We start from the raw sequence: 57,424 nt of genomic DNA on the forward strand, positions 1-57,424 counted from the left end.
CTGTGCGGTGTGGGCCACGCTTTTCTGCACGTGTCAGGTCTGCTGCCGGGACCCGTACTTCGATCCGTGGGACGGCCAGCAGCGTGAGGGCTGGTGCCACAAGTGCGACTGTAGCGACTGTGATTGCAGCGGCTGCGGCGACTGCTGCAACTGCTGTGAATGCTGCGGTGAATGCGACTGTGGTTGCGACTGCGGCTGTTGAGGACGAGGACGAGGACGAGGGCAAGCCCCGTGGTCGAGCGCGGTGCGAGGGGAGGGTGCGGCACGACGCCGCGGATGTGAAGGCGTAAAGGCGTAAGGCGTAAGGCGTGAAAGCGCGGAGGCGCGAAGGCGTCGGGCTCCGCGGGAAGCGCGGTCAGCCCGAGCAGGAACCCGGAAGAAGCGCACGGAAGCCGGGACACGACGCGGACCACACCCGACCGAAGTCGATGTGATCCCGGGTGACCAGCCGTTGCCCTGGGTGCATGGGCCAAGTGGAACAGCCTTCCGTTTCCGCGTCAACTGTGCTGAGACGGCCTGCCCACAGTGTGGACAGGAGTGCGGACAGGCTTGACAGTTGGCCAGGGCACGCGAATAGCCTCGGAGTTCGGTCGTGCTGAGGGGCGCGGCCGGGATGCGCACGACGCGTCCGATGTGAAGGCACGTCCCGTGTCCGATCCCGTATCCACGGAGCCTTCGCATGCCCTCCCTCGTCTTCATCGGTGCCGGTCCGCGCGGCACCGGCTTCCTCGAACGCATCGCCGCCGACGCCCCCGGACTCCTCGCGGGGGCCCGGGCCCGCACCGGGGAACGGTGAAAGGGCGGGAGCGGGGCCCCTTTCTCCCGCACGCGGCGGGAAGCCGTGGTGCCCCCGGAAGTCCATCCCGCCGGCGCGGACGGGCACCGCCGCCCTGGGGCACCTCCAGCAGTAGTCGGAGAGCAACCACCGGCCGAGCCACCGACCCCACCGGCCCCACACCCCCAGGGAAGCCCATGTCCGCACCCATCCGGCCCCTGCACCTGGCCGTGAGCATCGACCGCCCCGGCGTCCGGGACGCCGAGCCCTACGTCCGCGCGGCCCGCCTCGCCGAGCGCGGCAGGCTGGACTTCGTCACCCTCGGCGACACGCTCGGCCCGCCCCGGCGCGGCGAGAGCCGCCTCGACGCCCTCGCCGTCCTCGCCCGCGTCGCGCCCGCCACCGAACGCATCGGCCTGGTGCCCACCGTCACCACCACCCACACCGAGCCGTTCCACGTCTCCAACGCCGTCTCCACCCTCGACTGGGTCAGTGGCGGCCGCGCCGGCTGGACCGTGGAGGTCTCCGGCACCGAAGCAGCGGCGCGCCACTTCGGCCGCCGCGCCGCGGCCCCCGCCGACGAGCTGTGGCACGAGGCCGCGGCCGTCGCCGACGTCGCCGCCCGGCTCTGGGACAGCTGGGAGGACGACGCCGAGATCCGCGACGCGGCCACCGGGCGCTTCGTCGACCGCGACAAGCTGCACCACGTCGACTTCGAAGGCCCCGGCTTCTCCGTCCGCGGGCCCTCCGTCGTGCCCCGGCCCCCGCAGGGCCGGCCGGTGATCGCCGTCGACGCCACCCGCCTGCTGCCGCGCGCGGCAGCCGCCCGCCACGCCGACGTCGCCTACGTCCGCACGGGGCCCGCGCCCACCCCCGGAGCGGTCCGCGCCGCCCGCGACGACCTGCACGCCCGGCTGCGCTCCCTCGGCCGCGACCCCGGCCGGATCGTCGTCCTCGCGTCCCTGCCCGTCGCGCTGTACGCGGCCGCCGACGCCGTCGCCCTCGCCGACCTGGCCGGCTCCTGGTGGGCCGACGGCGTGGTCGACGGCTTCCACTTCCGTCCCGAGGACCCCGACCGGGACCTCGCCCTGCTGGTCGACGGGACCGTCCCCGTACTCCAGCACCGCGGTCTGCTGCGCTCCTTCTATCCCGGCGGCACGCTCCGCGAGCACCTGTGCCTGCCGCGCCCCGCCAACCGCTATGCCACCGCGAGGAGGCCCGCATGACCGCCGCCCCCGGGGCACGCCGCCGCAAGCAGATGCACCTGGCCGCCCACTTCCCCGGCGCCGACAGCACGACCGTATGGGCCGACCCGCGGTCCGGCAGCCAGATCGGCTTCGCCTCCTTCCGGCACCTCGCCGCCACCGCCGAACGCGGGCTCTTCGACTTCTTCCTCCTCGACGAAGGCCTGCGGCTGCGCGAGCACAAGGGCCGGATCCACGACCTGGACGCCGTCGGCCGCCCCGAGCCGCTCACCGTGCTCGGCGCCCTGGCCGCCGTCACCGAGCGGATCGGCCTGGCGGCCACCGCCGGCACCACGTTCAACGAGCCCTACGAACTCGCCCGGCGCCTCGCCTCCCTGGACCACCTCAGCGGCGGGCGCGCCGCCTGGCACGCCGTCACCTCCTCCGGCGCCTTCACCGGCGAGAACTTCCGCCGCGGCGGCCACCTCGACCGCGCCGAGAGGTACACGCGCGCCGCCGAGTTCGTCGCCACCGCGCGCGAGCTGTGGGACTCGTGGACGCCCGGGGGCGTGCCGCGCCCCTTCGCCCACCACGGGCGGCACTTCTCCGTCTCCGGCACCTTCGACGTGGCCCGCAGCCCGCAGGGCCACCCGGTCGTCATCCAGGCCGGGGACTCCGACGAGGGCCGGGAGTCCGCGGCCTCCGCCGCCGACGTCGTCCTCACCCGGCACGGCACGCCGGAGGCCGGGCGCGCCTTCTGCGCCGACGTCGAACGGCGGCTCGCCGCGTACGGCCGGCGGCCCGGCGACCTCAAGATCATGCCGGGGGCGACCTTCGTCCTCGGGGACACCGACGCCGAGGCCCAGGAGAAGGCCGCGGAGATCCGCAGGCAGCAGGTCTCCCCGCAGAACGCGCTGCTCGCCCTGGAACAGGTCTGGGGCCGGGACCTGTCCGGCTACGACCCCGACGGGCCGCTGCCCGACGTCGACCCGGACCCGCACGGCGAGGTGGCGCAGGGGCGGGTGCGGACAGCCGACCCCTTCGCCGTCGCCGCCCGGTGGCGCGCCGTCTCCGAGGCCAAGGGGCTGTCCATCCGGCAGACCGTGATCGAGACGACCGGCCGGCAGTCCTTCATCGGCACCCCCTCCTCGGTGGCCGCGCAACTGGACGGGTTCGTCACCGCCGGGGCCGCCGACGGCTTCGTCCTCGTCCCCCACCTCACGCCCGGAGGGCTGGACGAGTTCGTCGACCGCGTGGTGCCCCTGCTGCAGGAGCGTGGCGCGTTCCGTACGGAGTACACGGGCGCGACGCTCCGCGAACACCTCGGGCTGCCGCTGCCCGTATGGAAAGGTTGACCGTCATGAGCACGGACACGGGCAACGACGCACGGCAGCAGTGGAAGACGTGGCGCGAGGAGCGTACGGAGACGGTCTGCGCACCGTACGGGCCGCTCGCGCTCACGGGGACCTACTGGATCGCCGACGCCGCCGAGGGGCGATTTCCCGCCATCCCGGGGCACTGGACCGAGGGCGGCGACGCCGTACTGCTGACCGCCACGGCCGCCGACGGGCTCACCGTGGACGGACGGCCGCTGAACGGCGAGGTCCGGCTCGGCCCGGACAAGGGACCGGCCGCGACGGCCCGTGTCGACCACGGCGGACGCAAGCTCGTGGTGCTGCGCCGGGAGGGGCTGTGGGCGGTGCGCGTCTTCGACCCCGGCTCGGCCGGGCGGCGGGCGTTCACCGCGATCGACGCCTTCGAGTACGACGAGGACTGGGTGCTGCCGGGGGTCTTCCGCCCGTACGACGGCAGCCGCAGGGTGCGGGTGGAGAACGCGGACGGGCGGGAGCGGGGACTCGGCCTGGACGGGGAACTGGCCTTCACCGCCGTCGGTTCCGCGTTCGCGCTGCAGGTCGCCGTCGAGGTGGACGGCACGCTGTGGGCGGTGTTCGCCGACGGCACGAGCGGGGACACCAGCTACCGCTTCCGGTTCCTGCGGACGCCCGCGCCCGGCGTCGACGGGCGGGTGACGGTCGACTTCAACCACGCCCTCCTGCCGCCCTGCGCCTTCGCCGACCACTTCATCTGCCCCTTCCCGCCGCCGGGGAACACCCTGCCGATCGCGGTCCCGGCGGGGGAGCGCCGCGTGCTGGTGGGCTAGCGCGCCACCGCCGGACACGGGTGCGCGCCGTCCGAAAGATGCTCTTGCGGCGGTCGGCGCGCGGCCCGAATACTCCCGAACAGTGCTTGTCAGGGGCACGACGAAAGTGGAATCCCGCGTGCCCGTTCCGGCTGCACCTCACCGACCCCACTCGGGAGGAAGAACGTGAGCATCAAGCGCACCACCCCCCGCACCGCGACCCGCATCGCCCTCGCCTCCGCCCTCGCCGCCGCGGCCGCCCTCGCGGGCACCGCCGCCCACGCCGAGAGCAACGGCTCATCGGCTCCCGTCAGACACTCCGCCGCCCAGCTGTCCGCCGCGAGCACCGCCGTGCAGGCCGCGGACGTCGCCGGCACCGCCTGGGCCGTCGACCAGGAATCCGGCACGCTCGTCGTCACCGCCGACTCGACCGTCTCCGCCGCCGCCCTCGCCAGGATCAAGCAGAAGGCCGGCGCCGCGGTGGAGGCCATACGCATCGAGCGCACCCCCGGCACGCTCCGACCCTTCCTCGCCGGCGGCGACGCGATCTACGCCCCGAGCTGGCGCTGCTCGCTCGGCTTCAACGTGCGCAAGGGCAACACCGCCTACTTCCTCACCGCAGGCCACTGCACCGAGGGCAAGCCGCCCTACTACAGCAACTCCGGGCACACCACGAGCATCGGCCCCACCACGGGCACCAGCTTCCCGGGCAACGACTACGGCATCGTGCAGTACACCAACGGCTCCCTCCCGCACCCCAGCGAGGTCAGCCTCTACAACGGCCGCACCCAGCGGATCACCGCCGCCGGCAACGCGACCGTCGGCCAGTCCGTGCAGCGCAGCGGCTCCACCACCGGCCTGCACGGCGGCAAGGTCACCGGCCTCAACGCCACCGTCAACTACGGCAACGGCCAGGTCGTCCGCGGCCTGATCAAGACGAACGTCTGCGCCGAGCCCGGCGACAGCGGCGGCGCCCTCTTCGCCGGCTCCACCGCGCTCGGCCTCACCTCCGGAGGCAGCGGCAACTGCAAGTCCGGCGGAACGACCTACTTCCAGCCCGTGGGCCCGGCGCTCAAGGCGTACGGGGTGACGATCGGCTGAGGGTCCCGCCACCGGTCCCACGTCCACCGGCTCAAGGCCCCGGCTCAAGAGCCCCAGCTCAAGCCCCCGGCTCAAGAGCACCCAGCACAAGAGCCTCCGGTCCGCACCTCGGCCGGGGGCTCGACCCTGTGCCCGATACGGGCATACCGTGGACATAACACCTGAGATGTACGGCAGGGGGCCTGCCATGGTCGAGGAACTGGTGGTGGCAGCCGTGGCCGCGGCGTCCGCCGGGGCGGTGTACGTCGCGGCGGCGGCCCGCGTGGTCAAGCAGTACGAGCGCGGCGTGGTGCTGCGGCTCGGGCGGCTCCTGCCCGAGATCCGCTCTCCGGGGTTCACTTTGATCGTCCCGGTCGTCGACCGGCTGCGCAAAGTGAACATGCAGATCGTCACGATGCCCGTGCCCGCGCAGGAGGGCATCACCCGCGACAACGTCACCGTCCGCGTGGACGCCGTCGTCTACTTCAAGGTCGTGGACCCGGCCGAGGCGGTCATCGCCGTGGAGGACTACCGCTTCGCGGTGTCCCAGATGTCCCAGACGTCCCTGCGCTCGATCATCGGCAAGAGCGACCTCGACGACCTCCTCTCCAACCGGGAGAAGCTCAACCAGGGCCTGGAGCTCATGCTCGACAGCCCCGCCATCGGGTGGGGCGTGCAGATCGACCGCGTCGAGATCAAGGACGTCTCGCTGCCGGAGACGATGAAGCGGTCCATGTCCCGGCAGGCGGAGGCCGAGCGCGAGCGGCGGGCCCGGGTGATCAACGCGGACGCGGAGCTGCTGGCGTCGAAGAAGCTCGCCGAGGCGGCGGCCACGATGGCCGACCAGCCGTCGGCGCTGCAGCTGCGGCTGCTGCAGACGGTGGTGGCGGTGGCGGCGGAGAAGAACTCCACGCTGGTCCTGCCGTTCCCGGTGGAACTCCTCCGCTTCCTGGAGCGCTCGGCCCAGCAGGGCCTCGTCCCCCCGGACAAGCCCCCGGCGCCGAAGCCGCCACCCACGCCGGATCCGGCGGTGGAACCCCCGACGCCCCCGGAGGAACTGCCCCCGGGACCCCCGAACCCTTGACGTAGCCGAGCCCGGGGCTCGGACTCCTTCTCCACCGCGGCGGTGATCAGCCCCGATGGCGCATCCCGGCGGTGCCGGTCGGCCCGGCACCGCCGGGATGGTGCGTGGGGCGTCTCGCCGTTGCGGCGGTGACAGGGCCTGGCGGCACCTTGGTTCCAGGAGCCCGGCAGGGCTGGGTCCGAGGGTTCGATCCCCGTGTCCGCCGCGGCGGGGTCAGAGGCAGGCGCAGCCTGTGAATCCGGGGCCATGGCCTCTGGGGGTGCGGTCGTGGTGGGGGACCCGGACGGCGTAGTGTCGTGGGGCCGGTGGGGTTCGGGGGGTACCCCGGTGGGCTAAGGCGGCGGCGCCGGATTTCGGAGGGCCGCGCCGTGCAACTCCCGGCGCTCCCGCGCGCGTCCCGTGCTGGGGCGCGCAAAGCGACACGCGCGCAGGAGGAGTCCGCCTTGTGCGCGCCCTCCCCGGTTCCGGGATACTCGATTGGTCGACTTGGCATGGACGCGCCCTCTGTAAAGCGGGAGGCGACCCATGTCGTACCCCCTCCGGGCCCGCGGTGATCCCGTGGCGGTGCCCAACCCCCCACTGGAGGTGCCGAGTTGAAGCGTAGATGGATCTCCGTGCGCGCGGCCCTGGCGGCCGCAGCCACGGCCGCCCTCGCGGCCGTGACCCTCAGCCCCCAGCAGGCCGGCGCCTCGCCCGCCCCGGCCCCCGCGCTCTCCGCCTCCGACGCCGCGGCCGTCGCCCGGGCCCTCCCGGCGGGGCCGGAGGACGCCACTGCGGGTTCGTACTACGACTCCACACTCGGCAGGCTCATTGTCAACATCACCGACGGAAAGGTCGCCGCCCTGGTCCGCGCGGCGGGCGGGGAGCCGCGCGCCGTCCGCAACACCCGGGCCGAGCTCGACTCCGCGAAGGCCACGCTGGACGCGGGCGAGGCGATCCCCGGCACCACCTGGGGGACGGACCCGACGCTCAACCGGGTCGTCGTGACCGCCGACCCCACGGTCACGGGCGCGAAGCTGGAGCGGCTCAAGAAGTCGGTCGGGTCCCTCGGGGACGCGGTGCTGGTGAAGAGGACGTCCGCGAAGCTCACCCGGTACCTCGCGGGCGGCGATGCGATCTTCGGCTCCACCCACCGCTGCTCCCTGGGCTTCAACGTCAAGCGGGCCGGCAGGCCGGACGGCTTCGTCACGGCGGGGCACTGCGGCAAGGCGGAGAGCGCCTGGCACGCCGGCAACGGCGGCCCGCAGGTCGCGACGACCGAGAACGCGGTCTTCCCCGTCCACGACTACGCCCTCGCGGTGTACCCCGCCACCGGCGCCGTCGACCACCCGAGCGCCGTGAACCTCTACAACGGCACGTCGCAGACCGTCACCGCCGTCCGCGACGCGGTCGTCAACGAGACGGTCCGGCGCAGCGGGTCCACCACCGGAGTGAAGAACGGCACCGTCAGGCGCACCGGTGTGACCGTCAACTATCCGGAGGGCCAGGTCACCGGCCTGACCGAGACCACCGCCTGCGCCGAGCCCGGCGACAGCGGCGGCTCCTTCTTCTCCGGCGGCGACGCCCTGGGGATCCTCTCCGGGGGCAGCGGCGACTGCACGAGGGGCGGGATGACGTACTTCCAGCCCCTGCCTCCGGTCCTCGCGGCGTACAACGCGACCCTCGGCGGTTCCTGAACGGCTGCGTACCGCTGCGCACGGCTGCTGCGGAAGACGACGGAGGGCGGCCCCCGGACACACCTCCACGGTGTCCGGGGGCCGCCTCGCGTTCAGCCGCTCTGCGGGGGGTCTCAGAACTCGAAGAGCTGCCCCTTGCCCGCCTTCGCCTCGCACGGGTTCGCGAAGGTGCGCTCGAAGCGGACCCGCTTGCCCTCCCACACGCCGTCGGCGGTGACGACGCTGGGGTTCCACTCCCTGGTGCAGGCCGTGCCGGACTTGATGGTGGTGATCTTCTCGAAGTCACCGCCGGCCGCGCGCAGTGCCGAGCACGCGCCCTTCGCGTCCGGGTGCGAGCCCGTCGCCTTGGGGAAGCAGGTCAGTGTGACCGCGCGGTCGACCGAGGCCTCGGTGGAGTTCGCACCGTGACCGACGGTCAGGACCAGGGCGGAGGAGGCGTACAGACTCTGCGTCTGTGCTGCGGGGACAGGTGCGGGTGCTGCGCTCGCGGTCGTCGTTCCGGCGGCCAGGAGGCCGCCGCCCAGTGCGAGCGCGGCGCCCATCGCGATGCCCCCAGTGATGTACCGCATTCCGAACACTCCCTTGCTCGTGGCTGCAGATAACGGACGGAAGTCTTGCCCAAGTTGGGCATGAACGCACATTGGTCGAACACTTTCAGTCGCTGGTTGAAAACCCTCGGTAGTGGCCGGAACTCGCGTGAGGCACGTCTCATACGAGACGTGAGGGAAGTGGTCCGGCTTTCACGCATGTCTGATTAGGGAGTAATTGAGGGGATTTAATGTTACGGGGATATTGACCAGCGAAGATTCCTTGTAATCCTTGATGAATTATCGAAACTGCCTTCAAAAAGATGGTTTGCGGCTACCTAATTCATTGGATCTAATGATCCGCAACCCGGGGCGGGAGACCCCCGCAGACCGGCCGAAAAGAGGCCCGCCGTGTGACCAACCGGCGGCCGGAGCGATTCAGGAGCGCGGCAGCAAATGGCCGAAGTGCACTCAGGAGGACCCTTCGAAGCGCCCTCCCGCGGGCCCCTCGCCACCGCCTGCCGCGCCTTCCGGCGCGACCGCACGGGCATGGCCGCACTCGCCGTCGTACTGTTCTGCGCCGTGCTCGCGGCGGCCGCGCCCCTGGTCACAGCCCTGTACGGGAAGAATCCCACCGAGCACTACGGCCAGCACGGCACGGGGCTGCTCAGCGCCGAGGGCCTGCCGGTCCTGCCCAACGGCGGCATCTCCGCCGACCACTGGTTCGGCATCGAACCCGGCCTCGGCCGCGACGTGTTCGCCCAGCTGCTGTACGGCATGCGCACCTCGCTGCTGGTCGCCTTCGCCTCCGTCGCCGTGATCGCCGTGGCGGGCGTCGTCCTCGGGGTGACCGTCGGCTATCTCAGTGGTCTCGCCGACCGGGTCTTCACTTTCGTATGCAATGTGCTGCTCGGTTTTCCGACACTTCTGCTTCTTCTTGCGCTCAGCCCGGTCATCCATACGCGCTTCGTCGGCCCCGGGGAGAACGAGCCCGCCTGGATGCAGTTCACCTCCCTCATCCTGGTGTTCTCGGCCTTCGGCTGGGTGCCGCTCGCGATGGTCCTGCGCACGTCCGTACGGGCCCTGCGCGAGCGGGAGTTCGTCGAGGCGGCGCGGGCCGTCGGGGCGAGCCGCCGGCACATCGTGCTGCGCGAGCTGCTCCCCAACGTCTGGGCGCCCGTGCTCGTGCACGTCACGCTCGCCGTCCCCGGCATCGTCACCGCCGAGGCCGCACTGTCCTTCCTCGGCGTCGGCATCAACGAGCCGGTCCCCGACTGGGGCCGCATGATCTCCCGCGGTTCCGAGGTCTTCTACGACGACCCGACCTACATGCTCTTCCCCGGCATGGCGATCCTCGTCTTCGTCCTCGCCTTCAACCTCCTCGGCGACGCGGTACGGGACGCGCTCGATCCTCGGATCGCGCGCTGAGACCTCCGCCGGGAGCGTTGCCGGCTGCGGGCTGTCCGTGGCTGGTCGCGCAGTTCCCCGCGCCCCTTACGGGGCGCTCCGCCTTCCCTTTCCTTCCTCAATCCGGAGTTCACCATGGTCCGTATCCGTCCGCGCACCGCAGCCGTTCCGGCGCTCGTCACTGCCGCCGCCCTGCTGATGTGCTCCTGCTCGGCCGGTGCCGGGGCGGAGGGCGGGGCCACGGGGAAGGACAAGGCCGTCGCCAAGAGCGGGCAGCGGCTGACCGCCACCCTCGGCACCGCCAAGGACAGCCAGGGCCCGGCCCCGGCCGTCGAGGGCGCCCGGACCGGCGGCACCGTCCGCATCGCCAACGCCAACGACTACAGCCACCTCGACCCGCAGAAGATCTACGCGGGCGAGTCGTACAGCACGTCCCTGCTGTGGGGCCGGCAGCTGACCCAGTATCAGGTCGTGGACGGCAAGCCCAAGCTCGTCGGCGACCTCGCCACCGACACCGGGCAGTTCTCCGACGGCGGCCGCACCTGGACGTACAAGCTCAAGGACGGCATCGCCTGGGAGGACGGCGAGCCCATCACCTCCGAGCACGTGAAGTACGGCATCGAGCGCACCTTCGCCCCCGGCTTCGAACTCGGCCCCACCTACTGGCCCGAGTGGCTCACCGGCTCCGAGGACCGCACCGCCGCCGTCGAGAAGTACGCCGGCCCCGAGCACGGCGACCTCGGCGCCATCGAGACCCCCGACGCCAAGACGATCGTCTTCCGCTTTCCGCAGCCGCAGTCCGACGTGCCCTACATGGCCGCCCAGTCCTCCTCGTCCCCCGTCCGCAAGGACAAGGACACCGGCACCGGCTACGACACCCGGCCCTTCGCCACCGGCCCCTACCGGATCGCCGAGCACAAGCAGAACCAGAGCCTGACCCTGGAGCGCAACCCGCACTGGAAGCCGGAGACCGACCCCATCCGCCACCAGTACGCCGACCGCTTCGAGTTCACCTTCGGCAAGAAGATCCTCAACACCGCGCAGGAGGTCCTCAACGGGCGCGGCACGGGGCCCGACACCCTCTCCACCAAGAGCGAGGTGCCGCCGGAGCTCTACGCCGAGGCCCGGCGCGACGCGAAGAAGAAGGACCTCCTCGTCGCCGGCAGCCAGGGCGCCTACACCAGCGACCTGTACATCAAGAACAGCCGGGTCACCGACCCCGAGGTCCGCAAGGCCATCCACTACCTCTTCCCGCGCGAACAGGCCCGCCAGGTCCTCGGCGGCCCCCGCCTCGGCGACTTCGCCACCACGCTCTCCTCGCCCGCCGTCGTCGGCTGGAAGAAGTACGACCTCTACCCCGTCGCGCCCGCCGGGGACATCGAGAAGGCCAAGGAGCACCTGGCCCGGGCGAAGACCAAGGTCGACACGCTCACCTACGCGTACGAGAGCGACGCCCCCGAGAAGGACCGGCTCGCCCAGGTCCTCGTCGAGGCCTTCGCCAAGGCGGGCATCAAGCTCGTCACCAAGCCGCTGGAGAAGGCCGCCTTCACCAACGAGGTCTTCCGCGGCCCGGCCCCGTACGACCTGTGGCTGTCCACCAACTCCGTCGACTGGCCCACCCCGTCCACGCTGCTGCCCGACAGCTACCACAGCAAGCTCGACGCCCTCGCCAACTCCATCCGCTACGGCAACCCCGAGGTCGACAAGGAGCTGGAGCGCATCGCGACCATCGGCGAGGCGCGGCAGAAGGCCGACGCCCTCATCGCCCTCGAACAGACCGTCATGAAGGACGTCCCCGTCGTGCCGTTCCTCTACACCAGCGTCACCCAGTTCCGCGGGAAGAACGTCGGCGGCGCCGCCATCCACCCGATCTACGGCTCCATCGCGGCGGCGGACCTGTACCTGAAGAAGCCCTGACCCCGGAAGCCCTGACCCTGATATGACCGGCTACCTCCTGCGACGGGCCCTCCAGGCCGCGGTGGTGCTCCTCGCGATCACCGCCGCCGCCTTCGGGCTCTTCTACGCCGCCCCCTCCGACCCCGCGCTCATCGCCTGCGGCCCCAAGTGCGACACCGCACAGGCCGAGGCCGTCCGCCACAGCATGGGCCTGGACCAGCCGCCGGCCGCCCAGTACCTCGACTACCTGCGCGGCCTCGTCGCCGGCCGCACCATCAGCGACGTCGACGGCAGCGCCATCGACTGCGCCGCGCCCTGCCTCGGCTACTCCTACACCCTCCACCAGCCGGTCCTCGACGCCATCGGCGACCGCTTCCCCGTGACGCTGTCGCTCGCGGGCGGCGCGCTCGTGGTGATCGTCGTCCTCGGCATCGGCGCCGGCTTCACCGCCGCGCTGCGCCGGGGCACCGCCACCGACCGGCTGCTGTCCGGCTTCACCCTGGTCGGCGCGAGCGTGCAGATCTACTTCCTCGGCTACGCCCTGCAGTACCTGCTGGTCTACTCGACCGGCCTGATGCCGCTGCCCGGCTACGTCCCCCTCGCCGACGGACCCGGCGCGTGGGCCGCCGGGCTGCTCCTGCCCTGGCTCGTCCTCGGCTTCGTCAACGCCGCCGTCTTCGCCCGCCTCGCGCGCTCCCAGACGCTCGAGACGATGCACGAGGGGTACGTGCGGACGGCCCGCGGCAAGGGGCTCACCGCGCTGCGGGCGCACGGGAAGTACACGGCGCGCGGCGCCGCCGGCCCCCTCGTCCAGCTGCTCGGGCTGGAGGCCGGGGCGCTCTTCGGCGGCGCGTTCATCACCGAGACCGTCTTCGGGCTCGGGGGCGTCGGCAAGCTCGCCGTCGACTCCGTCGTCCAGAACGACCTGCCGACGGTGGTCGGCACGGTGCTGCTCGCCGCCTTCTTCGTCGTGGTGTTCGTGACCCTCGCCGACCTGGTGGTGGCCCGGCTCGACCCGAGGGTGAGGCTCGCATGACGCCGGTACTGTCGATACGCGACCTGACGGTCTCCTTCAGGGGCCGCGACGGGGCGGAGGCCGTCGCCGTGGACGGCCTCTCCTTCGACCTGGAACGCGGTGAAGTCCTGGGGCTGGTGGGGGAGTCCGGCTCGGGCAAGTCCACGGTGGGGCTCGCCGCGATGGGGCTGCACGACCCGGCCCGTACGCGGGTGAGCGGCAGCGTGCTGGTCGGGGGCACGGAGGTCGTCGGCGCGCCCGAGTCCGCGGTGCGTGCGCTGCGCGGCGCGCGGATCGCCATGGTCTTCCAGGACGCGCTCGCCGCGCTCTCGCCCTTCCACACGGTCGGTGCGCAACTGGCCGAGGCCTACCGCGTGCACGCCCCGGCGGGCGGCGGGCGGCGCGCCGACGCGAAGGAGAAGGCCCTCGCCGTGCTGGAGCGCGTCGGCATCCCGGCCGCCCGCGCCCGCGACTACCCGCACCGGTTCTCGGGCGGCATGCGGCAGCGCGTGATGATCGCCATGGCGCTGATCAACAGCCCCGACGTGCTCATCGCCGACGAGCCCACGACGGCGCTGGACGCACGCGTCCAGCGCCAGGTCCTCGGCCTCCTGGCGGAACTGCAGGAGGAGAGCGGCACGGCGGTGCTGCTCGTCACCCACGACGTGGGGGTCGTGGCGCAGACGTGCGACCGCATGCTCGTGATGCGGGGCGGGCGGGGCCTGGAGGAGGGCCCCACCCGCAAACTCCTGAACGACGCCGCACACCCGTACACGAGAGCACTGATCGGCGCGGCCCCGACACTGAACACGGCGCCGGGCACACGCTTGCCGACGGTCGACGACCCTGCTCCGGCTGCGGCGGGGGATGGCGGCGCAGGGCAAGCGGTGTCCGCCGCGACGGCGAGTCGTCCGGTGGTGGAGTCCGGCGGTGCCGAGCGGAGTCCGGCCGGGCACCGCCGGGCAGCGCCGCAGGGGCTGATTGCCGTTGCGGCGGAAGGAGGTGCGGCTGCCGGTGCCGGGCAAGAGCGCTCCGCCGCGACGGTGAGTCGTGCCGCGGTGGAGGCCGGCGGTGCCGGGCAGAAGTCGGCTGGGCACCGCCAGGCAGCTGCGCGGGGGTTGGGCGCCGTTGCGGCGGGGGGAACTGCGGCTGCTGGTGCCGGGCGAGAGCCATCCGCCGCGACGGCGGGTTGCTCCGCGGTGGAGGCCGGCGGTGCTCGGCCCGCCTCCACTCGTCCGCTCGCCGAAGTCGTCGACCTTCGTGTGGAGTTCGGCGGGCGCCGGGGTCTCCGGAGAGGGCGTGGCGCCGTTCAAGCCGTGCGCGGCGTCAGCCTGCGGATCGGCGCAGGTGAGACGCTCGGGCTCGTGGGTGAGTCCGGGTCGGGGAAGTCGACCACGGCGAGGGTCCTCGCGGGGCTGCAGCGCCCCACGTCGGGGGCCGTGCGGTTCGACGGCCGGGACATCTCCCGTGCCGCGGCCGACACCCGCCTGCGCCGCGAGCTCAGCCGCGACGTTCAGCTGGTCTTCCAGGACCCGTACGCGTCGCTCAACCCGCGCCGTACCGTCGAGGAGATCGTCACCACGCCGCTGCGGGTGCACACCGCCCTCGGCAGGGAGGAGCGCCGCGCCCGGGCCGCCGAGCTGCTGGAGCAGGTGGGGCTGCGGGCCGCCCACCTCGGCCGCTACCCGCACGAGTTCTCCGGCGGTCAGCGCCAGCGCATCGGCATCGCCCGCGCCCTGGCCCCGCGCCCCCGCCTGGTCGTCGCGGACGAGCCGGTGTCGGCGCTGGACGTCTCCGTACAGGCGCAGGTGCTCAACCTCCTCATGGACCTCCGTGACGAGCTGGGCCTGTCCCTCCTCTTCGTCTCGCACGACCTCGCCGTCGTCCGGCACTTCTGCGACCGGGTGGCGGTGATGCGGGCCGGGGCCGTGGTGGAGAGCGGACCGCGGGACGAGGTGTTCGGCGACCCGAAGGCCCCCTACACGCGCGAGCTACTCGCGGCCACGATGTAGGGCGGTGCCCGCGCCGCCGCTCGTGGAGGGGACGGGCGGCGGTGCGGGACGCCGTGGGCGCAGCAGGTCGACGGGGACGCCGGTGACGTCGTCGGCGAGGAGGAGGGGCCGGTGCCCGCCGGGTTCGGGGGCGGCCGCCCCGGCCGGGCCGCCGTGCAGGGCCCACGCCAGCCGGCCGTCCGCCCAGAGCGTGAGGGCGTGGGCGTAGGCGGAGACCGCCGAGAGCGCGGCCGGAGGGAGCCCGGCCCGTGCCGCATCGGCCGTGAAGCCGTGGAGCGCGTCCCGGAGCGCATCGCGGAACTCCTCCGCTTCCGGCTCCGTACCGTCCCGCGAGAGCACGGCGGAGGCGGCACCGGACACGGCCCGGAACGACGCCAGCTCGCGCGCGGACGGCGGGAGTTCGTACCCGCAGGCGTACTCGACGAGGTCGAGGGCGGATCCCGCGGCGAGGGCGTCCCGGGGCCGCCGGTCGGCGAGCTCGCGGAAGCGGGCGGCGAAGCGCTCGCGCCATGCGGGCGACATCGCCGGGGCCGTCATCCGCCACACGTCGGCGAGGGCCCGCTGCAGCGCCGTCCGGGCCGGCGGGGTGGGCCCGCCGTCCGTGGGCAGGAAGTCGGGCAGCGCACCGAACCCGAACGCGTACTCCTCCCCGCGGGGATGGCGGCACCGGTCGTCCAGGACGTGGAACCAGACGATCCAGGCCGCGGTCCGCTGCAGTCGCGGGCACGTGGCCTGCGGGGCCACCCACGCCGCGAGGTCGACGCAGCGCGCCCGGCGGAAGCGGCGCTGCGCGGAGAAGGACTGGATGAGCCCGGTGCGCCGCACCCACCGGTCGGTGAACGCGGCGGCTTCGTCGATGTGCGGGCTGACCCGGCCGGGCTCGGGTTCGGATTCGGGCTCGGGGAGATCGGTGACCGGCGGCCGGTAACTGGGCACGAGGGACACGACGTTCCTCAAGGACGAGGGATGGGAAGTCACAGCGTCCACCCCGGCACCGCACCGGATCCATGGCCCGGCCCCGGTTCGCCAGCGGCTCATCAGTGCGCGGCCGGGCGCGCGCGGAACCGTGCGCGCCGGGCGGCGACCGAAGGGGCGGGAGGGTCAGGCGGTTTCGGCGCGCTCGCGGCCGGTTTCCCTGCCCGTGCCGTCCAGCTCCCATCCGAGGAAGGAGTAGACCACGATCAGGACGCCTCCGCAGAAGATCGCCCAGTCCGCGAGGTTCATCACGCTGAAGCCGCTGACGGAGATGAAGTCGACGACCGCGCCCTCGAAGCCGCCGGGGGAGCGGAAGAGACGGTCCGTCAGATTGCCGAGCGCACCGCCCAGCAGCAGCCCGAGCGCGATGGCCCACGGGGCGCTGTAGAGCTTGCGCGACAGGCGGACGATCACCACGGCGACGGTCGTGGCGACGATCGTGAGCACGATGGTCATCGCCGAGGCGATGCCGAACGCCCCACCGGGGTTGCGCATCACCTGCAGCTCCAGCCAGCCGCCGATCAACTGGACGGGAGCCCGGTTCTCCAGCCCGGCGACCACGGCCAGCTTGCTGCCCAGGTCGAGTGCGTAGGCGACACCCGTCACCGCTAGGAGCAGGGGTATCCGCCGGCGGGCCGCAACGCCCTCTCCCCGGCCTTCACTGGGCACGCCCGCGGCCCGACCCGGATCCGTCAAGTTCACTCACCTCGAAGAAGTCTGTCGTCCGGTCGTATCCCGGCTCACCGTTCCGAACCGAACCCGCGTACGGGATCGATGTCGTACGCCTCAGCCTACGGACCGCCCCGACCCCACCCGAGCCCCGGCCCGGCATCCTTTACCGTTCGGTCGACCAACCGGCGCCGCGGCCCGCCTAGCCTCTTCGCCGTGACGACGATCAACGTGAACGACACCGCCGCGGCCCTGCAGCAGGAGTGGAACTCCCTCGTGCTGGGGCACGTCGGCCCGGCCCGCATCAAGGTGCTGCGCATGAACGAGCTGCCCCTGGAGGAGGAGAGCCACGACGCCCCGGAAGCCCTGCTCGTCCTCGAAGGGCGGCTCGAACTCGACGTCGCGGGCACGCCGGTGCCGGTCGGAACGGGCGGGCTCCACGTGATCCCCGCGGGAACACCGCACGCGGTCCGCCCGGGAAGCCACGGCACGCTCGTCATCGTCGAGCTCGACGAGCCCGCCGGGCCGGATCCCCGTCGGCCTGCGGCAGCAGACTGCTAGTCCAGCAACCCCGTCAACCCGCCCGCCCGGGCCACCCGCTCCAGTTCGTCCAGGGCCGCGCGGGCCCGGTTCGCCGCCGGTGGGTCGTGGGCTTCCAGGCCGCTCTCCTCGAACTCGTCCTCGTCCAGGCGGAGCACCGTGGTGCCGTCCGCCGAGACCCACAGGTCGAGGTCCAGGTCGGTGGAGACGATGCCGTCCGGGGTGATCTGTGCGGGGCGGGTGATGTCGCAGTACCAGCCCTTCAGGGTGCCGTCGGCGGTGCGGACCTCCTTGACGGCGTACCAGCGGTCGCGCCAGTAGTGCTCGGTGAAGACGTCGCCGCGTTCGAAGCGGACGAAGCCGAAGTCCCGGTCCGAGGGGGCCGCCCACGGTGCGCGTACGACGGCGTGGGTGCCGTCGTCGCGGACCACGACCGCGGGGTAACCGATGCCGGACCGGGACTCCTTGACCAGGGTGACCGTCACGTCACCACCGGCCTGCAGAACGGCGTTCGAGGTGCTCATGAGGGTTGAGAATTCCCCATGAGCGGGGCCAGGGGCCAGCGGTTTTAGCCGATGACGGACGCGCAGGTGGTCGGCGTGGCGTGCTCCGGGTCGAGCGCGTTGGCGACCTCGTGGGCGACGATGCGGTCGACGGTGCCGATCGCGATGTGCTCGGAGAGGTCCACGGCGCAGAGGTCCTGGAGCAGGATGTTGCGCACGTCGGGTCCGGACAGGTAGCCCGAGGTGTACGGCGTGACGACCTCGTCGTACTTGGTCGCGATGACCGTGTAGCGGACGCCCGGCACGGTGTCGGGGACGGAGTTCATGCGCTTGAGGTAGTCGGAGCCGATCGCCTGGTCGGTGAGGCCGGGGGTCATGCCGCCGAGCGCCTTGCGGGCTCCGGGGATCTTGTCCATCAGGGTGACCAGGCCCGACAGCGTCGTACCGTGGTTGTTGGGGGCGATGCCGGTGAGGGAGTTCACCTTGTCCTTGCCGCCCAGGAAGTTGAGGTAGTAGCGCGGCATCGCGCCGCCCTGGGAGTGGCCGACGATGTCCACCTTGTCCGCACCGGTGGCGTCGCGGACCTTGTCGACGTACGCGGAGAGCTCCTCGGCCGACTTCGCGATCGGGCCGAGGCCGTAGAAGACCGGCACACCGGGCAGCTTGCCGTAGTCGAGGGAGAAGACGCAGTAGCCGCGGTTCTTCAAGTAGGGCGCGAGGACGAGCCAGTTGTCCCAGGAGTTGCCGAGGGTGCCGTGCACGAGGACGACGGGGCGCGGGTGGGCGGCCGACGGCTTGCAGGAGTAGTCGTTCCAGCCGCTGCTGACGGTCGTGCCGGCGGCAGCGGCAGCGGCGCGGGGCTCGGGGGACGGGGCGGCCGCGGCCCCGGGGGCGGTGAGGGCGGTGGCCGAGAGGGCGAGAGCCAGGGCGGGGAGCAGGGTGCGCAGGGGTCTCCAGGGCAGCTTCATATGAACACCTCGCTGGTGGGGGATGGACCCGGCGGTGGGCACACGGGTGACCAGGAACAGGAATGGGCTGAAAAGCCGTTAACTTACCTGCGGGTAAGAATGCGTGGATCTTCCTTGATCGGTCAAGGAATACGACACATGTTTTTCATGTGCGGGACGCCGGCCCGCAACAAGGGACCGGCCCCCGCCCGCCCTGCTCAGGCCACGTCCCGCCGTTTTCCCCGCGCCCGCACGGCCGCCGGCCCCCGCACCGCCGCCGCCGGTCCCGCCGCGGCCGGCCCGAAGCGGGCCCGCGCCCGGTCGACGGCCGCCTCGATCCGGCGCGCCTTCTCGTCGGCGGGGTCGAACGACAGCTGGTGCGCGGCCGATCCGGCCTCGCCGAGGCCCTCCGCGCGCAGCGCCACGCTGCGGACCCGGGCGCGCTGCAGCCCGAGCGCGTCGTGCAGGGCGTACGCGGCCGAGGTCAGCGCGGGGGTGTGCGCGGTCGGCTCGGTGAAGGTCCGGGAGCGGGTGGTCGCCGAACCGTCCGCGTAGCGCACGGTGAGGGCCAGCCCCCGGGCGACCCGGCCGCTCTCCCGCAGCCGGCCGCCCAGTCCGTCGGCGAGCGCCAGCAGCGCGCGGCGGCGCCGGTCCGCGTCCAGCTCGTCCCTGCCGAAGCGGTGCTCCGCGGCCATCGAACGGGCCCGCGCCCCCGGGGTGACGGGGGTCGGGTCGATGCCGCGCGCCCGCTCGTGCAGCCGCCGCCCGGCCGCGGGTCCCAGGATCCGCTGCAGCGCGGGCAGCGGCGCGGCGGCGATCCGGCCGACGCTGTCGAGCCCGTACGAGCACAGGGTGCGGGCGGTGGCCGGGCCGACGCCGTACAGGGCCGCGGCGGGTTTGCCCGCGAGGAACGCGGTCACGGCGGCCGGGTCCCGGGGCAGCGTGCGCACCGCGCCGGGCGGCCCGTCCTGCGCGGCCATCCGGGCCAGCATCGGGTTGCCCGCGATGCCGACCGTGCAGTCGGCCCCGTACCGCGCGAGGGCGCGTACCCGTACGAGCGCGGCGAGACCGGCGGGGCCGTGTCCGAAGTACCGCGTGGCGCCGCGCACTTCCATCAGCGCCGCGTCCGGCGGCACCGCCTGGACGACGGGCGTCACCTCGGCGAGCAGCGCGAGGAGGCCGTCGTAGGTCTCCTCGCCGAGGGGCGCGCCCGCCTCGGCGTGGAAGTGGACGTAGAGCACGGTGGGCGGACCGGCCGGGGCAGGTGGGGCGTGTGGTCCGGGCGGGGCGTTCGGCGGCGGGTCCGGCACCGCGGCGAGCCGCGCGCGGGCGCTCATCCCGCGCTCCCCGGGCTCGCGTGCCACAGCTTGCGGCCCGTGGCCGCGCCCTCGCCCGCGGGCCGGAGGTCCGCCCAGGGGTGCATGGCGTAGCCGGTGGACAGGCGGATGCGCCGCCCGGACGGCGCCGCGGCGGCGGGGGCCGGGGCGGCGCCCTCGGCGAGGACCTCGGCCACCGCTTCCAGCCCGCCCTCCGCACGGAGTCTCGTCAGCTGCGCGAGGTCCCACGCCGCCGCGCCCACCACGCTCAGGCTGCGCGGCCCGCGGCGCTGGACGACGCCGCGGACGAGCAGCAGCCAGGAGTGGAAGAGGGTGTGCGCGCAGGCGGGGTGGCTGTCGTCGAAGAAGGCGCAGTCGACCAGGCCCGTGCCGTCGTCGAGGGTGGTGAAGATGACGCGGCGGCCGGAGCGGATGGGCGGCGTCTGGGTGGCGGCCTTGGCGCCCGCGACCAGGACGGTCTCGCCGTGCCGGACGTCGCGCAGCCGCCGGGCGGGCATCGCCCCCAGCTCGTCGAGGAACTTCCGGTGGTCGGCCATCAGGTGGCGCGAGGCGTCCATGCCGAGCACGCTCAGCTCGGCGTCCAGGCGCTCGGCCGCGTCGAGGTCGGGCAGGCCGATGGGCTCGGCCAGGACGCCGTCGATCAGTGTGGGCTGGGCGGCGCCGGCGTGGTGCCGTCCCCGCGTCCCGTGGTGCAGTTCGGCGATGTGCAGCAGCAGGTCGCGGCGGTTGGTGCCGAAGGCGTCCAGCGCGCCGACCCGGGCGAGGCGTTCGGCGACGGGCCGGCCGGGGCGGGCGCGGTGCCACAGGTCGGGGAGGGAGGTGTACGGGCGGCCGGCCGTGATGCGTCCGGTCTCGGCCCGGGTGATGCCCTGCACGTCGGAGAGGGCCAGGCGGAGGCCCCACACGCCGGCGCCGGACCCCGTCCCGTCCGAACCTCTCTCATCAGACACCAGTTCGATCGAATAGGTCGCGCCCGACCGGTTCACGTCCAGCGGCAGGATCGGCACGCCGCGCCGCCGCGCGTCCGCGAGCAGCAGCCGCTTGGGGTACATCCCCGGGTCGTGGGTGAGCAGCCCGGCGTAGAAGGCGGCCGGGTGATGGGCCTTCAGCCACGCCGACTGGTAGGTCGGCACGGCGAACGCGACGGCGTGCGCCTTGCAGAAGCCGTAGCTGCCGAACGCCTCCACGATCTCCCAGGTGCGCCGCACGGACTCGGGCGAGCGGCCGCGCTTCGCCGCCTCCCGCGCGAACCACGTCCGCACCCGGCCCGCCAGCTGCGGGTCCGACAGCGCGCGGCGCGTCTCGTCCGCGAAGTGCCGGTCGCAGCCAGTCATGACGTGCAGGATCTCGATGATCTGCTCGTGGAAGACGACCACGCCGTACGTCTCGCGCAGCGCGGGCTCGAGCTCCGGGTGCGGGTAGCGCACGGGCGCGCGCCCGTGCCGGGCCGCGACGAAGGGCCGCACCATGTCGGCCGCGACCGGGCCCGGCCGGAAGAGGGAGATGTCGACCACGAGGTCGTGGAAGGTCGCGGGCTGCAGCCGGCCGACGAGGTCGCGCTGGCCGGGCGACTCGATCTGGAAGCAGCCGAGCGTCTCGGTGGACCGGATCAGCTCGTACGTACGGGGGTCGCCCGGCGGTACGTCCGCGGGGTCGTCGAGGTCGATGCGCCGCCCCGTGGCCCGTGCGATCTCGGCCACCGCGTGCGCCATCGCGGACTGCATCCGCACGCCCAGCACGTCGAGTTTGAGCAGCCCGAGGTCCTCCACGTCGTCCTTGTCGAACTGCGCCATGGGGAAGCCCTCGCCGCTGGTCGGCACGACGGGCGTACGGGCGCGCAGGGTCGCGTCAGACAGCAGCACTCCGCACGGGTGCATGGCGACGCCGCGCGGCAGCCCGTCCAGCGCCTCGACCAGCTCCCACAGCCGGCCGTGGTCCTCCGCGGCCACCGCGCGCAGCTCGGGCAGCTCGGCCAGGGCCGCGCGGGCGTCGCGGGCGCGGATGTGCGGGAACGCCTTGGCGAGCCGGTCCACTTCGGCCGGGTCCTTGCCGAGGGCCGCGCCCACGTCCCGGATCGCGTGCCGGACGCGGTAGGTCTCGGGCATGGCGACGGTCGCGACCCGGTCCGCGCCGAAGCGGTCGAAGATCGCGCGGTAGACGTCCAGACGGCGCGCGGACTCCACGTCGATGTCGATGTCGGGCAGCGCCTTGCGGTGCACGGACAGGAAGCGCTCCATCAGCAGGCCGTGCTCGACCGGGTCGGCGTGCGCGATGCCGAGCAGGTGGTTGACCAGGGAGCCGGCGCCGGAGCCGCGGGCGGCGACCCGGACGCCGAGGGCGCGGGTGTCGTCCACGACCCGGGCGACGGTGAGGAAGTACGAGGCGAGGTTGCGCCCGGCGATGATCGCCAGCTCCTCCTCCAGCCGCTGCCGGTAGCGGGGCCGCCGGTCGTATCCGCGCAGCACCATGCCCGCCGTGCAGCGGGAGCGCAGCACGCGGTCGGCGGTGCGGTGCCCGGCGCCGACCAGGTGCGCCTCGGGGAAGTGGACCTTGCCGAGGCCCAGGTCGTCCTCGGGGTCGACCAGGCACGCGGCGGCGGTCTCCTCGGTCGTGGCGAGCAGCCGGCGGGCCGCGTCCCGGCGGAGCCCGGCGGCCTCGGCGATCCGCTCGGCGAGGGCGGCCATGTCACCGGGCCCCTTGAGCCAGCGCTCCCCGCTGTCGAGCGACTCCGGCCTGCGGGGGTCGATCGGCACCAGCCGGCGGGCCGCGTCCAGGACGTCGGCGACGGGGCCCTGCCCGGGGTCGGCGTAACGCACGGCGTTGCTGAGGACTGCGGGGACGCCCTGCTCCGCGGCGAAGCCGACGGTGCGGGCGGCCAGCCGCAGGGAGCCCGGGCCGGTGCCGGTGCGGCCGTGGCACACGGCCTCCAGCCGCAGGGCGTCACCGAACATTTCCCGCCAGGGCGCGAGCAGCCGGGCGGCCCGGTCGGGGCGGCCCGCGGCGAGCGCGCGGCCGGGCTCGGAGCCGGGGCCCAGGAGGACGAACAGGGGGGTGCGGATGCCGGGGGCGGCGGCCGCGAGGTCGGCGCGGGTCAGCTCGGGGCGGGGGGAGGCGGCGTGCGCGTGGGTGGCGTCCGCGTGGGTGGTGTCCGCATGGGCCGCGGAGACCAGTCCGCACAGGGCCGCCCAGCCGTGCGCACCGTCCCGGGCGAGGAAGACCGCGCGCGGCGCGGACTCGTCGACGAAGGCGCCGCCGCGTACGGGGGTGCGGGGGCGGGGGCGGCTGTGCGCGGACGGCTGACGGTGTGCGGACGGCGGGGGCTCGTCCCGTACGGCCAGGTCCACGCCGAACACCGGGCGCACCCCGGCCTCGGCGCTCGCCTTGGCGAACCGGACCGCTCCGGCCAGGGTGTCGCGGTCGGTGAGGGCGACTGCGTCCATGCCGCGCTCGGCGGCGCGCCCGGCCAGCCGCTCGGGGTGCGCGGCGCCGTACCGCATCGAGAAGCCGGATGCGGTGTGCAGGTGCGTGAACGTGTCGAGCCCGGTCATCGCACCTCCTGCCGTTCCTGTCACCCCCTGGCTGAAAACCGCCCTCTCCATCCACCATAAACCACTCTCTCGAACATTCGTACGAACACATGTGCGGGGGCGAGCGAGGGGCGATCACCCGGACAGCCCGCACCGCCTGCGCAGGCCCCCCGCACCCCGCAGGCTCGGGACATGCCCTCATTCGCCCAGGAACTGCGCAGCGCGGTGACCGGCCGGGCCGCGGTCCTGGTGATCGGCGCCCTGGTGCTCCAGCTCGCCTTCATCGCCTCCTACGTCGGCGCCTTCCACGACCCACGGCCGAAAGAGGTCTCCCTGGGCCTCGTCGCCCCCCGGTCGATCGGCGGGCAGCTGGAGGAACGGCTCGACAGGCTGCCCGGGAGGCCCCTGGACGTGCGCACGGTGGACGGCGGCGAGGCGGCGGCCGTCGCCCAGATCCGCGAGCGCGACCTCGACGCCGCGCTCGTCGTCGACCCGCGCGGCACCACCGACACCCTTCTCGTCGCCGGCGGCGCGGGCGCCTCCCTCGCCCAGGCCACCGAGGCGGTGCTCACCCGCGCCGAGGCCGCGGAGGGCCGCACCGTACGGGTCAGGGACGTCGCACCCGCCGCGGCCGGCGACGCCCGCGGCCTGACCTCGTTCTACCTGGTGGTCGGGTGGTGCGTGGGCGGCTACCTGTGCGCCGCGATCCTCGCCATCAGCGCGGGCGCCCGGCCCGCCAACCCGCACCGGGCCGTCATCCGGCTCGGCGCCCTCGCCCTCTACTCGGCGGCCGCCGGCCTGCTCGGGACCGTCATCGCGGGCCCGGTCCTCGACGCGCTGCCCGGCGGCGTCCTCGGACTGTGGGGCCTGGGCACGCTGGTGGTCTTCGCCGTCGGCGCGACGACGCTCGCCCTGCAGGGCCTCGCGGGAATCGTCGGCATCGGCCTGGCCATCGCGATCGTGGTGGTCCTGGGCAACCCGAGCGCCGGCGGCGCCTACCCGTACCCCCTGCTCCCCCCGTTCTGGAACGCCATCGGCCCGGCCCTCCCCCCGGGCGCCGGCACCTGGTCCGCCCGCTCCCTCGCCTACTTCCACGGCAACGGCCTGACGGGCCCGCTGCTGGTCCTGTCGGCGTGGGCGGTGGCGGGGACGGCGGTGACGATGGTGTGCGCGATGTTCCGGCGACGGGAGCCGGAGGGGACGACGGGACGGTAGACCGGGCCCCACGGGCAGGCCACGCAGCAAGATCCTTACCCGACAACACGAATATCGGCGCTGCCGCATGGACGGCATGTTCGCTCTCCTCGTAACGTCGGGTCACCAAGGACAAGGCATGTCTCCATTGAGGCCCAACAATGCCCATCGACCAGGGGGTTCGGCATGGCATGCGAGGAACCGAGGGAACCAGGGGCAGGCGTTGCACACACACCCGCGCGAAGTGCGTTGACCCGTCTCACCGGCAACGGGAACGGAGGTCCCTGCGGTAAGGACGACTGCCCGAACATCTATCGGACCGCAGCGGGCTCCATCCTTGTCCAGGGCAACGTATCCAGCGCCTTCGCCCCGCCCCGGGGTGAGGGGCTCGTGGAGATCCCCGAGAGCGTGTTGAGGGAGGCCGTCCATGCTCTTGGACGGTGACGAGTGGCGGGCCATGTTCCGCGACTTCCGACGCGAGGCTTGGCGACTCGAAACCCTGCCCCAGTATCTGGTTCCCCAGGAGGCCGAAGAGTTCGAGGAATTCCTCGCCGGTAAGCGTCGCAACCCGTACACGCACTCGGACGAGTACACGGAAGACCTGAAGCGACTGCGGAGCGAGGGGAAGAGGAAGGGGCGCGTGCACATCGTGACCCGTCCCCTGTCGGAGTACCTGCGGTTCGAGTTCTCGCAGTACTACGAACCCAACGTGAGGGCCGGTGATGAAATCCGCATCCTCGACGTGACCGGCCGGGAAAACCCTATCCCGAACGTTCAAGACTTCTGGATGTTCGACAGGCTCACGGTAGTGCTCATGAACTACGAGCCAGACGGAACGCAGATCAACCGTGAACTGTACGAGGGTGATCCGGCGCCGTTCATCGAATACCAGCGGACCGCGGTAGCCGAGTCCGTGCCTTACCTGGAGTACGTGAAGGGCCTTGACGCTTGATCCCGTACAGCTAGGGGAGTCAAGGGCTGACCTGGCAGAAACACTCAAAGGGCTCCGTAAGCGAGCCGGGTGGACGCAAACCCGGCTCGCTCAGCGCTGCAACATGTCTCAGACGAAGGTCAGCAACGTCGAGAGTGGGAAAATAACGCCGACCCTCGTGGACGTGGAATTGATACTTCGAGCCCTGGATGCTCCTCCTGGGCTCATCGCGGAAGTCATCGCTCTTGCGAGGCTGGCGAACACCGAGTGGCAGGACCACTGGGCTTTGCGGCGGAGGGGCCTGGACAAGAGGCAGAACGACCTGACCGGTCTCGAGAGGTCGTCTGCGGAATTTCGTTACTTCCTGCCCACGATGGTGACGGGGCTTTTGGCCACACCGGAGTATGTGAGGGCGAGCCTCGCGGATGTGCCGGGCGATCAGAGCAGGAGGGTCGTCGCAAAGAAGCTGGAACGTCAGGAGATTCTCTTCGACAAGTCGAAGCGGTTCACGTTCATCCTGACCGAGTAAGCTGTCAGGTGGCCGCTTGTGCCTGCCGACGCCTTGGCCGTGCAGATTGACCGTATCGCGTCATTGACTCATCTGCCCAATGTGAGTATCGGGGTCATTCCCATCGGCCTGACAGTCATGTCGGCCCCCTTGAATACGTTCACGGTCTACGATGAGCGCATTGCGACCGTTGAAACTGCTACCGGGGTCCTCATTTTTAGAGACCACAGGGACGTGTCTGCGTACCTGAAGGAGTTCGCCCTCTGCGAACGCCACGCCCTGTTCGGGGAAATGGCCAGGGGAAAGCTTGCGGAATGGCCGGACCTCTGTCGGTCATGATCTTTACCCGACAGTATAAATATTGCGCATGCCTTGCCGCTTTATGCATCACAATCTCTCCATGGCTGCGGACATCGAGGCGGCCGCATACCCACCTATCAGGAAGGCGCATGATGACCGACCTGTACAGCCTGACCATCGAAGGTGCCCGCTTCTCCAAGGCGTGCGGGGGCAACACCCACCCGGACGGTGAATCGTGCGTAACCCTCGCCCGTATCGGTGAGGACGCTTACGCCCTCGGCGACAGCAAGCGGCCCGACGCGGCCCCGCTCAGGTTCACCGGTGCCGAACTCGGCGCGGCCGGCATCGATCCGGGCCGTTTCGGCCTCTCGGCCTGACCGGACGCTCATCGACCGGCGGCCTTCGCTCTCCGGGAGGGCGGGGGCCGCCTCCGACTGCGCCGACGCCGCTGACACTGACGCCGAACGGGTAGAGCCCCATGCACTTCCACGGATATCTCTGGACCGGCGACAAAGCGGTCCACGACAAGGAGAGCGTCCGGCGCCCTCCGTCATCCACGGAGCCCGCCTCCACAAGTCCCCCTGAGGTCGTCCAGCGGTACCGGGAAGCCGTCACGGAGTGGCGGGTGACGGGAGTCCCGCCGATGCAGACGGCGCACTGGCTCCTGAAACCGGCCGCGTTCGTACGCGGGACCTGGGACGACCCCGGGCGGGCGGCGGCGTGGCTCGGCGACCGCCTGGTGGAACACGCGCCCCGCTTCGCGGCGAAGGCCGACAGGGGGAGTGCACGGCAGGCCGCCCTCGTTGCCGCTGCGGCCGAGCGGCTGGGGTGGGGCGGGGACGTCTCCCACGGCTTCTACCTGGAACAACCGGTCTTCCTGTCACTGGCGTTGGTGACGTGCTCTCCGAACCGTGCGATGGCGGATCAACCGTGCCCGGCCGGGCAGGGGGCGGAAATCCACCGGCCTGGGTCGTAGGGCGGCGGACAAGTGGCCCCGGATGGCGGCTGCAGGTATCAGCAGCCCCAGCAGAGCCGCGGTGCGGGCCGCCACGGATGTGGAGTTGCTGATCGCGAAGGTGCGGCAGGCCAACGCGGCGAGTCGCTGGGGGAAGTGGCAGATGGCTGCGGCCCTGCCCACGGGTGGGGCCGCCCGTCGTCGCCCCGTCACCAGCCGAGTAGTACCAGTTCGCTGGTGAGGCCAGGGCCGAGGGCGAGGAGGAGGCCGGGGGAGTCCGGGGGCGGTGGGGTGGTCATGGTTCTGGCGAGGACGTCGAGTACGGAGGCGGAGGAGATGTTGCCGTGGTCGGCCAGGGAGGCCCGGCTGTGGGTGAGGGCGACCGGCGGCAGGCCGAGGGAGCGGGCGAGGGCCTCGATGACTTTCGGGCCGCCGGGGTGGCAGACCCAGGTGGTGATGTCGTTCGCGGTCAGTTCGCGACCGGCGAGGAAGTCGTGGACCTCGCCGGGGAGGTGCTTCTCGATGAAGTCGGGGACATCCGGGGAGAGGAACACGGCGAAGCCGTCGGTGCCCAGGCGCATGCCCATGAGGTGCTCGGTCCCGGGGTGCAGGCGGCTGCGGGTCGCCAGCAGCGCGGGGCCGGAGGTCTCCCGGGCCCGGTGGGCGCCGAGGACCACGGCGGCGGCCGCGGCATCGCCGAACAGGCTGGTCGCGACGAGGTTGGCGACCGAGGTGTCCGCGTACTGGAAGTTCAGCGAGCACAGCTCTACGGAGACCAGGACGGCCACCTGGTCCGGGTGGCCCTTCAGATAGTCGTGCACTCTCGACAGGCCGGCGGCGCCTCCCGCGCAGCCGAGGCCGAGCATCGGCATGCGCGCCACGTGGTGCGGCAGGCCGGCGCGCTGGACGAGTTCGGCGTCGAACGACGGGACGGAGGCCCCCGTGGTGGTCGTGGTGACGACGGCCCCGACCTCCTCGGGCCGTACGCCCGCCGCCCCGAGGGCCCGGGTGAGCGCTTCCTCCCCGACCTGACGTGCGGTGGCCGCCCACACCTCGTTGTACTCGGTGAAGGTGCGCGCCCGCGGGTACTCGGCCAGGGGCAGGGAGAGGTTGCGGTACTCGATGCCCGTGTGGGCGGCGATGCCGGTGAACTGCCTGCGGACGGCCGGATCGGCGGAGAGGAACGCCCCGGCGAACACGGCGGCGATGTCCCGCTGGCGGTGCCTGTGCGGTGGCACGGACACCGCGACGGAGGCCACCCGGGGAGCCGCCGCCGGGCTCGTGTCGCTCATGGGCCGTCTCCTTCTGCCGCTTCCCGCACGGTTTCCCTCACACGGTTCCTCCCGCGCGGTTTCCTTCGCACGGTCGGGCCCCACCGTGACGCGCGTGCGGCCCGGTGCGGCAGGGCGTGAAGCCGGGCGTGAGGGCGTGTACTGCGGCGTGGACGGAGCTGTGGTGCTTTCGATGACGCGTGGAAAGCGGGGGAAAGCGGTGGAACCGGAGACGCCCGGGGGTAGCCAAGGTGCCGGTAACCGCGCCGAGGGCCGGCGCACGCACCGGAAGCGAAGAGGTACCCATGATCGGCAAGCGTGGCATCGGGATCGCCCTGTCCTCCCTCACCCTGGTCGCGGCGAGCGTCGGCTGGGCGCCGGCGGCCCAAGCCGGTACCGCCCAGGCCGGCATCACCCATGACCGCTCCGCGCACGACCACTTCACCCAGGACTGCACGGGCCAGGAGAACATCACCTACGGCCCCGGTCTCGGTCTCTCCTCCGAGCCCTCGAAGGTCACCGTCGACGGCGCCTATCACTGCACGGACGCGTCAGGCCGCAGCACCACCGCCAAGTACCACACCGAGGGCGCCACGGCCGGCACCTGCCTGCTCCTCGCGTGGAACAAGTCGGAGGAAACCCTGCATTACGCGGACGGCAGCAAGGCGGTCATCGCCTACCACTCCGGCCCTTCCCTGCGGGTGCTGGGCCTCAACACCGCGAGGCTCACCGGCGTGGTCGTCTCCGGGCGCGGCAAGGGATCGGTCGCCGAGAAGATCATCCAGACGGTGCCCGGCAGCCTGCCGACCGACTGCGTGCTCGCCGACGGCATCCGGCACACCACCGCGTTCACGCATCTGAGCATCCACCCCTGATGCCTCTCTGGCGTCTCTTCGGTGTTCCTCCGGCGTCCCCTTCCGGAGCCTGGCCGCGTCCCCGCCCCGCAAACGTCGTGAACCCCCACGACAGCATCGCCAGTACCACCGGTATCACCAGCAGCACCCCCGAGAAGACCAGCACCCCCGCCGTGAGGACGGAACTGGCGATCGCCGCGTACCAGAGCCACGTCCGGCGGGGGAGGAGGGCCAGGGCCGAGAGGAGGCCGGCCAGGGTGACCGAGGCCAGGCAGGTGGACGTCGCGCGCATCAGGCCGTCCAGGTCCGTCGTGCCGAGCGAGGCGATCACGCCGACCCCCGTGCAGGCGACCGCCAGGACCGCCAGGCTGCGCCGCGGCACCTCGCCCGTGCCGCCGCCGTGGGCCAGCCACCGCGGGGCGGCGCCGTCGCGGCCGAGGGCCGCGCCCAGCCGGGAGGCGCCCGCGAGGTAGGTGTTGACCGCGCCGAAGGTCAGGAACAGGGCCGCCACCGCGGCGATCGGCCGGGCGGCCGTGCCCGCGCTCTGCGCGAGCAGGTCGGTCAGCGGGGTGTCCGTGCCGGCCGCGGCCGGGCCGAGGGCGCCGATCGTCGTCACGGCCAGGACGAGGTAGAGGATGGAGACGGCCGCCAGGGTGTACGCGGTCACCCTCGGCAGGTCGCGGGCCGGGTTCGCGAATTCGCCCGACAGGTGGCTGGCCGCCTCCCAGCCCGCGAAGGCGAAGAACAGCACGCCCGCCGCCGAGCCCACCGAGCCCCAGCCGTGCGGCATGAACGGGGTGAAGTGCGCGGACGTCACATGCGGCGCCGCCGCGACCGCCGCGCCCAGCAGTACCGCCGCCAGCAGGGCGACGAGCAGCAGCTGCACCCGCCCGGACAGGTGCAGGCCCACGCAGTTGGCCGCGAACGACGCCGCGATGACCACCGCTCCGATCGCCGTGGCCGCGGCGGATCCCCAGCCGAGCGCCCCCGCCACGTACTGACCGCCGATGAGGGCCGCCGCCACGACGCCGATCGGCACGGCCCCGTAGAACCACCAGCCGACCGCCGCCGCGGCGCGCGGCCCGGCGGCCCGGTGCACGAAGGTCGCCACGCCGCCGCCGTCCGGGTACCGGGCGCCCAGCGCGGCGAACGAGAGCGCCACCGGCACGCTCGTCACGAGCAGGACCAGCCAGGCCAGGATCGAGGCCGGGCCGGCCGCGTCGGCGGCCAGGGCGGGCAGTGCCAGGACGCCGGGGCCGAGGACGGCGCCGGCACACAGGGCTGTGCCGCTGCCGATGCCCAGCCGTCGAACGGACGGCCGGGCAGGCGCGGAGGTATGGGTGGTTCGTACGGTCACGGGGGCTGAAGTTAGCCGCACCAGTGGCGGAAGAGGGGACTCGCCGAACGAAATTCGGCGCGTGCGGCATCATGTGCCCTTATGGACGACATAGATTCGGCGATCGTCAGGGAACTGCAGCGCGATGCACGGCAGACCAACCGCGATCTCGCCCGCACCCTCGGCATCGCCCCCTCCACCTGCCTGGAGCGGGTGCGGGCGCTGCGTCAGCGCGGGGTGATCACCGGGTACCGGGCGACGGTCGACCTGCGGGCGCTGGGGCGGCCGGTGCAGGCGCTGCTCTCGGTGCGGATCCGGCCGATGAGCCGGGAGGTCATCGAGGGCTTCAAGGCGTACCTCATCGGGCTGCCCGAGGTGCTCAACGTGTACGTGGTCGCGGGCGGCGACGACTTCCTCGTCCACGTCGCCGTGCCCGAGGTCGACGACCTGCACAGCCTCCTCATGGACCGCTTCTCCGGGCGCCGCGAGGTCGTGGACTTCCGCAGCTCCGTGATCTACCAGCACGTGACCAAGGACGTGGTGGGGCCGCTCGTGGCAGGGTGACGGCATGGACGCAAGCAGCCCCGGAAACCCTACGGACGCAAGCAGGCCCACGGGCGCCGGCAGGTCCCGTACCCCTGCCCTCGACCTCATCCGCACGGTGGTGGACCCCGGCACCTGGCACTGCTGGGACGAGCCCGTCGGCGTCACGACGGACGACCCCGCCTACCGCGCCGACCTCCTCGCCGCCCGTGAGCGCACCGGTCTCGACGAGTCGGTCGTCACCGGCGAGGGGCGGGTGCGCGGCCGCCGAGTGGCCGTCGTGGCCTGCGAGTTCCGGTTCCTGGCCGGGTCGATCGGCGTCGCGGCGGGGGAGCGGCTGGTGCGCGCGGTGGAGCGGGCCACGGCCGAGCGGCTGCCGCTGCTCGCGGCGCCGGCGTCGGGCGGCACCAGGATGCAGGAGGGCACGGTGGCCTTCCTGCAGATGGTCAAGGTCGCCGCCGCCATCACCGACCACAAGGCGGCGGGCCTGCCCTACCTCGTCCACCTCCGGCACCCCACGACGGGCGGCGTCCTCGCCTCGTGGGGCTCGCTCGGGCACCTGACCTCCGCCGAGCCGGGCGCCCTCATCGGCTTCCTGGGCCCGCGCGTCCACGAGGCCCTGTACGGCGAGGAGTTCCCGCCGGGGGTCCAGCTCGCGGAGAACCTGCTGGCCCACGGCCTGGTGGACGCGGTCCTGACCGCCGAGCAGCTGCCGGGGGTCGTCGGGCGGGCGCTGGCGGTGCTCTGCGACGACGACCGGTCCGACGACCGGTCCGACGACCGTTCCGGTGTGCGTTCCGGTGTGCGGTCCGGCGAGCACCACGTGACGACCGGGCCCTTCGGCGCCCCCTCCGCCGTCCCCTCCGCCGCCGAATCGATTCGCCGCTCCCGCGACCCCCAACGGCCCGGCGTGCGCGAGCTGCTGGACGCCGCGGCCACCCACCTCACCCTCCTCAGCGGTACGGGCGCGGGGGAGCGCGACCCGGGGCTGCTCCTCGCGCTCGCCCGCGTCGGCGGCACGCCCTGCGTGGTGCTCGGCCACGACCGCGGCAGCCGTCATGACGGCTGCCGCGCTACGGGGACCACCGGCGTGCCCGCCGCCGGGCAGGCGCTCGGGCCGGCCGGTCTGCGCGCGGCCCGGCGCGGGATGCGGATCGCCGCCGAGCTGGGCCTGCCGCTGCTCACCGTGGTCGACACGGCGGGGGCGGCGCTGTCGCGGGAGGCCGAAGAGGGCGGCCTGGCCGGGGAGATCGCGCGCTGCCTGGCCGACCTGGTGACCCTGCCGGCGCCGACGCTGTGCCTGCTGCTGGGGCAGGGCGCGGGCGGCGCCGCGCTCGCGCTGCTCCCCGCGGACCGGGTCGTCGCGGCCCGGCACGCGTGGCTGTCGCCGCTGCCGCCGGAGGGTGCCTCGGCGATCCTGTACCGCACGACGGACCGCGCCGACGAGGTGGCCGCCCGGCAGGGCGTGCGCTCCGCGGACCTCCTGGCGCACGGCATCGTGGACCTCGTGGTCGAGGAGCCGGACGGCGGTGCGGTGTCTGCGGTGTCTCCGACATCTCCGGCGTCTGCGGCGTCTGCGGCGTCCGCGGCGGCGGAGTCGCCGGCGACCGGCGATTTTCTGCCGCGTCTCGGGGCCCTCCTCGGGGCCGAAATGACCGCTCTGCGTGCGCGCGAGCAGGGCGAACGGCTGGCCGACAGGCGGGCGCGCTACCGACGGATCGGGCTGGGAAGCTGAGGCTCCGGCGTCACCAAGTTGGGCATTGAGGAAATAGCTGGTGTGCGAACCATCCAGAATTGACAAGGTAAGCCTTACCTAACCTAGGGTCTCCTCCGTGAACGAGACCGCTCCAGGAGCCGTCGCGCCCGCCGTCGGGCGTGCGGCTCCGATTCGCCGGGCCGCCCTGCTCCTTGCAGGCGTGGCCGCGCTCGCCGCGTGCGCGGCGCTCAGCCTCGCCGCGGGCTCACGCCCGGTGCCCCTGGCCACCGTGTGGCACGCGCTGGCCGGGGACGACGCCGGACGCGACGGCCTGGTCGTCACCGGGCTGCGCGTCCCGCGGACCGTTATCGGCCTCGTCGTCGGCGCGGCGCTCGGAGTCGCGGGAGCCGTCGCCCAGGGCGTCACCCGCAACCCCCTGGCCTCGCCCACCACCCTCGGCATCAACGCCGGGGCGAGCTTCGCGGTCGTCACCGCCATCTACGCGCTGGGTCTCACCCGCCCCGTGGAGTACCTGTGGTTCGCCTTCGGGGGTGCCGCACTCGCCACCGTCGCCGTGCTCGCGCTCGCCCGCCACGCCGGCGAACTCGACCCCGTACGGCTCGCGCTGGGCGGAACCGTGCTGGCCGCCGTCCTCAGCGCATGGACCTCCGCGGTCATGCTGGCGAGCCACCGCACGCTGGACGAGGCCCGCTTCTGGCTGGCCGGTTCGCTCGCCGGGCGGCAGACCGACATCCTGCTGCCCGTCCTCGCACCCCTCCTCGCCGGTCTCGTGCTGGCCCTCGCCATCACGCCCGCGCTCAACGCCCTCGCCCTCGGCGACGAGACCGCGCAGGCGCTGGGCGTGCCGGTCGCCAGGGTCCGCGCCGCGGGCGGGCTGGCCGTGGTGCTGCTCGCGGCGTCGTCCGTCGCCGTCGCGGGCCCGCTGTCCTTCGTGGCGCTCGCCGCCCCGCACCTCGTCCGCAAGATCCTCGGCGCGGACCACCGCTGGCTCGTCCCGGGCTGCCTCGTCGCCGGTCCGCTGCTGCTCCTCGGCTCCGACATCGCCGGCCGGGTCGTCCTGGCCCCCACGGAGCTCGAGGTCGGCATCGTCACGGCCTTCCTCGGCGCCCCGATGCTGGCCTTCCTCGCACGGAAGGCGACCTGATGAGCGAGCGGATGCAGGGCGCGTACGACACCGGGCCGCGGCCGGAAGCGCACCCGGTCCCGGTCCCGGCCCCGGCCCCGGCCCCGGTCCGGGTCGGGGTCCCGGTCCCCGCGCCCGCCCGGGCGCTCCTCCCGCACCGCCCCGGCGCGAGCGGATCCGCCCTCGCCCGGCAGCGCCGCCGCATCGCCCTCCTCTCCGCCGCGGCCGTCCTCCTCCTCGCGGTCCTCCTCGCCCTGGGCCTCAGCGCGGGCGAAGTCCGCGTGCCGCCCCTGGACGCGCTGCAAGCCCTCGTGGGCCTCGGCGACAGCGCCGACGTGATGCTCGTTCAGGAGCTGCGCGCGCCCCGCGCCGTCGCCGCGATCGTGGCCGGTGCCGGGCTCGCCGTCGCCGGGACGCTGATGCAGCGCGTGCTGCGCAACCCGCTCGCCTCCCCGGACGTGATCGGCGTGACCGGCGGCGCCTCCCTCGGTGCCGTCGCCATCCTGGCCACCGGCGCCCCGGCCGCCCTCACCCCGGCCGGAGCGCTCGGCGGCGGCATGCTGGCGGCCCTGCTGCTCGCCGTGCTCTCCTGGCGCGGCGGCGTCACCGTCACCCGCATCGTGCTCGTCGGCCTCGCCGTGCAGCAGGGCCTCGCCGCGGTCGTGAACCTCTTCATCGTCCGGTTCCCCGCCGAACTGGCCGCGGACGCGCTGCAGTGGACCACCGGCTCGGTCTACGGCCGCACCTGGACCGAGACGGGCACCGGCGGCGCGCTCGTCCTGACCGGCGTCGTGCTCGCCCTCGCCGGCCACCGCAGGCTCGCCGTCCTCGACCTCGGCGACGAGTCCGCCGGCGGGCTCGGGATCGCCCCGAACGCGGCCCGCCTCCAGCTCCTCCTGCTCGCCGTCCTCCTGGCGTCCGTCGCCGCCGCCCTCACCGGGCCCGTCGGCTTCGTCGCCCTGGCCGTACCGCACATCGTGCGGTTCCTGGCCGGACCCCCGACGGCCGGCTCGCTCGTCCTCACCGCGCTCGGCGGCGCCGTACTGCTGCTCGCCTCCGACCTCGTCGTCCTGCACCTGCTGCCCGTCCACGGCCTGCCCGTCGGGGTCGTCACCGCCACGCTCGGGGCCCCCTGGCTGCTCGTGCTGATGCTGCGCCAACTCAAGCCCACCGCAGGGAGCACCACCCGATGAGCGACGCCCGCCCAACCACCCCCGGCCCCACGGCCACGCCCGGCTCCGCCGCGGCCGCCGACGGTCCTGCTGCGACCCGGGGCATCGCGACGGCCCACGGTCCGGCGACCGCCAACGGCACCGCGGCCGCTGCCGGTCCCGCTGCCGCCCCGGGCGCCGCGGAGGCTCACGGCCGAGGACCGGCGCCGACCCCCGCCCGCCCCACGGCCCCCCACAGCCTCGTCGCCCACCGGCTCAGGCTCGGCTACGCGGGGCGCACCGTCGTCGACGGCGTCGACCTCGCCGTCCCCGGTGGTGCCGTCACCGCCGTCGTCGGACCCAACGCCTGTGGCAAGTCCACCCTCCTGCGCGGACTCGCCCGTCTGCTGGCTCCGACCGCCGGGACCGTCACCCTCGACGGCGCCGACATCCACCGCATGCCCGCCCGGGCCCTCGCCCGCCGCCTCGGTCTGCTCCCGCAGCAGGCCCTGGCCCCGGAAGGCGTCACCGTCGAGGGGCTCGTACGCCTCGGCCGCTACCCGCACCAGCGCATGCTCACCCCCTGGTCCAAGGCCGACCAGGCCGCCGTCGAAGAGGCCCTCGCCCGTACCGGCACCGACGTCCTGCGCGACCGCCCGGTCGACCAGCTCTCCGGCGGCCAGCGGCAGCGCGCCTGGATCGCCCTCGCCCTCGCCCAGGACACGCCCCTGCTCCTCCTCGACGAGCCCACCACCTTCCTCGACCTGCGCCACCAGCTCGACGTGCTCGACCTGGTCGAGGAGCTCAACACCGAGGCCGGCCGCACCGTCGTGATGGTCCTGCACGACCTCGGCCAGGCGGCGCGGTACGCCGACCACCTCGTCGTCATGTGCGACGGCAGACCGGCCGCCGCCGGCCCGCCGGCCGACGTCCTCACCGCCGAACTCGTCGAGGAGGTCTTCCAGGTGGAGTGCCGGGTCGTCCCCGATCCGGAGACCGGCACGCCCCTGGTCGTCCCCCGGGCCCGCTCCGGAAGACGGCGCGCCCCCGGCCCGCCCGCCGCCTGAGGCCCACCCCGCACCCGCAGGACCCTCGGCCCCAAGCCCCCACCCCCCAAGCCCCCACCCCCCACGCCCGTCCCTCCCCTACCGCTCAGACTGGAGCCCGCCGTGACCTCCCACCTCAGACCACCCCTCCACCGGCTGCGCAGGGCGCTCGCCGCGCTCCTCGCCGTGATCATCGGCACGGCCGTGCTCGCCGCGTGCGGCGGCGACGAGAAGGCGAAGGACGAGGGCAAGGCCGCGGGCGACACCGGCTTCCCGCGCTCGATCACCCACGCCATGGGCACCACCGAGATCAAGCAGAAGCCGAAGCGCGTCGTCGTCCTCGACACCGGCGAACTCGACGACGTCACCATGCTCGGCATCGAGCCCGTCGGCGCGGTCTCCCCCCACATGAAGACCGAGGGCGGCTTCCCGCAGTACCTGTCGGCGAAGACGAAGAACACCAAGGACGTCGGCCCGATGGCCGAGCCGAACATCGAGCGGATCATCTCCCTCAAGCCCGACCTGATCCTGTCCTCCAAGGTCCGCCACGCCAAGGTCTACGACCGCCTCAAGGCCGTCGCCCCGACCGTCTTCACCGAGACCACCGGCGCGCCCTGGAAGGAGAACCTCAAGGTCCACGCCAAGGCCCTCGGCCTGGAGAAGGAGGCGGAGACGGCCATGAGCGCGTACGAGAAGCGCGCCAAGGCCCTCGGCGAGGAGATCAAGAAGAAGAACAACGGCACGATGCCGACCGCGTCCGTCGTCCGCTTCGTCGCCGGTCCCACGCGCCTCTACCAGAAGGCCTCCTTCAGCGGCATCGTCCTCTCCGACACCGGCCTGCGCCGCCCCGCCTCGCAGGACGTCGACGCCCCGATGACGGACGTCTCGCCGGAGCAGATCGACAAGGCCGACGCCGACCTCGTCTTCGTCACCGTCGCCGACGACCCCGAGAAGACCCAGCAGAGCGCCGTCCAGGACAACCCGCTGTGGAAGGGCCTCGGCGCCGTCAAGAACGACAAGGTCTTCCAGGTGCCGGACGAGACGTGGATGTCCGGCATCGGCATCCAGGCCGCCAACCGTGTCGTGGACGACATCGCCAAGGCCGCCGGCGTCGACGCCCCCAAGTAGCCGGTCCACGGGGCCGGTTCACCCCGGTCCCGGCCGCCGGCAGTACCCCGTTCCCCGGACCCGCCGCCGGGCCGTCACCCCTCCTCAACGGCCCGGCGGCGCCCCTCCCACGCCCCCCACGCACCACCGCCCCCCCCGCAGCCTGTCGAAAGGCGCTCCCGTGCGGCTCCACCTCCTCGCCCTGAACCCGACCGACTCCGTCACCCTCGGCTTCCTGCCCGCGGCCGCCCGCCTCGGACTCGAGGTCACCCTCCTCACCGACCAGCCCGCCGCCCACCGCCGCGCGTACGAGCAGAGCGTCGCCGACGGCGGCAAACTCCCCGAACTCTCCGTCCTCGGCTGCGACGTCACCGACTTCCGCGAGGTCGTCGCCCGGATCTCCGCGCTCGGCCGGCAGGCCCGCCCCGACGGCGTCTTCACCAACAGCGACCACCTCCAGCCCCAGGCCGCCCTGGCCGCCGACTACTTCGGCCTGCCCGGCAAGGACTGGCGCTCCGCCCTCGACGCCAAGAACAAGGCCCAGCTGCGCCGCCGCCTCGCCGAGGCCGGCGCCGACACCGTCCGCTCCGCCGAACTCGCCCCCGGCGACGAGCCGGAGGGCCTGCCCGGCCGGCTCGCGGACCTGGGCCTGCCCTTCCCCTGCGTCGTCAAGCCGCGCGAGGGCGTGGCCAGCGAGGACGTCGTGCTCGCCGAGGACGAGGCGTCCCTCGTCCGCCACTGCCACGACATCCGCACCCGCAGGCCCGGCGCCTCCCTCCTCGTGGAGGAGTACCTCGAAGGCGAGCTGCACACCCTGGAGACGCTCGGCGACGGCAGCACCCTGCACGCCCTCGCCTCCTTCCGCACCCGCCTGTCCCCGCTGCCGCACTTCATCGAGGAGCGCCTCGACCTGCTGCCCGCGCCGCCGCAGCCGCACACGGAACAGGTGCTCGCCCAGCTGCGCGCCCTCGGCGTCGGCTTCGGCGCCTGTCACACCGAGTACGTGACCCAGGGCTCCCTCGCCCGCATCATCGAGGTCAACTACCGCGCCATCGGCGACCAGTGCGACCTCGCCCTCGCCGACGCCCTCGGCGTCCCCCTCTTCGAGCACGTCCTGCGCACCCACCTGGGCGAGCCGCTGCCCGCGGACCTCGGCGCGCGACCTGACGGGCGGCTGCGCGTGGAGTATGTCTGCGCGGACCGCGGGGGTACGCTCGAAAAAGCCCCCCCGGCGAGCGACATCGAGCGCGACGGCGTACGGCTGGTCTACCGCCCGCTGCGCGGAACCGGCGAGGCGCACCCGCTCCATGGCACCAACCGCGACTACCTCGGCGTCATCAGGGCGACCGGCACCGACCAGGGCCGGATCGACCGGGAAGTCGACGCGTTCCTGGCCGCACAGCGCTGGGAGATCATGTCATGAGCCTGACCAGCACGGACGTGGTGGAGGACGACCTCCTGCAGCGCGTCCTCAGCACCCTGCTCCGCGAGGACGCCTACGGGCTGCGCCGCCACGCCCTCACCGAGCACCGCCCCGACGGCGACTGGCTCCACCTGCGCACCGCGGACGGGGCCGTCCTGCTGCCCGTAGGCCCCGACGGCTTCCAGTGCGAGGTCCGGGCGCGCGAACCGTTCGTCGAGACGGACGACGGCGTCCTCACCGGGCTGCGCCCCGTCCTCACCCGGCTGGGCGCCGCGGTGCCCCCGGAGGACCGGGCCGGCTACGACGCCTTCCTCGCCGAGTGCGAGGAGGCGCTGGCCGCCGCCCGCCTGCACGACCGCGTCCGCGACGGCGTCACCTCGCACCTGGCGGAGACCTACGGACAGCGCACCGACGGCTGGACGGGCCCGGGCGGCTCCCTCGCCTACGACACCCTCGCCGCCTACCGAGACCACCCCGTCTACCCCACCGGCCGCTCCCGCGCCGGCCTCAGTGAAGATGAACTACGCGCGTACGCGCCCGAGTTCCACCCCTCGTTCACCCTGCGCTGGCTCGCCCTCCCGCACGGTGCCGTGCGCGGCGACCGCTCGGGCCTGCCCTCCTGGTGGCCGACCCCCGCCGGGCTCGGCCTGAGCGGGCTGGACGCCACCCACGTCGCCCTGCCCGTCCACCCGCTCACCGCGGCCGGCCCCCTCGACGCGGCCCTGCGCGAGGCCGGGCTCGGCGGATCCGCCCGCTTCGCCGAGAAGCCCTGGCTGGAGGTGCTGCCCACCCTCTCCACCCGCACCGTCGCCGTCGCCGACGACCCCGCCGTCCACCTCAAACTGCCCCTCGCCACCGCGACCCTGGGCCTGCGCAACCGGCGCACCATCAAGCCCGGCACCCTCCTCGACGGCGAGACCGGCCAGCGCCTCCTCGAAGAGGTCATGGCCCACGAGCCGCGCTTCGCCGGGCGGATCCTCCTCGCCGACGAGCGCACCCACCTGCAGTCCGACCACGAACTCCTCGCCGTCCTCGCCCGCCGCTACCCCACCGGCCTGCAGGACGCCCACGTCCTTCCCGTCGCCGCGCTCCTCGCCCGCACCCCCGGCGGCTCCCTCGTCGCCGACGAACTCGCCGAGCGCTACTACGACGGCTCCCTCGCCGCCCTCCTCGACGCCTACCTCACGCTCCTCCTGGACTGGCACACCACCCTCTTCTCGTACGGCATAGGGCTCGAGTCCCACCAGCAGAACACCTCTCTCGTCCTGGACGCCCCCGGCGGCCGGATCCGGATGCGGCTGCTGCTGAAGGACAACGACGGGCCGCGCGTGCACGGCGTGCGCCTGGCCGCCCGGCTCGGCGGGGAGGCCGCCGACCTGCTGGGCTTCGACGACCGGCGCATCCTCGTGGCCGGCGACGGCCCCGTGGCCGACGTGTTCGCCACCATCACCGTCCACCTCTGCGCCGCCGCCCCCCTCTTCGAGCTCGCCCGGCTCGGCCGCGCCCCCCTCGGCGAGCTCCTCGCCCGCCTGCGCGACCGGCTCGCCGAGGCCGTCGAACGCACCGCCCGCACCGCACCCGGCGCCGCCGCCGTGCTGCGCGCCCGCGTCCTCGACGCCGACCGGCTGCCGGTCAAGGCCATGGTCACCGCCGGCACCCTGCTCACCAAGGAGCGCTCGGGCGCGGCCGACATCAACAAGCACTACGTCCAAGGGCCCAACTACCTGCGGGAAGCGGGAAGATGACGGCCGTACTCCAGGACGGCCGCACCCGCGAGGAACGGCCCGTGCTGCGCACCCGCCAGGTCCACGCCGTCGCCGCCTGCTACTTCGTCGCGTCGTTCGCCGCCCTCGGCCTGCCGCCCTACCTCACCGAGATCCTGCCCGCCCTCGGCGACCACGGCGCCCGGTGGGCCGGGCTGCTCTACATCGTCCCCACCGTCTTCGGCGCCCTCGGCGCACCCCTGTGGGGCCGGCTCGCCGACCGCTACGGCCGCAAGCGCCTCCTGCTGCGCGCCCAGTTCGGCCTCGCCCTGTCCTTCCTGCTCGCCGGGCTGGCCGACAGCCTGCCCGCCTTCGCCGCCGCCCTCGTCCTCCAGGGCGTCCTCGGCGGCACCTTCGCCGCCTCCAACGGCTACCTCGCCGCCTCCCTCGACGGCCGGCGGCTCTCGTGGGCGCTCACCCTGATGCAGGGCAGCGCCCGCCTCGCGCTCGTCGCCGCGCCCGTCGTCGTCGGCGGCCTCACGCCCTGGCTCTCCCCGCACCGCCAGTACGCGCTCCTCGCCGTGCTGCCGCTGGCCGCCGCCCTGATGCTGGCAGCCCTCCCCGAACCGCCGCCCACGGCGCCGCCCGCACCCGCCGACCCGGAGGCGGAGAGCCCGCCGCCGGGCCCGCTGCGCACCCTCTACGCCCTCGAATTCACCTTCGTCCTCGCCACCGTCATCTCCTACCCGTACCTCATCACCCTGGTCGGCGAGCGGCTGCCGGGCCTCGGCCCCTCCGCGAGCGGCGCGCTCTTCGCCCTCCCGCACGCCTGCTACCTGCTGCTGGCCAAGCCCGTCCACACCGCCGTCGCCCACCGTCCGCACCTCGGCGCCGTCACCGGCTTCGCCTGCGTGGCCGTCGCCCTCGCCGGGCACTGGGGAGCCGACACCGTCGCCTCCTTCGTGGTGCTGCGGCTGCTCCTGGGCGCCGGCATGACGCTGGGCCTGGTCAGCCTGTCCGCACTGGCCGCGGAGGCGAGCCGGGGCCGCGGGCCCGGCCGCCTCTTCGGCTCGCTGGAGTTCATATCCAAGGCCGGAGCCGTCGTCGCCGGAGCGGCAGCCGCCGCCTCCACCGGCCTCTGGGGCCCGGCCGCACCCGCCGTCGCAGGATCCGCCGTCGCCGCCCTGACGGCCGTCATCAGCACCCCCACTCTCCTCCGCACCCGCTGGAGCCGCTGAATGTCCTCCGCACCCGCCGCCGCCCTCCCCGGCGTGGCCACCGCCGACCACGTGGTCGCCCACACCCTGCTCAACTGCCTGCTCCGCGAGGTCTCCGGGCCCGAGCACCAGACCGCCGTCACCGACGGCCACCTGCTGCTGCGCCTGCCCCGCTGCGGCGTCCTGCTCCGCGTGGCGCTGCGGCGCGCCTCCCTGATCGGCGCGCACCGCTTCGCCGGCCCCGTCCGGACCCAGCGCGACGGCGCCTGGACCGAGCTGACGTGGCAGGAGCTCGCCGAGCACATCCACCGCGAGCTGGAGCTGCGCACCGGCGTCCGCAACGAGGAGTTCCTCGGCCAGGTGGCCGCCAGCCACGCCGGCGTCACCGCGGCCCTCGCCGCCCCGCGCGGCGCGGCGGGCCCCGACGCGTACATGGACTCCGAGCAGTCCCTGCTGTTCGGCCACCGCTTCCACCCCACCCCCAAGGCCCGCACCGGCGCCCCCGAGGACTGGGGCCGCTACGCCCCCGAGGCCCGCGCCCGCTTCCCCCTGCACCACCTCGCCGTGCGGCGCGAGCACGTGCGCCAGGAGGCCGCGGCCGACGGGGCCCTCGCCGCCCTCGACCGGCAGCGCCCCGTCCCCGACGGCTACCGGCTGCTGCCCGCCCACCCCTGGCAGTACGCGATGCTGCGCGAGCACCCCGTGCTGCGCGCCGCCGTCGCCCGCGGCGACGTCCTCGACCTGGGCCCCGGCGGCGAGCCCTTCGAGCCGACCGCGTCCGTGCGGACGCTCTACGACGGCCGGGACTTCCTCAAGTTCAGCCTCAACATCCGCATCACCAACTGCCTGCGCAAGAACGCCGAGTACGAGCTGAGCGGCGCCGTCGCCCTCACCCGCCTGCTGGAGCCCGTCGCCGCCGACCTCGCGGCCCGCTTCCCGGGCGCCGGCCTGCTGCGCGAACCCGCCTACCGCACCCTCGACCTCGGCAGCCGCGAACTCGCCGAGGGCTTCGGCGTCATCGTCCGCGAAGGGCTCGGCGCCCGCCTCGCCCCCGGCGTCACCGGGCTGCTGGCCGCCGCCGTCGCCGACGAGTACCCCACCGGCGGCGCCCACCTCGGCGGACTGCTGCGCGGCGGCGGCCGCGCGGAGGCCCTCGCCTGGTGGAAGGCCTACCTCGCGCTGCTCGTCCCGCCGGTGCTCGCGGCCTACTTCGACCACGGCGTCGTCCTCGAACCCCACCTGCAGAACGTCGTCCTCGGCGTCGGCGCCGACGGGACGCCCCGACAGGTCCTCTTCCGCGACCTGGAGGGCACCAAGCTGCTCCCCGGCCACCACGCCGCGGCCCTCGCGGAGCTCCCCGCGGACGTGGCCCGGCCCCTGACGTACGACCGCGAACGCGGCTGGGACCGCGTCGTGTACTGCCTGATCGTCAACCACGTCGCCGAGATGCTCGCCGCCCTCGCCGACCGCCACCCCCGCCTCGAACCCGAGCTGTGGACCGCCGTCCGCCGCGTCCTCGCCGACCGCGCCGCCGCCCACGGCAACCCCCCGCTGCTGCGCGCCCTCGTCGCCGGGGTGCCGCTGCCCGCCAAGGCCAACCTGCTCACCCGCTGGGAGCGCAAGGCCGACCGGGACGCCGGCTACGTGCGCATCTCCTCGCCGCTGGTGCCGGACCTGCTGTCCGCCTTCACCACGGCCGCCCTCACCCCGGCCGCCCGCACCGAGACCACCTGGAGCGCCGCACAGTGATCCTTCCCCGTGTCGCCCGGCACGCCGCCGGCCTGCCCGGCGGGGAACTGCCCGCCTACGTCTACGACCTGGCGGCCCTGGCCGGGCACGCCGCCGAGGTGCGCGCGGCCCTGCCGCCGGGGACGGAGCTGTACTACGCGGCCAAGGCCAACCCCGCCCCCGAGCTCCTGCAGGCCCTCGCCCCGCACGTCAGCGGCTTCGAGGTCGCCTCCGGCGGCGAACTGGCCCACGTCCGCAAGGCCGTCCCCGGCCTGCCGCTCGCCTTCGGCGGCCCCGGCAAGACCGAGCCCGAACTGCGGCTCGCCCTCGACCTGGGGACCGAGCGCATCCACGTGGAGAGCGAGAGCGAACTGCGGCTGCTCGCCGCCCTGGCCGCCGAACGCCCCGGCGCGGCGCCGGTGGACGTCCTGCTGCGCGTCAACCTGCCCGTGAGCGAGGGCGAGGGCGACGGCGAGAGCCGCGCCGGGCACGGCGAGCTGGCCGGCGCGGCCCTGGCCATGGGCGGCCGGCCCAGCCCCTTCGGCCTCGACCCGCGCCGCGCCGAGGCGTGCCTGCCCCTGCTGCGCGGCACCCGGCTGCGGCTGCGCGGCATCCACGCCCACCTGGCCAGCGGGCTCCCCGCGCCCGCCCTGCTCGCCGTCGCCGCCCGCGTCACGGCCTGGGCGCGCGAGCTGGACACCGGGCACGGCCTCGGCCTGGACGAGGTGAACGTGGGCGGCGGCATGGCCGTCGACTACGCCCGCCCGCACACCCGCTTCGACTGGGCCGCCTACGGAGCGGGCCTCGCCGAACTCGCCGCCGCACACCCCGGCTACACCCTGCGCATCGAGCCCGGCCGCGCGCTGGCCGCCTACTGCGGCTGGTACGTCACCGAGGTCCTCGACGTCCGGCACAGCCACGGCGAGGCGTTCGCGGTCGTCCGCGGCGGCACCCACCACATGCGCACCCCCGCGGCCAAGGGGCACGACCACCCCTTCACGGTGCTGTCCGTCGACACCTGGGAGCGCCCCTGGCCGCGCCCGGCCGCCCTGGACGAACCGGTCACCCTCAGCGGGCAGTTGTGCACCCCGAAGGACGTCCTCGCGCGGGCGGTCCCGGTCGCCGAGCTGCGGGCGGGGGACCGGATCGCCTTCGCGATGGCGGGCGCGTACGCCTGGAACATCTCGCACCACGAGTTCCTGATGCACCCGGCGCCCGCCTTCCGCTTCCTGTCCTGAGCGCGTCCCGGGCGGCGGGCCCGCGATCGGGCGGCGGGGTGCGGGAGTTGGCCGGTTCCCACTGGTTTCCCGGCGTTTTACTCCTACATGGATGGTGAATGCATCTATATGGGCGTACCGTGATCCCCGCGGACCCCGCCGCCCCCGAGGCGGGGCCCGCACCCCACGGGGGAGCAGCCGTCCCCGGGCACCCGGGGCGGCCTACCGAAAGGGGAGAACGCAACGATGTGCGGGATCACCGGATGGATCTCCTACGACCAGGACCTCACCGCCCTCACGACGGCGCGCGGCACGCTCGACGCGATGACGCACACCATGGCCTGCCGCGGACCCGACGCCGGCGGCACCTGGCTCGACACCCACGCCGCCCTCGGCCACCGCCGCCTCGCCGTCATCGACATCGAGGGCGGCGCCCAGCCCATGCGCGTCGAACGCGACGGCCGCACCCTGCTCGTCACCACCTACAGCGGCGAGGTCTACAACTACCGCGAGCTGCGGGCCGAGCTGGAGAGCCGCGGGCACGCCTTCCGCACCAGCAGCGACACCGAGGTCGTCCTGCACGCCTACCTCGAATGGGGCGAGGACTTCACCGAGCGCCTCAACGGCATGTACGCCTTCGCCCTGTGGGACCCGCGCACCGAGGAACTCCTCCTCGTCCGCGACCGCATGGGCATCAAGCCGCTGTACTACCACCCCACCCCCGACGGCGTCCTCTTCGGCTCCGAGCCCAAGGCCGTCCTCGCCCACCCCGCCGTACGCCCCGCCGTCGACGCCGAAGGCCTCGCCGAGCTCATCGCCTTCACCAAGACCCCCGGCCACGCCGCCTACAAGGGCATGTACGAGCTGCCCCCCGGCCACACCGCCCGCATCCGCCGCGGCGGCCTGATCCTGCGCCGCTACTGGGCCCTGGAGGCCCGCGAGCACACCGACGACCTCAAGACCACCGTCCGCCACGTGCGCGACCTGCTCGACGACATCGTCGGCCGCCAGCTCATCGCCGACGTCCCCCTGTGCACCCTGCTCTCCGGCGGCCTCGACTCCTCCGCCATCACCGCCCTCGCCGCCAAGGGCCTCGCCGACGCCGGAGCCGGCCCCGTCCGCTCCTTCTCGGTCGACTTCACCGGCCACACCGAGAACTTCCGCCCGGACCCCCTGCGGCCCACCCCCGACGGCCCCTACGCCCACGCCCTCGCCGCCCACGTCGCCTCCCACCACTCCGACATCGTCCTCGACGCCGCCGACCTGATGGCCAAGGCCAACCGCGACGCCGTCATCGCCGCCCGCGACATGCCCATCAGCGGCTTCGGCGACGGCGACGTCTCCCTCTACCTGCTCTTCAAGGCCATCCGCGAACAGTCCACCGTCGCCCTGTCCGGCGAGTCCGCCGACGAGGTCTTCGGCGGCTACTCGTGGTTCCACAACCCCGACCACGTGCACGCCGGCACCTTCCCCTGGGCCTCCGCCGGAGCCGCCGACCGCTTCGCCGGCGAGCACAGCGGAGGCCGCTCCGCCCTCCTCGACCGCGGCCTCCTCGCCAAGCTCGACCTCGCCGGCCACGAGGACACCCGCTACCGCGAAGCCCTGGCCGAAGTGCCCCGCCTGCCCGGCGAGACCGGCCTGGAACGCCGCATGCGCGAGATCGGCTACCTGCACCTGACCCGCTTCGTCCAGCTCCTCCTCGACCGCAAGGACCGGGCCAGCATGGCCGTCGGCCTGGAGGTCCGCGTCCCCTTCTGCGACCACCGCCTCGTCGAGTACGTCTTCAACACCCCCTGGGCCATGAAGACCTTCGACGGCCGGGAGAAGTCCCTCCTGCGCGCCGCCACCCGCGACCTCCTGCCGGACGTCGTCGCCGATCGCGTCAAGAGCCCCTACCCCAGCATCCAGGACCCCCGCTACGCCGCCGCCCTGCGGGCCGAGCTCTCCCGGGTCCTCGCCGACGAGGACGCGCCCGTACGGCCCCTGCTCGACACCGCGGCCGTCGCCGACTCCCTCGCCGACGACGCCGGCGAGTCCTTCCGCTCCGCCACCGAACTCGTCCTCAACCTGGACACGTGGCTGCGCACGCACGACACCGCGCTGGAGCTGTAGCCGCGGGAGAAGCGGTAGAGTCCGAGCGTGGCCCTGAAGATCACCGTCGACCCGGACGCGGCCGAGCCGCCCTACGAGCAGATCCGCGCCCGGATCGCCGAACGCGCCCGCTCCGGCGAACTCCCCGGCGGCTACAAGCTCCCGACGGTGCGCGGCTTCGCCGAGGAACTGGGCCTCGCCGCGAACACCGTCGCCAAGGCCTACCGCGCACTGGAGGCCGACGGGATCATCGAGACGCGGGGGCGCAACGGCACGTTCGTCGCCGCGCCCGGCGACACGGCGGCGCGCGAGGCCGCGGCCGCGGCCGCCGCCTTCGCGCAGCGCGCGCACCGCCTGGGCCTGGACCACGAGGCGGCCCGCGCCGCAGCGGAAGAAGCCCTCCGCGCGGTCTACGGTTAGGCCACCCGGGCCGACGACCGGCACGGCACCGCCGGGCCACGCCGTCGTGGCCTGCCGCCGCTGCGGCGGACAGAGAGAGCGTGCGGCCGGCTGGGGGAGGTGCCGACGAAGGCCGGGCCTCCGCCACGGCGCATCGCCGCCACGACAAGGGCCCGCCGAAGACCCCCGCCGCAGCGGCGCTCAGCCACCGCGTGGCGGACCGGCGGTGCCGGAACCACCCCGGCCGGAGGCCATGAGGCGTGTCAAGGCGGGGGCGTCACAGATACAACCCCGCATCCGCCCCGTCGTGCTGCGGTGGCACCGACGCCGGCCCGCTGCCGCGCCGCAAGGCGAACAGCTCCGCGAGCGTCGCGCCCTCGCGGCCCACTCCCTGGTCCGTGCCCAGCCAGCCCACGGCTTCCGCGCGGCTGAGCGGGCCCACCTCGATGCGGGCCAGGCAGCGGCCCGGCCGCACCACGGCGGGGTGCAGCCGCTCCAGGTCCTCGTTGGTGGTGACGCCGACGAGGACGTTGCGGCCCTGCCCGAGCAGCCCGTCCGTGAGGTTCAGCAGCCGCGACAGGGCCTGGCCCGCCGTGTGCTTGGCCTCGCCGCGGATCAGCTCGTCGCAGTCCTCCAGGAGCAGCAGCCGCCAGCGGCCCTTGGAGCCGCCGTCGTCCTCGCCGATGGCGATGTCCATCAGATAGCCGACGTCGTTGAAGAGCCGCTCGGGGTCCAGCACGCAGTCCACCTGGCACCAGTCCCGCCAGGACCGCGCGAGCGTGCGCAGGGCGGAGGTCTTCCCGGTGCCGGGCGGGCCGTGCAGGAGGAGCAGCCGGCCCGCGATGTCATCCGGGGTGATCTTCATCAGCCGGTCCATGGCGTCCGCGACGCGCGCGGTGTAGTTGGGCCGGACCTCCTCCCACGTGCCGGCGGAGATCTGGCGGGTCGTCCGGTGCGGGCCGCGCCGCGGCGAGACGTACCAGAAGCCCATGGTCACGTGCTCGGGCTGCGGCTCGGGCTCGTCCTCCGCGCCCTCCACGGCCTGGCTGAGCACCTTCTTGGCCAGTTCGTCGCTGATGGCCGTGACGGAGACGTCCGCACCCCGGTTCCAGCGGGAGATCAGCAGCGTCCAGCCGTCGCCCTCGGCCAGGGTCGCGCTGCGGTCGTCGTCGCGTGCGGAGCGCACCACGTGGCCCGCGGGCGGCAGGAGCGTGGCCCCGGACTTCACGCGGTCCACGGAGCGGCTGTGCGCGTACGGCTGCTCGCCGGTGGCGAACCGGCCCAGGAAGAGGGCGTCGATGACGTCGGACGGCGAGTCGCTGTCGTCCACGTTGAGACGGATGGGCAGCGATTTCTCGGTCGGAGTGAAGTCCGGGTCGGTGGGCAGGGCCTGCCTCCTGGCGCTGGGTCGGCGGTCGGCACACATGGGCCCATGATCCGGCACGGAGAGCCCTTGCGCACCCAGGTTTTCCCCTGTTTCACGACCGGATCCGCAACACCCGTCCACGTTCGCCCGGAAGGCGCCGCACATCGTTTCGGCCGCGGATACGCTTGCCCGTGATGGGACGACGTGGTGTGAGTCGGACGTTTTGGCAGGCCGGGTGGCGGCGGGCCGGGCGGTGGCGGTTCGCCGTGCTGCTGCTCGCGGCCGGCGCGGTCGCGCTCGCCCTGCTGCTCGTCCTCTGGACGACCGGCCGGCAGACGGGAGGGGATGGTTGGCCGGACGGCGCGAACGGGGACAGAGAGGCGCTCGAGCTCGGCTGGGGCTTCACCCACACCCAGTACAGCGCCGACCGCGGCGACGACGCCGCCCGGCGGACCGCGGCCGGGCTGCTCACCGGCTCCCGCATGCCGCAGAACCAGCACATCATGGGCTGGGGCGTAGACAACCCCGAGCCGAGGCCCGGTGTGTACAACTTCGGTGATCTCGACCGCCGCGTCGCCCACATGCGCAGGACCGGCCGGACCCCCGTGCTCACCCTGTGCTGCGCGCCCGACTGGATGAAGGGCGGCGGGGAGCGCACCGACTGGTCGCTGAAGTCCCTGGAGAAGGCGCCCGACCGCGCCCACTACAAGGACTTCGCCAAGCTGGCCGGCGTCATCGCCAAGCGCTATCCGGACGTTCGTCATTTCATCGTCTGGAACGAGTTCAAGGGCTTCTACGACGACGGCCGCAACCGCTGGAACTACGAGGGCTACACCGAGCTGTACAACCTGGTCCACGCGGAGCTGAAGAAGCAGAACAGGGCCAACCTCGTCGGCGGCCCGTACATCAGCATGGACAGCAATCCGCCCGGCTCCTCCTCCAACGCCTCGTCCCTGCGCGGGCCCTGGGGCTCGGTCGACCAGCGGGCCGTCGACGCCCTCAAGTACTGGAACGCCCACAAGAGGGGCGCCGACTTCCTCGTCGTCGACGGTGCCAGCTACACCCGCGAGGACAGCAAGCTCTTCCCCGACGAGTTCGCCGCGACCCGCAAGTTCGCCGACGTGACCACGTGGCTGCGCAAGACCTTCGACCTGCCGGTGTGGTGGTCCGAGTGGTACGTGGAGCCCGCCGACGCCAACGACGACCGCAAGTCCTGGACCGAGCCGCACCGCACCGCCGTCCACGCCACGACGCTGATGCACTTCGCCCGGTCGGGCGTCTCCACGGCCTTCTACTGGAACCCGGAGAAGACGGGCGAGGACTGCCCCGGCTGTCTGTGGCGCAGCACCGAACTGAAGGACGGCGGGGGCGGGCTGCCCATGCTGGACCTGCTGTCCCGTTTCGGGAAGGCCTTCCCGCCCGGCGCGCAGCTGCGCACCCCGGAGGTCACGGGGGACAACCGCGACGCCGTGGCCGCCCTCGCCTCGGGCAGCACCGTCCTCGTCGTCAACATGCAGGACCGCCGGCTGACCGTCGAGGTCGACGGCGACAGCCTGGACCTCGCGCCCAACGAGATCCGCTGGACCGGCTGACCCCCGCCGGAACGGGCTACGGCGCCCGCTTCACGACATCGTCGCGAAGCGGTGCACCAGCGACGCCAGCAGGACCAGCAGCAGCGGCAGCGCGAACCAGTACGACCCCTGCAGCCAGCGCAGCTGACGCACCCCCGGCCGGGCCACGACCCGCAGCACCTCCCGCGCCGCCAGCAGCACCAGCAGCGCCACGGCCGCCAGACCGCCGATCACCGACACCGGCGTCCACGTCACCCGGGGGCCCGCCGGGCCCGGCCGGGGCTGCGGGGCCTCACCCGCCGGCCTGTCCTTCAGCTCGTACAAGGCCGCATCGTCGTTGACGAGCACGCGCCGCAGCTCCGGCCGGCCGTCCAGCGTGAACCGCATCCGGGAGTCCCAGTCCGCCGCATAGCCTGCGTCGAGTTCGAGATAGACCGACTGGCCACGGTTGACCATCAGATACGCCCGGGGACCGGCCTTGCGGAGCGCGGTGACCAGATCGTCCACGCGGGCCGGATCACGCGGGGCGAGCGTCGCGTCGTAGTGCACCCGCTCCATGTCCCGGGCTCCCCACGGCATGGCGGGGGTGACGTTCTTCGAGGGGTCGCTGCTCATCCACAGCAGCCGTACGGTCGGCTCGTCGTGCGCGTACACGTAGTCCATCGCGGCGACCTCGCCGGGCCGCACCCGCTCGAAGGACTCGTTGCCCCAGCGGGCCACCAGGAAGCCGAAGATCAGGACCAGGCCCGCCAGCAGCGCGGCCACCGGCGCGAGGACCGGGCGGCCGGGCCGCTCCGTGGCCTGCGGGAACAGCGCGAGCGCCGCCAGGACGCACGCGCCCGGCAGGGCGAAGAGGAAGACCCGCAGGGCCACCTCGCCGCCGTAGGACTGCATGCCGAAGGCCAGGAAGGGCACCCCGGTCAGCACCAGCAGGGCCACGTCGCCGATCCCCGCACGGCGGCGGCGCCACCAGCCGATCGCGGCGAAGGACAGCACCCCGCCCGCGAGCACCACCCGGGCGTAGAGCACCAGCTTGTGGACGGGGCTGCCGCCCTCGATCCGGCCCGACACCGACGAGGAGACATTGCCGCCCAGGGAGCCCAGGCCGCCGAACAGCTCGTCGAAATGGCCCGACCAGTAGGGCTCCGCCAGGAAGCCCACCCACACGATCAGCATCACCCCGCACAGCAGCGGCAGCCCGCGCAGCGTGGAGCGGCGGGTGACCACCAGGGCGGTCAGCACCCCCAGCATCACGAACGGCGTCAGCTGGTGGCTGGCCACCGACGCCGCGAACAGCACGATGACCACGGCCAGCAGCGCGCCCTGCGCCCTCCGGCCGGCCGGCTGCGGCTCCGCCTCGCCCGGGAGCAGCGTGCCGCGCAGCTGCCGGGGCCAGCGGAACCACACCAGCAGCACCGCGGCGAACAGCAGGTAGAAGAAGTAGTTGAGCGCCTGGGGCGAGAAGTAGTCCTGCCCCACCCAGCCGCACAGCACGAACAGCCAGGCCGCCGTCCACTTCGCCCGCCACCCCGCGCGCACGGCCCGCAGCAGCAGCGCGAGCGGCGCCAGGCACAGCAGCTGGATCGCCGTCGGCCACCAGCGCAGCACCTCGGTGAGGTCGCTCACGCCGGCCGCCTTCGCGGCGAACGCCATCAGGGCGAAGAAGCCGGGCCAGCTCCAGCGGGCGTCCAGGTCCGGCGCCGCCACGCCCGTGCGGTCGATGAAGTCCAGGAAGCCCAGGTGCTGCCAGGCCGTCGCGAAGCGCGGCTGGTCCTCCAGCACCGCAGGCAGGGCGTGCAGGGAGATCACCGTCAGCAGCAGCACGGCCGTGAGCAGCCGGCGCCGCTGCCCGTCCAGCCGCAGCGCGGCCACGAAGGAGACGACCAGCAGCGCCGCGCCCGCCAGCGTCGCCGCGGGCAGCACGGAGACCAGGCCGAGCCCGCCCATGCGGTCCAGCACCAGCTCGCCGACGCCCACCAGCGGCAGCCAGTACAGCGTGAGGGCGGCCGCGAGCAGCAGCCAGACCATCGCCTCGGGGCCGCTCCACCACGGCGCCGGGCCCAGGGGAGCGGAGGCCTTCCCCTGCGCGGCCTTCTCGTGCGCGGGCTTGTCCTGTGCGGCCTTCTCCCGTGCGGGCGCCGCGACGGGCTGCTCGGAGGCCGCCTGGGACGCGGCCGGGGAGACGGAGTGGGACACGACGACTGCCTCCGGGGTGTGCCGGAGATCAGGGCGCCTCTCCAAGTGGTCGAAGTCCAGCCGCACGCCCAGCGGCATCGTGTCGGCGTCGAGCGCGGCGCGCAGCGCCCAGCGGGTGCCGTAGGCGCCGCCGTCTCTCTCCCCGGGCTCCTGCTCGCCCTCACCTCCTAAGCCACGGGTGATGCCGTGCCGGGCCCCGCGCCGGAGCCCGCGGGGCTCGGTGCGCGGGGCGTCTCGCCGGTCACCGCGGACCGCCAGGTCGGCCAGATCGCCGTCCGGAGCCACGTCGGGGGCGTAGGCCGCGGGCTCCGGCCGGGCCGCGCGCAGTATCCGGCGGAGCTTGACCGCCGAGATGGAGACGATGACGGCCAGGCTGCAGATCTCGGCCACCCCCGCACCCGTGAGCCCCATGCGCGGCAGGAGCACCAGCGTCAGCCCCAGCACCAGCACGCACAGCAGCCCCTGGAGATAGGCCAGTCCGGCCGTCCGGCTCTGCGCCCGCAGCACCGCGAAGTAGACCTCCATCACCACGCGCAGCGCCGCGCCCACCGCGAACCAGCGCAGCAGCGGAGTGGCCGCCTGGGCGTAGCCGGGGCCGAAGACGCGCAGGATGTACGGCGCGAGGAGGAACAGCAGCAGACAGACCGGCACCATGATCGTGGCCATCCGGCGCAGCGCCGCCCGGCAGTTCTCCGCCAGCCGCGCCGGGTCGTGCGAGCCCTCCACCGTCAGCGACGCGCCCATGTTGATGGCGAGCAGGTTGACCGTGCCGCCGATGGTGGTGGTGATGTAGAAGTACGCGTTGTCCTCGGAGCTGACCTGGGAGGCGATGATCACCGGCACCAGGTAGACCACGGCCAGGGAGAACAGCGACCCCGTGTAGTCCCCGGCGAGGAAGCGGCCCATCTCCCGGTACGAGGCCGGCCGCGCGACCGCTTCCGTGGCGGCCACGTGCCGGGGCACCAGACGGCGGAAGACCAGCCAGCCCAGCGGCAGCACCGACACGGCGATCGAGACCACCCACGACACGAACACGCCGGAGGTGGGCAGCGTCGCCGCCAGCGCCACCAGCAGGGCGAGCTTCACGGCCGAGAAGACGGTGTTGCCCACCGGGACCCACAGGGCGCGGCGCAGGCCGGTCAGCACTCCGTCCTGCAGGGTGAGCACCGACCAGGCGATGACGGCGGCGACGAATCCCAGGCCGTTGAGCGAGCCGTTCAGGAAGTGGTACGAGGGCCCCCAGGAGCCCAGGGTGAGCAGGAAGACGCACGCCGCGGACGCGACGAGCAGCGAGCTGCCCGCGTACGTCCGGAAGACGAGCTTGCCCGTCGTCCGCCCGGCGACCGGGATGAACCGCGCAAGCCCCCCGGTCAGGGTCACCGCGGTGAGCCCCGCCAGGAGCTTCATCGCGGCGATGGCCGCCGAGCCCTGGCCGACCGCCTCCTCCGTGTAGTACCGGGCGGCGATCAGCCAGTACCCGAGCCCGAGGACGGCGCTGATGCCCGTGTTGAGCATCAGCGCGAAGGCGTTGCGGAACAGCGGGCTGCCGCCGCCCCGCCCCGGCAGCCGCAGCCTGCGGCCGGCCGGTCCCTCCGTCTCCCGCTCCTCGGTTCGGGTGGACGTGTCAGACACGGGTTTCGGTTGCCTTCCTGACGACCTGACGGGTTCTGCGGTAGAGGGCGTAGCCCTTGGTGAGCGTCCGGTCCCGGGCGAAGATCCGCCCCACGCCCCGGCCCTCCACGAGCCGCTCGAACTCGGCGATGCCCGTCGAGCGCCGCACCGTCACCCGCTCCAGGGCGTAGGGCCCCTGGGGCCGGGCGGCCAGGCCGTTGCCCACCGCCAGGGAGATGCCGAAGCCCGCCGCCCGCACGATGCGGCGGACCCTGCGGCTGGAGTACCCGTAGGGGTAGGCGAAGGAGACCGGTGCGCGCCCCAGCTCCGTGGCCAGCACCTCGCGGCACTTCAGCACCTCGAACCACAGCTGGTCGTCCGGGAGCTGGTCCAGCTCCGGGTGCGTGTGGCTGTGCCCGCCGATCTCCATTCCCGAGGCCGCCAGCTCCTTGACCTGGCCCCAGCTCAGCATCAGATCGAGCGCGCCCCCGGTGTCGTGCGGGCCGCGGAGCCAGCCGGTGGAGGCGAACAGCGTGGCGCGGAAGCGGTGCTCCGCCAGCGCGGGCAGGGCGTGCCGGTGCACGCCCTCGTAGCCGTCGTCGAACGTGATCAGCACCGGCTTCCGGGGCAGCCCGGAGCCGGAGCGCCACGCCGTGGCCAGCTCCTCGGCCGTCAGCGGGTGGAACCCGCGGTCGGCCAGGAGCCGCATCTGCCGCGCGAACGCGTGCGGCGAGACCGACAGACCGTAGGTGGCGCGCGCAGGAGCGTGCGCCACCGCGTGGTACATCAGTATCGGGACCCGGGACGCGCTCATGCGCCGGCCTCCTCTGCCGGAGGTCTCGGCCCGGCCGGCTCCTGTGTCGCCGCCACCGCGTACCGGCTGCCGCTGCGGCGGGCCCGGAGGGTGCCCACCGCATAGCCCCCGGCCGCGGCCGTCACCCCGGCCAGGATCGCCCCGGCCCGGCCCGCCCCGCCGGGCCTGCCCAGCAGGGCGTCGCGCACCCCCCGGGCGACCCCGGCGGGAAGCACCCGCGTGGTGTACCGGCGCTCCGAGGCCAGTCCGGCCTGCGCCCCCACGCTCTGCGACACCAGGGCCTTGGACAGGCCCTCGGCGTACGAGCGGGTCCACAGGTAGCGGAAGCGCTCGCGGGCCGCGGGCACCCGGTGGTGGATGACCGACCGGTCGTCGATCAGCAGCACCGCCTCGGGCATGGCCCGGGTCAGCCGGATGCACAGCTCCGTCTCCTCGCAGCCCAGCGGCAGCCGGTCGCCGTCGCGGCCGATGCCGCAGGCGAACCCGCCGGCCAGCTCGAAGGCCGACCGGCGGAAGGAGGCGTTGCCCCCGAGGACGTTGCGGACCCGCACCCTGCCGGGCGGCAGCCCCCGGTACGTACAGCCGACGGCCCAGTCGAACTCCTCGGGGAACCAGGCGGGCCGCCGCCGGGACTCCCACACCGGCTGGGTGCGGCCGCCCACGGCCATCACCCGCGGGTCGGCGTAGCCCTCCGCGAAGTGCCGCAGCCAGTCGCGCTCGGCGACGGCGTCGTCGTCGAGGAAGGCGATGACCTCGCCGGACGAGGCCTCGATGCCGGTGTTGCGGCCCGCGGACAGGCCGCGGGGGCCCGCGTTGGCGAGCACCCGCACCCCGTCCCCGGCACAGCCGTCGTCCCCGAAGTGCTTGGCGAGCCGCCGCAGCAGGGCCGGATTGTGGTCCACGACCACCAGGGTCTCCAGCGCGGGCCGGGACTGCTCGCGCACCGAGGCCACCGCGGCGACGATGTCGTCCCAGCGGTCCTCGGTGTACACGCAGATGACCACCGAGACCGAGGGCTCCGTGGCCGCGCCGGCGCCGTCCGCCGGGCCGGCCGGGGAAGTGGTGATCGTCAAGACACTTCCCCACGGTTGGCCGCGGGCGCGATGGCGAGCCGCTGCGGGCGCCGCCGGGTGCCGCGCTCCTGCAGGATCACTTTCAGTACGCGCAGCCCGTCGCGCACGGCCCTCAGGTTGCTGGTGCCGTGGATGCGGACGAACTCGTGGCTGGGAATCTCCTGGACGCGCAGGCCCGCCTTGACGACTCTGATGTTCATCAGGGTCTCGACCTCGAAGCCGGCGCAGTCGAGGGCGATCTCGTCCAGGCAGTGCCGCCAGAAGGCGTTGTAGCCGTAGCACAGGTCGGTGTAGCGGGCGCCGAACTTGTGGTTGACGATGGAGCAGAGCACGCGGTTGCCGAGCTTGCGGATGGGCGTCATGTCGTCCGTGCCGCCGCCGTTGGCGAAGCGCGAGCCCTTGGCGAAGTCCGCGCCGCCGACGAGCGCGGACACATAGCTGACGATCTCGTTGCCGTCGGCGGAGCCGTCGGCGTCGACCATCACGATGATCTCGCCCGTGCAGGCGGCGAAGCCGGTGATGAGGGCGTCGCCCTTGCCCTTGCCGAGCTGCCGGACCACCTTCACGTCCGGCCACAGCTGCCGTGCGACCTCGATGGTGTCGTCGGTGGAGTTGCCGTCGACGAGGACCACCTCGTGGACCCACTCCGGCAGCGTCTTGAAGACGTACGGGAGGTTCTCCGCCTCGTTCATGGCGGGGATGACGACGCTCACGGGTGGAGCTATCGCGAGATGCGACGTCACCGGGCGGTAATGGGCGGCGACCAGGGCCTCCTGATCGGCCGCCGGGCGCAGAAAAGAACTCATGGCTCGGATGTCCCTCTCGTCCGGTGGACCGCCCGCCCCGAGCGGTCCGGTGGCGTATCCGGTTCGAAAAGGGGGTACTCACCCCGCCCTGACGGCGCTCATCGCCGCATGGGCCGGGTGAGCTGGCAACGGTTGTTCGCCGCGCGGTCAACGCGAACGGCGACTCTGATCAGCCGGACGCGGCACCCCCCACCGCGCCCCGCCCCGGGCACCATCGCGACGCTTGCCCTCCCCTTGAGCCGCTTTGCATGATGGGCCGATGCGGGTGGATGTACGACGGTATTGATGGTTGAGACTGTATGGCAAGAGCTGGTGCGGTGACTCCTCCTTTGGGTGTTTTTTGTGCCCAAGTCATGCATCGTGTTGACGCTTTGCGTCGTTGACGGCGCGCGCCGGGCGCAATGCGCCCTCAGTCGCCGTGACGCAGCCTTCCGACGCGCTTGAGCAACCGGTCGGCGGGCTCGAAGAGCTCGGGCCGGGACACCACGGTGTTGCGCAGGGCCCGCACCGGCGCGCGCCGGGCCCGGTGCCCCAGCGCCACCGGGTGACGCCGCATCACCCACCCCTCCCAGACGCTTAGTTCACGCGTCTTCAGCGAATCCTTGTACGACTTGTCGCCCCGGCCGAGATCGAGATAGGCCATCCCCGCGGCAGCCGCCCCTTCCGCCATGTGCAGGTGCAGCAGCAGGCCCGGCGAGAATCTCCCGAACGCCGGGTCGTACGACGGGAACCAGCAGCAGAGCACCTGCCGCGAACGCGGCCCGAAGTGCGCCGCGACCGGCCGGCCCCCGGCGTACAGCACCGACAGCAGCCCCGCGAAGGACTCCGTCCTGGTGTGGAAGAGCTGTTCGACCAGGCGCACTATCCAGGCGCGCGCGA

At 73.5% G+C, this 57,424-nt stretch carries 47 protein-coding genes and 1 pseudogene (2 of these 48 running past the window's edge); 33 read left to right on the plus strand and 15 right to left on the minus strand.

Annotated features, from left to right (window positions below):
• The 7 genes from ACFPP6_RS27985 to ACFPP6_RS28015 form a co-directional block, all read left to right on the plus strand.
• Positions 1-202 carry the end of a DUF5685 family protein gene (locus ACFPP6_RS27985; protein ID WP_382047947.1) on the plus strand. It extends 1,064 nt beyond the left edge of the window, so the window shows 202 of its 1,266 coding nt (coding positions 1,065-1,266); its start codon lies beyond the left edge, outside the window; its stop codon occupies positions 200-202.
• A 770-nt stretch (positions 203-972) separates the two neighbouring features.
• Positions 973-2,001 carry an LLM class flavin-dependent oxidoreductase gene (locus tag ACFPP6_RS27990; protein ID WP_382047950.1) on the plus strand — a complete coding sequence of 343 codons (1,029 nt, stop codon included), beginning with the start codon at positions 973-975 and terminating at the stop codon, positions 1,999-2,001.
• Positions 1,998-3,314 carry an NtaA/DmoA family FMN-dependent monooxygenase gene (locus tag ACFPP6_RS27995; protein WP_382047953.1) on the plus strand — a complete coding sequence of 439 codons (1,317 nt, stop codon included), beginning with the start codon at positions 1,998-2,000 and terminating at the stop codon, positions 3,312-3,314. Before ACFPP6_RS27990 ends, ACFPP6_RS27995 begins: the two co-directional genes overlap by 4 nt.
• A 5-nt stretch (positions 3,315-3,319) precedes the next feature.
• Entirely contained in the window at positions 3,320-4,120 is an 801-nt protein-coding gene (locus ACFPP6_RS28000) for a DUF1684 domain-containing protein (RefSeq protein ID WP_382047956.1), read from the plus strand.
• A 165-nt stretch (positions 4,121-4,285) separates the two neighbouring features.
• Entirely contained in the window at positions 4,286-5,200 is a 915-nt protein-coding gene (locus ACFPP6_RS28005; RefSeq protein WP_382047958.1) for a S1 family peptidase, read from the plus strand.
• Between the two features lie 187 nt (positions 5,201-5,387).
• On the plus strand, positions 5,388-6,263 hold the full coding sequence (locus ACFPP6_RS28010) for a slipin family protein (RefSeq protein ID WP_382048216.1): 876 nt from the start codon (positions 5,388-5,390) through the stop codon (positions 6,261-6,263).
• 593 nt (positions 6,264-6,856) lie between these two features.
• A complete protein-coding gene (locus ACFPP6_RS28015; protein WP_382047961.1) occupies positions 6,857-7,939 on the plus strand; it encodes a S1 family peptidase in 1,083 nt (360 codons plus the stop codon).
• Between the two features lie 113 nt (positions 7,940-8,052).
• On the opposite strand, the gene ACFPP6_RS28020 is transcribed toward ACFPP6_RS28015, so the two are convergent.
• Positions 8,053-8,508: a subtilase-type protease inhibitor gene (locus tag ACFPP6_RS28020; RefSeq protein ID WP_382047964.1), complete on the minus strand. Its 456-nt coding sequence runs from the start codon at positions 8,506-8,508 to the stop codon at positions 8,053-8,055.
• Positions 8,509-8,922: 414 nt separating this feature from the next.
• On the opposite strand from ACFPP6_RS28020, the gene ACFPP6_RS28025 reads away from it, so the two are divergent.
• From ACFPP6_RS28025 to ACFPP6_RS28040, 4 genes are all read left to right on the plus strand, one after another.
• A complete protein-coding gene (locus tag ACFPP6_RS28025; protein ID WP_382047967.1) occupies positions 8,923-9,894 on the plus strand; it encodes an ABC transporter permease in 972 nt (323 codons plus the stop codon).
• A 114-nt stretch (positions 9,895-10,008) separates the two neighbouring features.
• On the plus strand, positions 10,009-11,790 hold the full coding sequence (locus ACFPP6_RS28030) for an ABC transporter substrate-binding protein (RefSeq protein ID WP_382047970.1): 1,782 nt from the start codon (positions 10,009-10,011) through the stop codon (positions 11,788-11,790).
• A gap of 22 nt (positions 11,791-11,812) precedes the next feature.
• Positions 11,813-12,805, plus strand: coding sequence for an ABC transporter permease (locus ACFPP6_RS28035; RefSeq protein ID WP_382047972.1), 993 nt, complete (start codon positions 11,813-11,815; stop codon positions 12,803-12,805).
• On the plus strand, positions 12,802-14,796 hold the full coding sequence (locus ACFPP6_RS28040; protein ID WP_382047975.1) for a dipeptide ABC transporter ATP-binding protein: 1,995 nt from the start codon (positions 12,802-12,804) through the stop codon (positions 14,794-14,796). Before ACFPP6_RS28035 ends, ACFPP6_RS28040 begins: the two co-directional genes overlap by 4 nt.
• On the opposite strand, the gene ACFPP6_RS28045 is transcribed toward ACFPP6_RS28040, so the two are convergent.
• Entirely contained in the window at positions 14,776-15,741 is a 966-nt protein-coding gene (locus ACFPP6_RS28045) for a terpene synthase family protein (protein ID WP_382047977.1), read from the minus strand. The two genes, ACFPP6_RS28040 and ACFPP6_RS28045, sit on opposite strands and share 21 nt — an antisense overlap.
• A 156-nt stretch (positions 15,742-15,897) precedes the next feature.
• On the minus strand, positions 15,898-16,467 hold the full coding sequence (locus ACFPP6_RS28050; protein ID WP_382047980.1) for a signal peptidase II: 570 nt from the start codon (positions 16,465-16,467) through the stop codon (positions 15,898-15,900).
• Positions 16,468-16,656: 189 nt separating this feature from the next.
• Between ACFPP6_RS28050 and ACFPP6_RS28055 the strand changes: the two genes are divergently transcribed.
• Positions 16,657-17,001 (plus strand): cupin domain-containing protein, encoded by a 345-nt coding sequence (locus ACFPP6_RS28055; protein WP_382047982.1) that lies wholly within the window; start codon positions 16,657-16,659, stop codon positions 16,999-17,001.
• On the opposite strand, the gene ACFPP6_RS28060 is transcribed toward ACFPP6_RS28055, so the two are convergent.
• From ACFPP6_RS28060 to ACFPP6_RS28075, 4 genes are all read right to left on the minus strand, one after another.
• Positions 16,998-17,504 (minus strand): ribonuclease FAU-1 family protein, encoded by a 507-nt coding sequence (locus tag ACFPP6_RS28060; protein ID WP_382047985.1) that lies wholly within the window; start codon positions 17,502-17,504, stop codon positions 16,998-17,000. The two genes, ACFPP6_RS28055 and ACFPP6_RS28060, sit on opposite strands and share 4 nt — an antisense overlap.
• A gap of 44 nt (positions 17,505-17,548) precedes the next feature.
• Positions 17,549-18,451 (minus strand): esterase/lipase family protein, encoded by a 903-nt coding sequence (locus ACFPP6_RS28065; protein ID WP_382047988.1) that lies wholly within the window; start codon positions 18,449-18,451, stop codon positions 17,549-17,551.
• 197 nt (positions 18,452-18,648) lie between these two features.
• Positions 18,649-19,767, minus strand: coding sequence for a DNA polymerase Y family protein (locus ACFPP6_RS28070; protein ID WP_382047991.1), 1,119 nt, complete (start codon positions 19,765-19,767; stop codon positions 18,649-18,651).
• Complete coding sequence (locus ACFPP6_RS28075; protein WP_382047994.1) at positions 19,764-23,315, minus strand: DNA polymerase III subunit alpha; 3,552 nt, start codon at positions 23,313-23,315, stop codon at positions 19,764-19,766. Before ACFPP6_RS28075 ends, ACFPP6_RS28070 begins: the two co-directional genes overlap by 4 nt.
• A 171-nt stretch (positions 23,316-23,486) precedes the next feature.
• Between ACFPP6_RS28075 and ACFPP6_RS28080 the strand changes: the two genes are divergently transcribed.
• The 6 genes and pseudogenes from ACFPP6_RS28080 (at position 23,487) to ACFPP6_RS28105 (ending at position 27,203) form a co-directional block, all read left to right on the plus strand.
• A complete protein-coding gene (locus ACFPP6_RS28080) occupies positions 23,487-24,509 on the plus strand; it encodes a YhgE/Pip domain-containing protein (RefSeq protein ID WP_382047997.1) in 1,023 nt (340 codons plus the stop codon).
• Positions 24,510-24,674: 165 nt separating this feature from the next.
• Complete coding sequence (locus tag ACFPP6_RS28085) at positions 24,675-24,932, plus strand: hypothetical protein (protein ID WP_382048000.1); 258 nt, start codon at positions 24,675-24,677, stop codon at positions 24,930-24,932.
• A complete protein-coding gene (locus tag ACFPP6_RS28090; RefSeq protein WP_382048002.1) occupies positions 24,916-25,440 on the plus strand; it encodes a DUF6879 family protein in 525 nt (174 codons plus the stop codon). The genes ACFPP6_RS28085 and ACFPP6_RS28090 overlap by 17 nt, the downstream gene beginning before the upstream one ends.
• Positions 25,430-26,266, plus strand: a pseudogene (locus tag ACFPP6_RS28095) (helix-turn-helix domain-containing protein). The gene ACFPP6_RS28090 and the pseudogene ACFPP6_RS28095 overlap by 11 nt, the downstream one beginning before the upstream one ends.
• A gap of 113 nt (positions 26,267-26,379) precedes the next feature.
• Positions 26,380-26,604 (plus strand): DUF397 domain-containing protein, encoded by a 225-nt coding sequence (locus ACFPP6_RS28100; RefSeq protein ID WP_382048219.1) that lies wholly within the window; start codon positions 26,380-26,382, stop codon positions 26,602-26,604.
• Positions 26,605-26,705: 101 nt separating this feature from the next.
• Entirely contained in the window at positions 26,706-27,203 is a 498-nt protein-coding gene (locus tag ACFPP6_RS28105; protein WP_382048004.1) for a hypothetical protein, read from the plus strand.
• Positions 27,204-27,391: 188 nt separating this feature from the next.
• On the opposite strand, the gene ACFPP6_RS28110 is transcribed toward ACFPP6_RS28105, so the two are convergent.
• Entirely contained in the window at positions 27,392-28,474 is a 1,083-nt protein-coding gene (locus tag ACFPP6_RS28110; RefSeq protein WP_382048006.1) for a type III polyketide synthase, read from the minus strand.
• Between the two features lie 284 nt (positions 28,475-28,758).
• Between ACFPP6_RS28110 and ACFPP6_RS28115 the strand changes: the two genes are divergently transcribed.
• A complete protein-coding gene (locus tag ACFPP6_RS28115; protein WP_382048008.1) occupies positions 28,759-29,328 on the plus strand; it encodes a hypothetical protein in 570 nt (189 codons plus the stop codon).
• Here the strand turns inward: ACFPP6_RS28115 and ACFPP6_RS28120 are convergent.
• Positions 29,303-30,664, minus strand: a complete 1,362-nt coding sequence (locus ACFPP6_RS28120) for an APC family permease (RefSeq protein ID WP_382048011.1) — start codon at positions 30,662-30,664, stop codon at positions 29,303-29,305. The two genes, ACFPP6_RS28115 and ACFPP6_RS28120, sit on opposite strands and share 26 nt — an antisense overlap.
• Positions 30,665-30,745: 81 nt before the next feature.
• On the opposite strand from ACFPP6_RS28120, the gene ACFPP6_RS28125 reads away from it, so the two are divergent.
• The 13 genes from ACFPP6_RS28125 to ACFPP6_RS28185 all read left to right on the plus strand — a co-directional run bounded on the left by ACFPP6_RS28125 (position 30,746) and on the right by ACFPP6_RS28185 (position 47,129).
• The gene (locus ACFPP6_RS28125) at positions 30,746-31,207 is read left to right on the plus strand and encodes an Lrp/AsnC family transcriptional regulator (RefSeq protein WP_058045093.1); all 462 of its coding nucleotides are present in this window, start codon (positions 30,746-30,748) and stop codon (positions 31,205-31,207) included.
• Positions 31,208-31,211: 4 nt separating this feature from the next.
• The gene (locus tag ACFPP6_RS28130) at positions 31,212-32,921 is read left to right on the plus strand and encodes a carboxyl transferase domain-containing protein (RefSeq protein ID WP_382048015.1); all 1,710 of its coding nucleotides are present in this window, start codon (positions 31,212-31,214) and stop codon (positions 32,919-32,921) included.
• Positions 32,922-33,018: 97 nt separating this feature from the next.
• The gene (locus ACFPP6_RS28135) at positions 33,019-34,047 is read left to right on the plus strand and encodes a FecCD family ABC transporter permease (RefSeq protein ID WP_382048018.1); all 1,029 of its coding nucleotides are present in this window, start codon (positions 33,019-33,021) and stop codon (positions 34,045-34,047) included.
• Positions 34,047-35,219, plus strand: coding sequence for a FecCD family ABC transporter permease (locus ACFPP6_RS28140; protein ID WP_382048021.1), 1,173 nt, complete (start codon positions 34,047-34,049; stop codon positions 35,217-35,219). Before ACFPP6_RS28135 ends, ACFPP6_RS28140 begins: the two co-directional genes overlap by 1 nt.
• Entirely contained in the window at positions 35,216-36,244 is a 1,029-nt protein-coding gene (locus ACFPP6_RS28145) for an ABC transporter ATP-binding protein (RefSeq protein ID WP_382048024.1), read from the plus strand. The genes ACFPP6_RS28140 and ACFPP6_RS28145 overlap by 4 nt, the downstream gene beginning before the upstream one ends.
• A 102-nt stretch (positions 36,245-36,346) precedes the next feature.
• Positions 36,347-37,351, plus strand: a complete 1,005-nt coding sequence (locus ACFPP6_RS28150; RefSeq protein WP_382048027.1) for an ABC transporter substrate-binding protein — start codon at positions 36,347-36,349, stop codon at positions 37,349-37,351.
• A gap of 160 nt (positions 37,352-37,511) precedes the next feature.
• A complete protein-coding gene (locus tag ACFPP6_RS28155; protein ID WP_382048029.1) occupies positions 37,512-38,753 on the plus strand; it encodes an ATP-grasp domain-containing protein in 1,242 nt (413 codons plus the stop codon).
• Positions 38,750-40,498 (plus strand): IucA/IucC family protein, encoded by a 1,749-nt coding sequence (locus tag ACFPP6_RS28160; protein ID WP_382048032.1) that lies wholly within the window; start codon positions 38,750-38,752, stop codon positions 40,496-40,498. The genes ACFPP6_RS28155 and ACFPP6_RS28160 overlap by 4 nt, the downstream gene beginning before the upstream one ends.
• Positions 40,495-41,694, plus strand: coding sequence for an MFS transporter (locus ACFPP6_RS28165; RefSeq protein WP_382048035.1), 1,200 nt, complete (start codon positions 40,495-40,497; stop codon positions 41,692-41,694). The genes ACFPP6_RS28160 and ACFPP6_RS28165 overlap by 4 nt, the downstream gene beginning before the upstream one ends.
• Positions 41,695-43,422, plus strand: a complete 1,728-nt coding sequence (locus ACFPP6_RS28170) for an IucA/IucC family protein (RefSeq protein ID WP_382048038.1) — start codon at positions 41,695-41,697, stop codon at positions 43,420-43,422. It begins immediately after the preceding gene.
• Positions 43,419-44,639, plus strand: a complete 1,221-nt coding sequence (locus ACFPP6_RS28175; protein WP_382048041.1) for an alanine racemase — start codon at positions 43,419-43,421, stop codon at positions 44,637-44,639. Before ACFPP6_RS28170 ends, ACFPP6_RS28175 begins: the two co-directional genes overlap by 4 nt.
• Before the next feature lie 225 nt (positions 44,640-44,864).
• Complete coding sequence (gene asnB, locus ACFPP6_RS28180) at positions 44,865-46,730, plus strand: asparagine synthase (glutamine-hydrolyzing) (protein ID WP_382048044.1); 1,866 nt, start codon at positions 44,865-44,867, stop codon at positions 46,728-46,730.
• 27 nt (positions 46,731-46,757) lie between these two features.
• Positions 46,758-47,129 carry a GntR family transcriptional regulator gene (locus ACFPP6_RS28185; protein WP_382048047.1) on the plus strand — a complete coding sequence of 124 codons (372 nt, stop codon included), beginning with the start codon at positions 46,758-46,760 and terminating at the stop codon, positions 47,127-47,129.
• A 256-nt stretch (positions 47,130-47,385) separates the two neighbouring features.
• Here ACFPP6_RS28185 and ACFPP6_RS28190 read toward each other — a convergent pair whose 3' ends face one another.
• A complete protein-coding gene (locus tag ACFPP6_RS28190; RefSeq protein WP_382048050.1) occupies positions 47,386-48,534 on the minus strand; it encodes a DUF5925 domain-containing protein in 1,149 nt (382 codons plus the stop codon).
• A gap of 134 nt (positions 48,535-48,668) precedes the next feature.
• Between ACFPP6_RS28190 and ACFPP6_RS28195 the strand changes: the two genes are divergently transcribed.
• Positions 48,669-50,066 (plus strand): xylan 1,4-beta-xylosidase, encoded by a 1,398-nt coding sequence (locus tag ACFPP6_RS28195; protein ID WP_417802174.1) that lies wholly within the window; start codon positions 48,669-48,671, stop codon positions 50,064-50,066.
• 30 nt (positions 50,067-50,096) lie between these two features.
• Here ACFPP6_RS28195 and ACFPP6_RS28200 read toward each other — a convergent pair whose 3' ends face one another.
• From ACFPP6_RS28200 to ACFPP6_RS28220, 5 genes are all read right to left on the minus strand, one after another.
• Positions 50,097-53,873, minus strand: coding sequence for a lipopolysaccharide biosynthesis protein (locus tag ACFPP6_RS28200; RefSeq protein ID WP_382048056.1), 3,777 nt, complete (start codon positions 53,871-53,873; stop codon positions 50,097-50,099).
• Positions 53,866-54,666 (minus strand): polysaccharide deacetylase family protein, encoded by an 801-nt coding sequence (locus ACFPP6_RS28205; RefSeq protein WP_382048059.1) that lies wholly within the window; start codon positions 54,664-54,666, stop codon positions 53,866-53,868. Before ACFPP6_RS28205 ends, ACFPP6_RS28200 begins: the two co-directional genes overlap by 8 nt.
• Entirely contained in the window at positions 54,663-55,733 is a 1,071-nt protein-coding gene (locus ACFPP6_RS28210; RefSeq protein WP_382048221.1) for a glycosyltransferase family 2 protein, read from the minus strand. Before ACFPP6_RS28210 ends, ACFPP6_RS28205 begins: the two co-directional genes overlap by 4 nt.
• 2 nt (positions 55,734-55,735) lie before the next feature.
• Positions 55,736-56,545 carry a glycosyltransferase family 2 protein gene (locus tag ACFPP6_RS28215; RefSeq protein ID WP_382048062.1) on the minus strand — a complete coding sequence of 270 codons (810 nt, stop codon included), beginning with the start codon at positions 56,543-56,545 and terminating at the stop codon, positions 55,736-55,738.
• A 409-nt stretch (positions 56,546-56,954) separates the two neighbouring features.
• On the minus strand, positions 56,955-57,424 hold the 3' end of the coding sequence (locus tag ACFPP6_RS28220) for a GNAT family N-acetyltransferase (RefSeq protein ID WP_382048065.1). Its footprint extends 625 nt past the window's final position; only the last 470 of its 1,095 coding nucleotides appear in the window; its start codon lies beyond the right edge, outside the window; it ends in the stop codon at positions 56,955-56,957.

Source organism: Streptomyces aureoversilis (assembly GCF_042657885.1).
Classification (GTDB): Bacteria; Actinomycetota; Actinomycetes; order Streptomycetales; family Streptomycetaceae; genus Streptomyces; species Streptomyces aureoversilis.

Bases quoted from the DNA above. Each gene is read 5' to 3' on its own strand.
- ACFPP6_RS27990 (WP_382047950.1), top strand. From the start codon at position 973: ATGTCCGCACCCATCCGGCCCCTGCACCTGGCCGTGAGCATCGACCGC.
- ACFPP6_RS27995 (WP_382047953.1), top strand. From the start codon at position 1,998: ATGACCGCCGCCCCCGGGGCACGCCGCCGCAAGCAGATGCACCTGGCC.
- ACFPP6_RS28000 (WP_382047956.1), top strand. From the start codon at position 3,320: ATGAGCACGGACACGGGCAACGACGCACGGCAGCAGTGGAAGACGTGG.
- ACFPP6_RS28010 (WP_382048216.1), top strand. From the start codon at position 5,388: ATGGTCGAGGAACTGGTGGTGGCAGCCGTGGCCGCGGCGTCCGCCGGG.
- ACFPP6_RS28020 (WP_382047964.1), bottom strand. From the start codon at position 8,508: ATGCGGTACATCACTGGGGGCATCGCGATGGGCGCCGCGCTCGCACTG.
- ACFPP6_RS28025 (WP_382047967.1), top strand. From the start codon at position 8,923: ATGGCCGAAGTGCACTCAGGAGGACCCTTCGAAGCGCCCTCCCGCGGG.
- ACFPP6_RS28030 (WP_382047970.1), top strand. From the start codon at position 10,009: ATGGTCCGTATCCGTCCGCGCACCGCAGCCGTTCCGGCGCTCGTCACT.
- ACFPP6_RS28035 (WP_382047972.1), top strand. From the start codon at position 11,813: ATGACCGGCTACCTCCTGCGACGGGCCCTCCAGGCCGCGGTGGTGCTC.
- ACFPP6_RS28040 (WP_382047975.1), top strand. From the start codon at position 12,802: ATGACGCCGGTACTGTCGATACGCGACCTGACGGTCTCCTTCAGGGGC.
- ACFPP6_RS28060 (WP_382047985.1), bottom strand. From the start codon at position 17,504: ATGAGCACCTCGAACGCCGTTCTGCAGGCCGGTGGTGACGTGACGGTC.
- ACFPP6_RS28065 (WP_382047988.1), bottom strand. From the start codon at position 18,451: ATGAAGCTGCCCTGGAGACCCCTGCGCACCCTGCTCCCCGCCCTGGCT.
- ACFPP6_RS28070 (WP_382047991.1), bottom strand. From the start codon at position 19,767: ATGAGCGCCCGCGCGCGGCTCGCCGCGGTGCCGGACCCGCCGCCGAAC.
- ACFPP6_RS28075 (WP_382047994.1), bottom strand. From the start codon at position 23,315: ATGACCGGGCTCGACACGTTCACGCACCTGCACACCGCATCCGGCTTC.
- ACFPP6_RS28080 (WP_382047997.1), top strand. From the start codon at position 23,487: ATGCCCTCATTCGCCCAGGAACTGCGCAGCGCGGTGACCGGCCGGGCC.
- ACFPP6_RS28085 (WP_382048000.1), top strand. From the start codon at position 24,675: ATGGCATGCGAGGAACCGAGGGAACCAGGGGCAGGCGTTGCACACACA.
- ACFPP6_RS28090 (WP_382048002.1), top strand. From the start codon at position 24,916: ATGCTCTTGGACGGTGACGAGTGGCGGGCCATGTTCCGCGACTTCCGA.
- ACFPP6_RS28100 (WP_382048219.1), top strand. From the start codon at position 26,380: ATGACCGACCTGTACAGCCTGACCATCGAAGGTGCCCGCTTCTCCAAG.
- ACFPP6_RS28105 (WP_382048004.1), top strand. From the start codon at position 26,706: ATGCACTTCCACGGATATCTCTGGACCGGCGACAAAGCGGTCCACGAC.
- ACFPP6_RS28110 (WP_382048006.1), bottom strand. From the start codon at position 28,474: ATGAGCGACACGAGCCCGGCGGCGGCTCCCCGGGTGGCCTCCGTCGCG.
- ACFPP6_RS28115 (WP_382048008.1), top strand. From the start codon at position 28,759: ATGATCGGCAAGCGTGGCATCGGGATCGCCCTGTCCTCCCTCACCCTG.
- ACFPP6_RS28125 (WP_058045093.1), top strand. From the start codon at position 30,746: ATGGACGACATAGATTCGGCGATCGTCAGGGAACTGCAGCGCGATGCA.
- ACFPP6_RS28130 (WP_382048015.1), top strand. From the start codon at position 31,212: ATGGACGCAAGCAGCCCCGGAAACCCTACGGACGCAAGCAGGCCCACG.
- ACFPP6_RS28140 (WP_382048021.1), top strand. From the start codon at position 34,047: ATGAGCGAGCGGATGCAGGGCGCGTACGACACCGGGCCGCGGCCGGAA.
- ACFPP6_RS28145 (WP_382048024.1), top strand. From the start codon at position 35,216: ATGAGCGACGCCCGCCCAACCACCCCCGGCCCCACGGCCACGCCCGGC.
- ACFPP6_RS28160 (WP_382048032.1), top strand. From the start codon at position 38,750: ATGAGCCTGACCAGCACGGACGTGGTGGAGGACGACCTCCTGCAGCGC.
- ACFPP6_RS28165 (WP_382048035.1), top strand. From the start codon at position 40,495: ATGACGGCCGTACTCCAGGACGGCCGCACCCGCGAGGAACGGCCCGTG.
- ACFPP6_RS28170 (WP_382048038.1), top strand. From the start codon at position 41,695: ATGTCCTCCGCACCCGCCGCCGCCCTCCCCGGCGTGGCCACCGCCGAC.
- asnB (WP_382048044.1), top strand. From the start codon at position 44,865: ATGTGCGGGATCACCGGATGGATCTCCTACGACCAGGACCTCACCGCC.
- ACFPP6_RS28190 (WP_382048050.1), bottom strand. From the start codon at position 48,534: ATGTGTGCCGACCGCCGACCCAGCGCCAGGAGGCAGGCCCTGCCCACC.
- ACFPP6_RS28195 (WP_417802174.1), top strand. From the start codon at position 48,669: ATGGGACGACGTGGTGTGAGTCGGACGTTTTGGCAGGCCGGGTGGCGG.
- ACFPP6_RS28205 (WP_382048059.1), bottom strand. From the start codon at position 54,666: ATGAGCGCGTCCCGGGTCCCGATACTGATGTACCACGCGGTGGCGCAC.
- ACFPP6_RS28215 (WP_382048062.1), bottom strand. From the start codon at position 56,545: ATGAGTTCTTTTCTGCGCCCGGCGGCCGATCAGGAGGCCCTGGTCGCC.